Source organism: Streptomyces sp. NPDC051913 (genome assembly GCF_044593635.1).
Taxonomy (GTDB): domain Bacteria; phylum Actinomycetota; class Actinomycetes; order Streptomycetales; family Streptomycetaceae; genus Streptomyces.
Genome location: NZ_JBIUCI010000025.1, coordinates 1 through 56901, shown reverse-complemented (window position 1 = coordinate 56901; position 56901 = coordinate 1). Strand labels below are relative to the sequence as shown.

The 56901-nt window shown below is 70.9% G+C and carries 49 protein-coding genes and 1 pseudogene (1 of these 50 only partly in view); 30 read left to right on the top strand and 20 right to left on the bottom strand.

Going from position 1 to position 56901, the window contains the following annotated elements:
* Positions 1–1181, bottom strand: the 5' portion of a protein-coding gene (locus ACIHIX_RS43280; protein ID WP_399966098.1) for an MDR family MFS transporter. It extends 211 nt beyond the left edge of the window; only the first 1181 of its 1392 coding nucleotides appear in the window; it begins with the start codon at positions 1179–1181; its stop codon lies beyond the left edge, outside the window.
* Positions 1182–1327: 146 nt separating this feature from the next.
* On the opposite strand from ACIHIX_RS43280, the gene ACIHIX_RS43275 reads away from it, so the two are divergent.
* Positions 1328–1933 carry a TetR/AcrR family transcriptional regulator gene (locus ACIHIX_RS43275; protein WP_399966096.1) on the top strand — a complete coding sequence of 202 codons (606 nt, stop codon included), beginning with the start codon at positions 1328–1330 and terminating at the stop codon, positions 1931–1933.
* Positions 1934–2017: 84 nt separating this feature from the next.
* On the opposite strand, the pseudogene ACIHIX_RS43270 reads toward ACIHIX_RS43275, so the two are convergent.
* Both ACIHIX_RS43270 and ACIHIX_RS43265 read right to left on the bottom strand, forming a co-directional pair.
* Positions 2018–2434, bottom strand: a pseudogene (locus ACIHIX_RS43270) (Tn3 family transposase); the annotation flags it as partial.
* A 215-nt stretch (positions 2435–2649) separates the two neighbouring features.
* Positions 2650–3486 carry an alpha/beta fold hydrolase gene (locus ACIHIX_RS43265; RefSeq protein ID WP_399966095.1) on the bottom strand — a complete coding sequence of 279 codons (837 nt, stop codon included), beginning with the start codon at positions 3484–3486 and terminating at the stop codon, positions 2650–2652.
* A 266-nt stretch (positions 3487–3752) separates the two neighbouring features.
* Here ACIHIX_RS43265 and ACIHIX_RS43260 point away from each other — a divergent pair, with 266 nt between their 5' ends.
* From ACIHIX_RS43260 to ACIHIX_RS43245, 4 genes are all read left to right on the top strand, one after another.
* On the top strand, positions 3753–4670 hold the full coding sequence (locus ACIHIX_RS43260) for a pyridoxamine 5'-phosphate oxidase family protein (RefSeq protein WP_399966094.1): 918 nt from the start codon (positions 3753–3755) through the stop codon (positions 4668–4670).
* Between the two features lie 501 nt (positions 4671–5171).
* Complete coding sequence (locus ACIHIX_RS43255; RefSeq protein WP_399966092.1) at positions 5172–5747, top strand: RNA polymerase sigma factor; 576 nt, start codon at positions 5172–5174, stop codon at positions 5745–5747.
* A complete protein-coding gene (locus tag ACIHIX_RS43250; protein WP_399966091.1) occupies positions 5744–6937 on the top strand; it encodes a CU044_5270 family protein in 1194 nt (397 codons plus the stop codon). Before ACIHIX_RS43255 ends, ACIHIX_RS43250 begins: the two co-directional genes overlap by 4 nt.
* An 87-nt stretch (positions 6938–7024) precedes the next feature.
* Positions 7025–7810 (top strand): L,D-transpeptidase family protein, encoded by a 786-nt coding sequence (locus tag ACIHIX_RS43245; RefSeq protein WP_399966090.1) that lies wholly within the window; start codon positions 7025–7027, stop codon positions 7808–7810.
* 23 nt (positions 7811–7833) lie between these two features.
* On the opposite strand, the gene ACIHIX_RS43240 is transcribed toward ACIHIX_RS43245, so the two are convergent.
* From ACIHIX_RS43240 to ACIHIX_RS43230, 3 genes are all read right to left on the bottom strand, one after another.
* Positions 7834–8499, bottom strand: coding sequence for a TetR/AcrR family transcriptional regulator (locus tag ACIHIX_RS43240; protein WP_399966089.1), 666 nt, complete (start codon positions 8497–8499; stop codon positions 7834–7836).
* Positions 8500–8686: 187 nt separating this feature from the next.
* On the bottom strand, positions 8687–9505 hold the full coding sequence (locus tag ACIHIX_RS43235) for an oxidoreductase (protein ID WP_399966088.1): 819 nt from the start codon (positions 9503–9505) through the stop codon (positions 8687–8689).
* A gap of 178 nt (positions 9506–9683) precedes the next feature.
* Complete coding sequence (locus ACIHIX_RS43230; protein ID WP_399966087.1) at positions 9684–12005, bottom strand: M4 family metallopeptidase; 2322 nt, start codon at positions 12003–12005, stop codon at positions 9684–9686.
* A 464-nt stretch (positions 12006–12469) separates the two neighbouring features.
* Between ACIHIX_RS43230 and ACIHIX_RS43225 the strand changes: the two genes are divergently transcribed.
* The gene (locus tag ACIHIX_RS43225; protein WP_399966086.1) at positions 12470–12967 is read left to right on the top strand and encodes a hypothetical protein; all 498 of its coding nucleotides are present in this window, start codon (positions 12470–12472) and stop codon (positions 12965–12967) included.
* 91 nt (positions 12968–13058) lie between these two features.
* On the top strand, positions 13059–15890 hold the full coding sequence (locus tag ACIHIX_RS43220) for an AAA family ATPase (protein WP_399966085.1): 2832 nt from the start codon (positions 13059–13061) through the stop codon (positions 15888–15890).
* An 11-nt stretch (positions 15891–15901) separates the two neighbouring features.
* Here ACIHIX_RS43220 and ACIHIX_RS43215 read toward each other — a convergent pair whose 3' ends face one another.
* Positions 15902–19288: an AAA family ATPase gene (locus ACIHIX_RS43215; protein WP_399966084.1), complete on the bottom strand. Its 3387-nt coding sequence runs from the start codon at positions 19286–19288 to the stop codon at positions 15902–15904.
* Positions 19289–19400: 112 nt separating this feature from the next.
* Here ACIHIX_RS43215 and ACIHIX_RS43210 point away from each other — a divergent pair, with 112 nt between their 5' ends.
* On the top strand, positions 19401–20048 hold the full coding sequence (locus tag ACIHIX_RS43210) for an HAD family hydrolase (protein WP_399966083.1): 648 nt from the start codon (positions 19401–19403) through the stop codon (positions 20046–20048).
* 9 nt (positions 20049–20057) lie between these two features.
* On the opposite strand, the gene ACIHIX_RS43205 is transcribed toward ACIHIX_RS43210, so the two are convergent.
* Positions 20058–20948 carry a LysR substrate-binding domain-containing protein gene (locus ACIHIX_RS43205; RefSeq protein WP_399966082.1) on the bottom strand — a complete coding sequence of 297 codons (891 nt, stop codon included), beginning with the start codon at positions 20946–20948 and terminating at the stop codon, positions 20058–20060.
* Between the two features lie 118 nt (positions 20949–21066).
* Between ACIHIX_RS43205 and ACIHIX_RS43200 the strand changes: the two genes are divergently transcribed.
* The 6 genes from ACIHIX_RS43200 to ACIHIX_RS43175 all read left to right on the top strand — a co-directional run bounded on the left by ACIHIX_RS43200 (position 21067) and on the right by ACIHIX_RS43175 (position 28921).
* Positions 21067–22233, top strand: a complete 1167-nt coding sequence (locus tag ACIHIX_RS43200) for a mandelate racemase/muconate lactonizing enzyme family protein (protein WP_399966081.1) — start codon at positions 21067–21069, stop codon at positions 22231–22233.
* A gap of 127 nt (positions 22234–22360) precedes the next feature.
* Positions 22361–23308: a 5-dehydro-4-deoxyglucarate dehydratase gene (locus ACIHIX_RS43195; protein WP_399966079.1), complete on the top strand. Its 948-nt coding sequence runs from the start codon at positions 22361–22363 to the stop codon at positions 23306–23308.
* A 265-nt stretch (positions 23309–23573) separates the two neighbouring features.
* Positions 23574–24914 carry a gluconate:H+ symporter gene (locus tag ACIHIX_RS43190; protein ID WP_399966078.1) on the top strand — a complete coding sequence of 447 codons (1341 nt, stop codon included), beginning with the start codon at positions 23574–23576 and terminating at the stop codon, positions 24912–24914.
* Between the two features lie 30 nt (positions 24915–24944).
* Positions 24945–26282, top strand: coding sequence for an enolase C-terminal domain-like protein (locus ACIHIX_RS43185; protein WP_399966077.1), 1338 nt, complete (start codon positions 24945–24947; stop codon positions 26280–26282).
* Between the two features lie 124 nt (positions 26283–26406).
* A complete protein-coding gene (locus ACIHIX_RS43180) occupies positions 26407–27141 on the top strand; it encodes a response regulator transcription factor (protein WP_399966076.1) in 735 nt (244 codons plus the stop codon).
* Positions 27131–28921, top strand: coding sequence for a sensor histidine kinase (locus ACIHIX_RS43175; RefSeq protein ID WP_399966075.1), 1791 nt, complete (start codon positions 27131–27133; stop codon positions 28919–28921). Before ACIHIX_RS43180 ends, ACIHIX_RS43175 begins: the two co-directional genes overlap by 11 nt.
* Positions 28922–28936: 15 nt before the next feature.
* Here ACIHIX_RS43175 and ACIHIX_RS43170 read toward each other — a convergent pair whose 3' ends face one another.
* A complete protein-coding gene (locus tag ACIHIX_RS43170; protein WP_399966074.1) occupies positions 28937–30016 on the bottom strand; it encodes a trypsin-like serine peptidase in 1080 nt (359 codons plus the stop codon).
* Between the two features lie 152 nt (positions 30017–30168).
* On the opposite strand from ACIHIX_RS43170, the gene ACIHIX_RS43165 reads away from it, so the two are divergent.
* From ACIHIX_RS43165 to ACIHIX_RS43140, 6 genes are all read left to right on the top strand, one after another.
* Positions 30169–30762: a hypothetical protein gene (locus ACIHIX_RS43165; protein WP_399966073.1), complete on the top strand. Its 594-nt coding sequence runs from the start codon at positions 30169–30171 to the stop codon at positions 30760–30762.
* Positions 30746–31831, top strand: coding sequence for a hypothetical protein (locus tag ACIHIX_RS43160; RefSeq protein WP_399966072.1), 1086 nt, complete (start codon positions 30746–30748; stop codon positions 31829–31831). The genes ACIHIX_RS43165 and ACIHIX_RS43160 overlap by 17 nt, the downstream gene beginning before the upstream one ends.
* Positions 31828–32571: an ABC transporter ATP-binding protein gene (locus ACIHIX_RS43155; RefSeq protein WP_399966071.1), complete on the top strand. Its 744-nt coding sequence runs from the start codon at positions 31828–31830 to the stop codon at positions 32569–32571. The genes ACIHIX_RS43160 and ACIHIX_RS43155 overlap by 4 nt, the downstream gene beginning before the upstream one ends.
* Complete coding sequence (locus ACIHIX_RS43150; protein ID WP_399966070.1) at positions 32568–33797, top strand: ABC transporter permease; 1230 nt, start codon at positions 32568–32570, stop codon at positions 33795–33797. Before ACIHIX_RS43155 ends, ACIHIX_RS43150 begins: the two co-directional genes overlap by 4 nt.
* Positions 33798–33951: 154 nt before the next feature.
* Positions 33952–34212, top strand: coding sequence for a hypothetical protein (locus ACIHIX_RS43145; RefSeq protein ID WP_399966069.1), 261 nt, complete (start codon positions 33952–33954; stop codon positions 34210–34212).
* Positions 34213–34282: 70 nt separating this feature from the next.
* Entirely contained in the window at positions 34283–34903 is a 621-nt protein-coding gene (locus ACIHIX_RS43140) for a TetR/AcrR family transcriptional regulator (RefSeq protein WP_399966068.1), read from the top strand.
* A gap of 307 nt (positions 34904–35210) precedes the next feature.
* On the opposite strand, the gene ACIHIX_RS43135 is transcribed toward ACIHIX_RS43140, so the two are convergent.
* Together ACIHIX_RS43135 and ACIHIX_RS43130 are read right to left on the bottom strand one after the other, a co-directional pair.
* A complete protein-coding gene (locus tag ACIHIX_RS43135; protein WP_399966067.1) occupies positions 35211–35588 on the bottom strand; it encodes a fic family toxin-antitoxin system, toxin component in 378 nt (125 codons plus the stop codon).
* Positions 35588–35827 carry a hypothetical protein gene (locus ACIHIX_RS43130; RefSeq protein WP_399966066.1) on the bottom strand — a complete coding sequence of 80 codons (240 nt, stop codon included), beginning with the start codon at positions 35825–35827 and terminating at the stop codon, positions 35588–35590. The genes ACIHIX_RS43135 and ACIHIX_RS43130 overlap by 1 nt, the downstream gene beginning before the upstream one ends.
* Positions 35828–36014: 187 nt before the next feature.
* Between ACIHIX_RS43130 and ACIHIX_RS43125 the strand changes: the two genes are divergently transcribed.
* On the top strand, positions 36015–37145 hold the full coding sequence (locus tag ACIHIX_RS43125) for a glycosyltransferase (RefSeq protein WP_399966065.1): 1131 nt from the start codon (positions 36015–36017) through the stop codon (positions 37143–37145).
* Positions 37146–37158: 13 nt separating this feature from the next.
* On the opposite strand, the gene ACIHIX_RS43120 is transcribed toward ACIHIX_RS43125, so the two are convergent.
* Entirely contained in the window at positions 37159–37806 is a 648-nt protein-coding gene (locus tag ACIHIX_RS43120; protein WP_399966064.1) for a TetR/AcrR family transcriptional regulator, read from the bottom strand.
* A 287-nt stretch (positions 37807–38093) separates the two neighbouring features.
* Here ACIHIX_RS43120 and ACIHIX_RS43115 point away from each other — a divergent pair, with 287 nt between their 5' ends.
* Positions 38094–38444, top strand: a complete 351-nt coding sequence (locus ACIHIX_RS43115; protein ID WP_399966063.1) for a hypothetical protein — start codon at positions 38094–38096, stop codon at positions 38442–38444.
* Positions 38445–38520: 76 nt separating this feature from the next.
* On the opposite strand, the gene ACIHIX_RS43110 is transcribed toward ACIHIX_RS43115, so the two are convergent.
* Positions 38521–39057, bottom strand: coding sequence for a DUF4232 domain-containing protein (locus ACIHIX_RS43110; RefSeq protein WP_399966062.1), 537 nt, complete (start codon positions 39055–39057; stop codon positions 38521–38523).
* Positions 39058–39266: 209 nt separating this feature from the next.
* On the opposite strand from ACIHIX_RS43110, the gene ACIHIX_RS43105 reads away from it, so the two are divergent.
* Complete coding sequence (locus ACIHIX_RS43105) at positions 39267–40010, top strand: hypothetical protein (RefSeq protein WP_399966061.1); 744 nt, start codon at positions 39267–39269, stop codon at positions 40008–40010.
* Positions 40011–40032: 22 nt separating this feature from the next.
* Here the strand turns inward: ACIHIX_RS43105 and secY are convergent, their stop codons facing one another.
* The 3 genes from secY to ACIHIX_RS43090 form a co-directional block, all read right to left on the bottom strand.
* Positions 40033–41346, bottom strand: coding sequence for a preprotein translocase subunit SecY (gene secY, locus ACIHIX_RS43100; RefSeq protein ID WP_399966060.1), 1314 nt, complete (start codon positions 41344–41346; stop codon positions 40033–40035).
* A 232-nt stretch (positions 41347–41578) separates the two neighbouring features.
* Entirely contained in the window at positions 41579–42358 is a 780-nt protein-coding gene (locus tag ACIHIX_RS43095; RefSeq protein WP_399966058.1) for an SDR family NAD(P)-dependent oxidoreductase, read from the bottom strand.
* 70 nt (positions 42359–42428) lie between these two features.
* Positions 42429–43253: a GNAT family N-acetyltransferase gene (locus ACIHIX_RS43090; RefSeq protein ID WP_399966057.1), complete on the bottom strand. Its 825-nt coding sequence runs from the start codon at positions 43251–43253 to the stop codon at positions 42429–42431.
* Positions 43254–43432: 179 nt separating this feature from the next.
* Here ACIHIX_RS43090 and ACIHIX_RS43085 point away from each other — a divergent pair, with 179 nt between their 5' ends.
* Entirely contained in the window at positions 43433–45361 is a 1929-nt protein-coding gene (locus tag ACIHIX_RS43085; RefSeq protein ID WP_399966056.1) for an N-acetylmuramoyl-L-alanine amidase, read from the top strand.
* 191 nt (positions 45362–45552) lie between these two features.
* Here the strand turns inward: ACIHIX_RS43085 and ACIHIX_RS43080 are convergent, their stop codons facing one another.
* From ACIHIX_RS43080 to ACIHIX_RS43070, 3 genes are read right to left on the bottom strand one after another with little or no spacing between them, the layout of a single operon-like run.
* Positions 45553–46185 (bottom strand): TetR/AcrR family transcriptional regulator, encoded by a 633-nt coding sequence (locus ACIHIX_RS43080; RefSeq protein WP_399966055.1) that lies wholly within the window; start codon positions 46183–46185, stop codon positions 45553–45555.
* Positions 46182–46898, bottom strand: a complete 717-nt coding sequence (locus tag ACIHIX_RS43075) for an alpha/beta hydrolase (RefSeq protein WP_399966054.1) — start codon at positions 46896–46898, stop codon at positions 46182–46184. The genes ACIHIX_RS43080 and ACIHIX_RS43075 overlap by 4 nt, the downstream gene beginning before the upstream one ends.
* A gap of 8 nt (positions 46899–46906) precedes the next feature.
* Positions 46907–47842, bottom strand: a complete 936-nt coding sequence (locus tag ACIHIX_RS43070; RefSeq protein WP_399966053.1) for an SDR family NAD(P)-dependent oxidoreductase — start codon at positions 47840–47842, stop codon at positions 46907–46909.
* 713 nt (positions 47843–48555) lie between these two features.
* Here ACIHIX_RS43070 and ACIHIX_RS43065 point away from each other — a divergent pair.
* From ACIHIX_RS43065 to ACIHIX_RS43050, 4 genes are all read left to right on the top strand, one after another.
* Positions 48556–49338, top strand: coding sequence for a ricin-type beta-trefoil lectin domain protein (locus tag ACIHIX_RS43065; RefSeq protein WP_399966052.1), 783 nt, complete (start codon positions 48556–48558; stop codon positions 49336–49338).
* Positions 49339–49721: 383 nt separating this feature from the next.
* Positions 49722–50171 carry a LuxR C-terminal-related transcriptional regulator gene (locus tag ACIHIX_RS43060; RefSeq protein ID WP_399966051.1) on the top strand — a complete coding sequence of 150 codons (450 nt, stop codon included), beginning with the start codon at positions 49722–49724 and terminating at the stop codon, positions 50169–50171.
* Positions 50172–50355: 184 nt separating this feature from the next.
* Positions 50356–51195, top strand: a complete 840-nt coding sequence (locus tag ACIHIX_RS43055) for an oxidoreductase (RefSeq protein ID WP_399966050.1) — start codon at positions 50356–50358, stop codon at positions 51193–51195.
* Positions 51196–51297: 102 nt separating this feature from the next.
* The gene (locus ACIHIX_RS43050; protein ID WP_399966049.1) at positions 51298–52155 is read left to right on the top strand and encodes an oxidoreductase; all 858 of its coding nucleotides are present in this window, start codon (positions 51298–51300) and stop codon (positions 52153–52155) included.
* 359 nt (positions 52156–52514) lie between these two features.
* Here the strand turns inward: ACIHIX_RS43050 and ACIHIX_RS43045 are convergent, their stop codons facing one another.
* The gene (locus ACIHIX_RS43045) at positions 52515–53957 is read right to left on the bottom strand and encodes an aldehyde dehydrogenase (protein WP_399966048.1); all 1443 of its coding nucleotides are present in this window, start codon (positions 53955–53957) and stop codon (positions 52515–52517) included.
* Between the two features lie 198 nt (positions 53958–54155).
* Here ACIHIX_RS43045 and ACIHIX_RS43040 point away from each other — a divergent pair, with 198 nt between their 5' ends.
* Positions 54156–54689, top strand: coding sequence for a TetR/AcrR family transcriptional regulator (locus ACIHIX_RS43040; RefSeq protein ID WP_399966154.1), 534 nt, complete (start codon positions 54156–54158; stop codon positions 54687–54689).
* Positions 54690–54810: 121 nt separating this feature from the next.
* On the top strand, positions 54811–56901 hold a 2091-nt coding region (locus tag ACIHIX_RS43035), incomplete at its 3' end, for an AAA family ATPase (RefSeq protein WP_399966153.1).

Below are 56901 nucleotides of genomic sequence, written 5' to 3'. Positions count from 1 at the left end.
AAGACGGCGACGCCGAGCGAGCCGCCCAGGGTGCGGAAGAGGCTGATGGAGCTGCTGGCGGCGCCCATGTCCCGTAGGGAGACGCTGTTCTGGGCGATGGTGCCTGCCATCTGCATGGCGAAGCCCAGGCCGATGCCGACCAGGACCATGTAGGCGCTGGTGACCAGGCGTGAGGTGTCAGCGTCCTTGCCGGCGATGGTCGAGACGATCAGGACCGGCACCATCATGGGCAGCATCAGCAGGCCCGAGTTGGTCGCCGAGGCACCCTGCACCGTCTGCTGGAAGAGCGGCAGGTACAGGCCCGCCCCGAAGGTGACCACGCCGACGGCAAGAAGGATGGTCATCGCCAGCGGGAAGTTGCGGTGGTTCGTGAACACCGTCAGGGGCACCAGCGGTTCGGCGGCCCGCTTCTCCGCGAGGACGAACAGCACCAGGCCGAGCACGGCCGCGGCGCCGAGGCCGAGGATCTGCCAGGAGGCCCAGGCGTAGGTGGTGCCTGCCCAGCTCGCGGCCAGCACCAGCGCGCAGATGGAGACGGTGAGCGTGGCGATGCCGGGCCAGTCGAAGACGACCTTGCGGCGCTGGACGGGCACGTGCAGCTTCCAGCCCAGCCACACCAGGGCGAGCAGGCCGATGGGCAGGTTGATGTAGAAGGCCCAGCGCCAGTCGAAGTGGCCGGTGACGAACCCGCCGAACAGCGGGCCGCCGACGGTGCCGATCGCCATGACGGCGGCCGTCATGCCCTGGTACTTGCCGCGCTCGCGCGGGGGGACGAGTGCGCCGATCAGGGCGAACGCCCCGGCTCCGATGCCGCCGGCTCCGACGGCCTGGATCACGCGGAAGGCGATCAGCTGGCCCATGGACTCGGCCGCGCCGCACAGGGCGGACCCGGCGATGAAGACGGCTATCGAGGTCAGGTAGGTGGACTTGCGGCCGACGAGGTCGCCGAGCTTGCCCCAGATCGGTGTGGTGACTGCGGTGACGAGGGTGTACGCGGTGACGACCCAGGAGATGTGCTCCAGGCCGCCGAGCTCGGCCACGACGGTCGGCATGGCGGTGCTGACGACCATGTTGTCGAGCATCGACAGCAGCATCGCGAGCATGACGCCGAGCATCACCCAGCGCACGTTCTTGGGCGTCGCGGACGGCTCGGCGGCCGTCGCCGGGACGGTTGCGGGCATGACGGATCACTCCTTCCGGAGGCAAGGGGGGCGCTCAGAGGGGCGGGGCAGGACGAGGAGCCCGCCACACCAGAGAAGCACAACCGATCCATAAGTGCAACGGTTCAACTTTTTTGACCGTGCCACTAAAGGTGTAGATTGGGTGCATGCCCGACGACCGAGAAGCAGCGCCCGCACCGATGGGCCGCCGTGAGCGCAAAAAGGCCGCCACTCGACAGGCGATCGCCGACGCAGCCCTGCGCCTGTTCCTGGAGCGCGGCTACGACGATGTCGGCATCCGCGAGATCGCCGACGCCGCGGACGTGTCCACCACCACGCTCTTCAAGCACTTCTCGGGCAAGGAAGCGCTCGTCTTCGACCAGCAGGACGAGATGAAGGCCCACCAGCTCGACGCCGTACGCAACCGCCCGGAAGGGCAGTCCGTCCCCGCAGCCCTGCGCGAGCACGCCCTGAGCTACCGCCTGCTCACCCACGGAGACGACGCCGACATCAACGCCTTCCTCAACCTGGTGACCAGCACCCCGGTACTGCTCGACTATCAGCACCACACCTGGCTGGAGAACACCGCCCCCCTGGCCCAGGTCATCGCCGAGGAGAGCGGCCTTCCCGCCGACGACCCCGCCAGCACTGCCCTCGCCCGCTTCGCCCTCGAAGCACCCCGTATCGCCCGCACCCACCCCGACAGTGCCGCGGCCCTCAACGCCGCCTTCGACCTCCTCGAACACGGCTGGCAGAACACCGCCCCGGCCTGACCAGCGCAGCAGCCGAGCAGTCGCCGCACCGCCCCGCCCTGCACCGGTTCGCCGGCACGACCCAGTCCCAGCCACGGCTGGGACTCACTCCTCCCCGTTGTCGTCCTCGTCCAGCTCCGGCGTGTCCGGGTCGCGCAGCGGCCGCAGGGCGCCGGGGGCCGGGGTCGAGGCGGTGGAGCTGTAGCGGCCGAGCCGGTTGAGGTTGCGGTGCTTGAGCGGGGACAAGCGGGCGATGTCCTCGTCCCGGATCTCGTGGCCTTCGGCGCGGAGCTGGGCGACGGCGGCGTCGATGTACTTCGTGGTCCAGAGCACGATGGCGTTGAGGACCAAGCCGAGCGCACCGGGCTGGTCCTCCATTCCGTCCCGGTACGCCTGGTGGATGGTTCCGCGCTTGCCGTGGCACACGTCCCGGGCGAGCTTGTGGCGGGACTCCTGCACGGTGAGCTGCCGGTTCATCTGCCGCCGGTAGGTGTCGTCCACCGGGTCGACCACCCGCAGCAGGTCGTAGGCGCGGACCTGCCAACGCCGCACTCAACATCAAAACGGCCGCCGGACTGGCGGTGTCAGCCTGCGGAGCGCCGGTAAGACCAGAACCCGTTCCGGCACAGCGTGCAGAAACAGGAAGCCACGGATTCCCGACCGGACACCGTGCCGCGCAGCGGCACAGCAACCGGTGGAGAAGGCCGGAATCCTCGGGCTTCAGCCCGAGGTGCAAGTCACTTGGCGAGGAACTCCAGCAGCGCCCGGTTCACGTCGTCCGCGTGGGTCCACAGGAGGCCGTGCGGCGCGCCCTCGATCTCCACGTAGTCGGCGGAGGGCAGGGCCTGGTGGAAGAGGCGGGCGGTGGATTCGACCGGGAGGATCCGGTCGCCCGTGCCGTGCAGGATGAGCGTCGGTACGTCGATCTTGGGGATGTCCTGGCGGAAGTCGGTGCCCCAGGTGAGGGGCGCGGCGGCGGCCGCGTGGGCGCCGCCGCTCGCGGCCACGTTCCAGCTGTTGCGTACGGCTTCGTCGCTGATGCGTGTGCCCAGGTTCTCGTCGAGGTTGAAGAAGTCCTGGAAGAACGAGGTGTAGTAGGCGTACCGGTCGGCCTTGACCGCGTCGGAGACGCCCTGGAAGAACTCCGCGGGTGCCGCACCGCCCGGGTTGTCGTCGCTCTTGACCAGGCACGGTTCGAGGGAGCCGAGGAAGGCCGCCTTGGCGATGCGCGCGGATCCGTAGGTGCCGAGGTAGCGGCCCACCTCGCCGGTACCCATGGAGAAGCCGACGAGAACGGCGTCGCGCAGGTCCAGCTTCTCCAGCACGGTGTTGAGGTCGGCGGCGAAGGTGTCGTAGTCGTAGCCGACGGTGGGCTGGCTGGAGCGGCCGAAGCCGCGGCGGTCGTAGGTGATGACGCGGTGGCCGGCGGCCAGGAGCGCTGCGGACTGTTTCTCCCACGAGTGTCCGTCGAGCGGGAAACCGTGGATGAGGACGACGGGCTGTCCGGTCCCGTGGTCCTCGTAGTACAGCTCGATGTCTGTCGTGTTCTCCTGGCCCACGGTGATGAACGGCATTGGGTGTCCCTCTCGGATGGGTTGTGGGGCGACGGGTGGCGCCCCCGAACTGGGTTTCGCGCCTACAGATTTGTATCGGGGCATGCGCCCTCGTAACCGTCAAATGACTCAAGTTCGTACGTCAGCGGGCAGGAGGCTCATCCGGTCGTCCGTGAACCTGAGGTGGAGTCGCCGCCGTTTCAGTGCTGGAGGCTGCCTGTCGACCGGGCCGGTCCGACATGCCTGCCTCTCTTCGTCCCCTTCGACACAGACAGGTCGTGTATCCGATGCCACTGGACTCGGCGTTCGCCAAGATTGTCGACGCCTATCGGACCTGTGAGTTCGCCACCCTCGCGCGGGACGGCACGCCGATCGTCTGGCCGACGGCGACGCTTCGTCTCGAGGACGACACGTTTCTCGTCACCACGTCGATCGCCTTCGCCCAGAAGGCCCTCAACGTGCGTCGCGACGGCAGGGTCGCCCTGCTCTTCTCCGATCCCACCGGCAGCGGCTTGGACGGTGCTGAGCAGGTGTTCCTCTCCGGTACGGCGGTCTGCCCGGAGGAGATCGTCACCTCACCGTCCGGCAATGAGGCGTACTGGTCGATGCTCTTCGACCGCCAGCCCGACAGCCGACGGTATGTGGACCTGCCCGCACGTTGGCTCATGGACTGGTACTACCTGCGGCTGCTGATCACCGTCACCCCCACGGCCGTGACCGTCCGCCCGCCCCTGTCCGCCGGCCTGCGCGCCGCCGCGGACACGGGGTCTTCCCTGCCCGGCGCCGACATTCTCGCGCGCTTTTCCACCGCCGTCCTCGGTGCCCGGGACGCTTCTGGTGCTCCCTTGCTCATGCGGACGCCGGTCCGGGCGACGCCGGAGGGGTTCGTGGTGGAGACCGCCGGTGACTGCGAAGTGGTGGCCGGTCCGGCGTCTTTGCTCGTGCACCGCCACGACGACCGGCTCGCCGGTCTGTACAACGCGCTGGTGCGGGGCGAGTTGCGGCGGTCCGGCGATGGCGGCTGGCTGCTGGTGCCGCACCGTGTCGTCGAGCCGTCAGGAGGCGGCGGCGCTCGCACACTGCGTAATGCCCGTCGTGCGACGAACGCCTATCTCAGCAAGCGCGACCTGCGTCAGCCACGGGTGGACTGGCCCGCGTTGAAGGCTCTCGCCGCCGCGTCCGCGGCCCGGGCCGGCGAATCCTGACTCGGGCTGCCGATCCCTGGTCAGGACGCGGCATCCGGGGCGGGCGCTAGGTCGTGTCAGGCGTCATACCTCGCGGTCCGAGCGCCAGCCGCATCCCTCGTGCGGGCACTGCATCGTGAGAATGCCCGGATGGGCGCTGGGGCCTCGGTGGATGCCCGGGGATCCGCAGCGGGGGCATGCACGGTCGGGGAGGGCGGACGGGACCGTACGATCCCCGGGGTCTGCGGGCGCCGTCCGACAGGCGGGCGCTGACGCGTTGTTCTGGGGGTGCAGGAGAACCTCGCAGGAGGGGAACGGCCGAGCTTCTTCGCCGGGCGGCGGATGTGCCCTACATCGACGACAACGAGGCAGAGGCGACGCGGGGTTCACCCGGTGGTGAACAGTGCCGGGCACCGGAAGACATGTGTGTGATGGCGATCACACAGGTTTTTCTCCCGCGCCTGTAAGAACCGGGCCGCTGCACACATTTCCAGGTATGAAAGCCGAGATGAGGGGGTGCTCGTGACGCCTGCCGAGCGCTTCCACGACGTCTACGAGGAGTGCTACCCGCGGGTCCTCGCCTACGCCACCAGTCTGGTGGGACGTCAGGTGGGCGAGGACATCACCAGCGAGACGTTCACCGTTGCCTGGCGCCGCATCCACGACGACGTCCCTCACCCGGGCCTGCCGTGGCTCCTGGGGGTGGCCCGCAATCTGGTGCGGGAGATGCGCCGCCGGGACGCTCTGCGGTACCTCCTCGCCGCCGAGGAAGCACAGCGCGTCGCCCAGGGCGCCCAGGACCGGGCCGGGGACGTTGCGGCGATGGTCACCGACCGGCATGTCGCGCTCCAGGCCCTCGCGGGTCTGTCGGAGAGCGACCGGGAGTTGCTGACCCTGGTCGCCTGGCACGGCCTGAGCACGAAGGAGGCCGCCCAGGTCCTCAAGTGCACCGGCGCAGCACTCGCCGTCCGTCTCTACCGTGCGCGCCGGCGCCTGGAGAAGGCCCTGGAGGCGGCACAGACGGCTGACCCCTGCGAGGCGGCGCCCGCGCGCGCCGTAGGCATCACCCGACCGCACAGCGAAGGAGCACCCGCGTGAAGAACCCACAGGATCGATCGAAGCGAGCCGACGTCATGCAGGTGCTCGCGGACGCGCGGCCCGATGAGCTGGACCCGGCGCGGTTGACCGACCCGGCGCGGCAGCGGCGGGACCTCGTACGTATCGTCGCCGAGCCGGTGGACGGTCGTGCGGCGCGTCGGTCGATGCGTTTCCGTCCGCTGGGGACGGTTGCGCTGGTGGCGGTGGCGGCGTCCGTGGTGGTGTCCGTGGGCACCTTCGACCGGCAGGCACCGGCCGCTCCGCCTGCGGCGCAGGCGCCCAGCGGCACGGCCGAGACTCCGGTCGATGGTCATGTCGAACTGCTCAGCGCGGCGAGGAAGGCGGAGGCCGCGCCCGCCGAGGGGACGTACTGGCAGACCACCACGCTGGCGCGGTACGTGGATGTCGCCGAGGTGAGCGGGCGGTTCTTCGCCGTGCGCAGCGCGTCGACCGAGGACTGGTCGGTGGGGGTGCGGCCGGGGACGAAGAGCCTGATGGTGTCCGGTCTGGATTCCGAGGTCGAGCCCCGGACCGCGGCGGACGAGGCGGTGTGGAAGGCCGTGGGCTCGCCGCACACGGTCCAGGTCGAGGTCGGGCAGCAGAGCGGGACGCACCAGGTCGCCTTCACCATGGGGGCCGGGCGGCCGACGGTCATGCGCACCGACCTCGGTGGCAAGATCTATGCCGTCGGCCCGGACAACGTCACGTACAAGGACCTGCGGGCACTGCCCTCCACCAGCGGTGAACTGCGCCGTTGTCTGGAGGAGTTGTACGCACAGGACAACGGCGCCGACGGCGGCACCTCGGGCCGCAGTACCTGGATGCTGCGTCAGGCGGGCAACCTCGTCACGATGCCCGTGAAGCCCGAGGTCCGGGCAGCGGCATACCGGGTGATGGCCGGCCTTCCCGGCGTCCGGGTGGTCGGTCATGTCGCCGACCCGCTGGGGCGTGCAGGGGTGGCCGTCGAGTTTCCCGGTACGTACCGGACGGCACTCGGGACGACGAAGCAGCGCCTGGTCATCGACCCGTCCACCGGGGACATGCTCAGTGACGAACTCCTGCTCGTCGAGCCCTCGGCCAGGGCGAAGGCGGCGGGTCTCAAGACGGGTACGGCGGTCAACTACCAGGCGACCAGCCGTATGGGCTGGGGCGAACGCCAGATCACCGTGCCGAAGGACGCCCGGAACTGATCCGGCGCACCGTACAACTCGTGGCGTCCGCCAGCACTCCAAGCCCCGCCCCGGGGCAGCTCGAACCTCCCGGGAAGGCCGATACCCATGCGCCTGCACAGGCCCTACCTTTCAACGACCGCGGTCCTCGTCGTCTCCGCACTGGGGATCACCACCTACCACCACCTGGCCGAGGGCGACTCCCACGCGGCTCGTGTCCGGGCCACGAGCACCGAGCAGGCGGCCGAGGAGCCAGTGCCCGCGTCCGCTGCTCCGTCGGCGACGGTTCAATCGCGCCCGCAGCTCCCCGCCCGGCTGCCGGGGCTCGGCCCGAAGACGCTGGCGCGCGTCCCGGCTGCCGCCCGGCAGGTCGTCGTCGTGACGGGTGCCGACAAGAAGTCGTCGTCCTCGCAGGTCGTGCTCTGGCGGCGGGTCGACGGCGGCTGGCGTCGCGGGGAGGTGTGGGCCGCGCACAACGGCTACGAGGGCTGGACGGACAAGCACTACGTGGGTGATCTGCACAGTCCCATAGGGGTGTTCGGACTCACCGACGCCGGCGGTCGGCTGGCCGATCCCGGCACCAGGCTTCCCTATCACCGGTCCGCTGCCTTCTCGGTCAGCGGCACCGGCTTCGAAGGGGAACCGTTGGCCGGCTCCTTCGACTATGTCATCGCCCTCAACTACAACCGGCAGCCCGGAACGTCACCGATGGACGGCACCAAGCCGCTGGGAGAAGGCCGCGGTGGGGGGATATGGATCCACGTCGACCACGGCGGCCCCACCCATGCCTGCATCAGCCTCTCCAAGGCCCATATGAAGGAGTTGCTGCGCGCACTCGATCCCGGGGATCATCCCGTCGCCGTCCTGGGCGACGCCGCCTCGCTCGCCCGCTGACCGCCTGGCCGAGCCGGGCGGGGTCACCCGGTGCGCAGCAGTCCGGTGACGAGGAGGTGCAGGGTACGGCCGAGCATCGCGGCGAAGTCGACCTTCGTGTCGGTGAGTTCGGGGTGCCGCTGGGCCTCGGCGACGGCTTCGGAGGGGTGGGCGAACGGCCAGAGCCCGGCCGTGCAGACGACAGTCAGGGAGACCAGTTCGCGGGCGGCGTCCGGGGTCAGCGCGGTGATGTGCCGGCGCAGCAGGTCGGCCAGGGCGCGCAGGAGTCGGACGTGGGCGAGCTTGAACTCGCGCGCCGAGTCGGCGGAGATGTTCCGTTCGAGTTCCGAGCCCAGAGCGCTGAACAGGTCGCACAGCAGGGGACGTCGGGCCAGCGAGTGGGCCAGGGTGTCCGTGACCGCGGTCACGGACCCTTCGCTCGTGGCCAGCTCGGCAGTCAGGTCGTCGATCCACTGGGCCAGGGAGCGGTTGAGGAGTTCGAAGAAGACCGCTTCCCTGGTCTCGAAGTAGCGCACGACGTTGGTCTTCGACAGCCCGACGCGGCGGCTCAGCTCGCGCAGGCTGACCTCGCTGACCGGCATCTCGGTCAGCAGCTGTGTCGCGGCGTCGAGGATGGCCTGCTTGCGGATCTCGCGCTGTTCGGCGCTGCGCGCGCGTTGAAAGCCGGCGGTCTGGTCGTCTGCTGTCATCGTCGCTTCCCGGGAACATCTTGCTCGCGGCCCGTGTGGCGCCGCCTGCGGCAACCCTAAGCCCCGTCGGCGCCGGTCCTCGGGGCGGCACCGGCGGCGGGTCCGGGGCCGGTTCCCAAGGCGGCGCCGGGGGTGAGGCCGGGACGGTTCCCGGCTTGGGGGCCCGGTGCCGGAACGGGCCGACGGGTCATACGGATTCGCTCACCTGGCGCCACTCGGCGTCCCCGGCGGCGAGGTTCTCGGCGAAGGTCCGCGCCACCTGAACGGCGTCCTTGCCGAGCAGCAGGCGCAGCGGCGGCCGCTCGGCCGCCACGATGTCGAGGAGGACCTGCGCGATGCGGTCCGGGTCGCCGGGCTGCTTGCCGTCCTGGCTGCGGATGGCGGCGACGGCACCGCCGACGACCTGCTGGTACGGCTCGCTGACGGGCGGGGTGGCCATGGAGGTGCCGGCCCAGTCGGTGCGCATGCCGCCCGGCTCGGCGACGGTGACCTTGATGCCGAGGGGGGCCACCTCCTGGGCCAGGACCTCGGAGAAGCCGCCCACCGCCCACTTGGCCGTCTGGTAGGCACCCAGGCCCGGGACGGCCACCCGGCCGCCGACGGAGGAGATCTGGATGATGTGGCCCGAGCGCTGCCTGCGCAGGACGGGGAGGGCGGCGCGGGTGACGTTCACGACGCCGAAGAGGTTGGCCTCGATCTGGTCCCGGAAGACCTGGTCGGACATGTCCTCCAGGGCGGCCATGTCGGCGTAGCCGGCGTTGTTCACCACGACGTCCAGGCGGCCGAAGGCGTCCACCGCGGCCTGCACGGCCCGCCGGGAGGCCTCGGCGTCGGTCACGTCCAGGGTGACCAGCCGGACCTGGTCGCCGTACTTCCCGACGAGGTCGTTCAGGGGCTCGGTGCGCCGGGCGGTGGCGACCAGGTTGTCGCCTGCCTCCAGCACGGCCTCGGCGACGGCGCGGCCCAGGCCGCGGGAGCTGCCGGTGATCAGCCAGGTCTTGCTCATGGGGTGCCTCTGTTTCTGTTCTCGTCGAGACGCGATCTCATAAGAGGCCGCTGGACCTTTATGTGTCTTCGACTTTAAGAGGCCAGTGGCCTCTTGTCCACTCCCGGGGCTCTTCTCACACGAGAACGGGCCCGCACCGAGGTGCGGGCCCGCGCCGTTCACGGGGTGGCCGGACGGATCAGAAGGTGAGGCTCCAGCGGTCGAGATAGCCGCCCTCGCTCAGCGGGATGCCGGGGGCGGCCGGGGTGTAGTCGGTGACGCGGAGTTTCCAGATGCCGTTGGCGGGCAGGGCGGAGGCGTCCACGGTGAAGGTGTCGTGGAGTTCCGTGCCGGTGTCCCACTTGAAGTCCTTGACCATCAGCACCGTGCCGTCCGGACCGACCAGTTGGACCACCTGGGCGCCGATGAAGGTGTGGACGAGGTCGACCGAGACCTTGAGGTCGGCGGGCGCGTTGCCGGTGCGGCCGGTGACCGTCAGGGGGGTCTCGACGCTCTTCCAGGGGGCGTAGTCGTGGCGGTCGGGGTCGACGAAGAAGTCGCCGCCGGAGGCCACCACGGTCCAGTCGAAGGAGTAACGGCGCTTCTCGGCGGCCGAGTTGGTGAAGGTGAGGGTGGTCGGGTAGGTGCCCGCCGTCGTGGGGGTGCCGGAGATCAGGCCGGTGCGGGAGTCGATGGCCAGCCCGGCCGGCAGACCCTTGGCCGCGTAGGTCACGGGGCCGGGGCGGGTGGAGACGGCGGAGACGGTCCGGGCGACCGGCTGGCCGACGGCCGCGTCACGGGTGTTCAGGGCCGTGATGGCGATGTGCTTGACGTAGCGGGGGCCCACGTTGACCGCGGCCCAGGCGTTCGCGACGGACTCGTAGGCGTCGCTGGTGGTGCCGAACAGGTCGGCGGCGGCCTGGAGGGTTGCGGTGCGGGCGCCGGCGTAGTCGGTGGTGCTGGTCATGTAGTGGGTCAGGGCGCGGTACCAGACGTTGGTGGCGTTGCGCAGACCGATGCCGGAGACCGGGAGACCGTCGTAGGTGGGGCTGTCGTAGTGGACGCCGTTGATGGTCTTGTGGCCGCTGCCCTCGGAGATCAGGTAGAAGAAGTGGTTGGCGACTCCGGCGCCGAAGTGCGGGTCGAGCAGGTGTGTGCCGGAGGTCCAGTAGTCCTGTGAAGTGCCTTTCTCCGAGGCGTCCTTGGACGGCTGGTCCAGGTAGCGCAGGGGCTTGCCGGTACCGCGGACGTCGGCGAGTTCGCCGATCGTGAAGTCGGGCACGTCCTCGGGGTTGTTCGCGAAGAACTCGACGGCGGTGCCCATGATGTCGCTGGTGGCCTCGTTGAGGGCGCCGGACTCGCCGGTCTCCAGCAGGCCGGCGGTGGCGGAGGTGACGCCATGGGTCATCTCGTGGGCGGCTATGTCGAGTTCGGTGAGCGGGTGCCGGTTGTCGAGGCCGTCGCCGTAGGTCATGCAGAAGCAGCTGTCGAGCCAGTAGGCGTTGGCCAGGCCCGCGACGTGCACGTTGGACACGGCTCCCACGCCGTCGTCGGCTATGCCGTTGCGGCCGAACACGTCGTGGTAGAAGTTCCAGGTCGTACGCGAGCCGTAGGCGGCGTCGACGGCGGCGGTCGCCCGGTCGTCGGCGGTGCCGTCGCCCCAGACGTCGTCGGCGTCGGTGTACAGGACGCCCAGGCCCCCGCTGGTGACGTCACGGACGCTGTTGCCGCCGCGCTGGGGGTCGACCAACTGGTAGGTGTCGCCCACCCGTTGGGTGTCGAGCTGGACGGTGCCGCTGTACTGACTGTTGCCGACGCCGGCGGTCACCTCGTCGTAGGCGGCGAGCCGGCTACCGGTGGCGGCGTCGAGGACGACGTGCAGACGGCTGGGCGTGCCGTCCTCCCGTACGCCGACGATAACGTTGTCGAGGGCCAGACGCGGAGTGCCGGAACCGGCCCAGACAATGCGGCGCGCGGCTCCTTCGACGGCGGCGTGCTCGACATGCTCCTTCCTGGCCTCGGCCAGCGCCCCGCTCCTCGCGCGTTTCGCCGTCACGCCGTCCCTGACGGCGGCCACGGACAGCGGTGTGCGCAGGGAGTCGTCGAGGCTGCGGCCGTGCGGGCCGTCGTGCACGATCAGGTCGCCGCCGCCCTCGACGGGCAGTCCCTGATAGGTGCGCGCGTAGCGGGTGTGGACCGTGCCGTCGGCGTCCTTCAGGACGTCCTTGGCCACCAGGTTCTCTTGGCTCCCTGCGTGCAGTGCCTTTCTGACGTCGGGGCGGTCGGCGGCGGCCCGGTCGAGCAGCGAGGCGCGTTCGGCGCGGCTGAGGGGCACGGTTTCGGCGCCGGCCCTGGCCTTGGCCGCGAGGAGCGGGGGCGCCGGGGTGTGTGCGGCGTCGCGGGCGGTGCCGGTGCCCACGGGGGCGGGGGCCGCGGCGGCGTGCGGGGTCGTCAGGGCGAGGGTGCCCAGGGCCACGGCGAGGGACACCGCGAGCGGGCCCACGGGTCTCAGGCGCGACATCGGCCGGTCCGCGCGCGAAACACGTGCGGCGGGGTTGAAGCGGGACATGACTCTCCTGGCTCGGAGGGGCAGGCGGCACAGGTGCCACGACGTCGGGGCTGCCTGTGGAGCTCAGAGGCGACTGCGACAGAGGGACGAGGCAGTCGGAAGCGACGGGATCGTTGCAGGTAATGGGCCTGCTGTCAGCACTCCGGTGATCATTGTTCGAAATCCGGCCACCCCTGGGCTCCGACGCGTCGGGACCGACCGACCCCCGACGGGCACCTTTACGCTGCGGCAACATTCGGCCACTTCGGAACTTTGGCCAGTTCTCGCTGGCGTATGTGTGCCGCACCGGCGGAAACATGTGCGTCCCGCGCCACCCCTGGACGGCCGCATTCCGCCGCGAACCGGGCAGGGACATGTGTAGACGGGTGTTCTGCGGCTAGTTTGACCTCATTGACGGCAACAGCCCGAGGACCAACATGCAGGTGCACCTGAACCCCCCGCTCGAACCCGGCAGTGCGCCCGAGCTCGCCGCCGCCATCGTGGCGGCAGCGGCCGACATCAGTGACGCGGCGCTGGACTACAGTCCCGAGAGCATCGACGTCGTGGAGGACATCGTCGACGGCTTCCGGGCCGAGGGTGTGAGCGGCGAGGACATGGCCGAGTCGCTGGTCGCCTTCGGTTGCTACCTCGGCGAGATCGTGACGCGCCGCATCGGGGGTGCCTGGCAGCCCGCCCCGGCCGCTCATCCCACAACCGCCCCGTTCGTCGTGGTGCTGCCCGACGCTCGGGAGTGCCATCCCATCGACTGGGTCTTCAGCCGTCTGGAGTCCGGGGCCGCCGTCAGCATCCGTGACCTCTACGCCACGGCGGCGGCCGCCGGGGCGGACGGCCGGTCCGTGGAAGAAGCGGAGCACGCGGCAGCAGCGGGAGTGAAGGAAGTCGAGGGAGTCGAGGAAGAAGGGGCGCACGGGTGAGCGTGTGCCGCGGCCTGTCCGGCCTGGAACGATAGAGGCGGCCAGGTACAGGGGCAGACAGGTCTGCGGACGGCGGGGAAGCGGAGGAGACGTGATCAGCGCGCACGTCGGCACGGCGGAGGGAACCGGCTCGGACGCCACCGGCCCGGACGTCTCCGGCCTGGTCGGTCGGGAGCGGGAACGGGAGCTGGTGGCCTCGTTCCTGACGGGCCTGCCCGCAGGCGGCGGCGTGCTCCAGCTCAGCGGCGCACCCGGTACGGGCAAGTCCGCCCTCCTGCGCCTCGCCGCGGCCGAAGCAGCAAGGCAGGGCATACGTGTGCTGTCGGCGGCGTGGGCACCCGGCGAGGAAGACGTGACGTATGCCGCTCTGCACGGACTCCTACGACCCGCCCTGACGCGTGTCGACGACCTGCCGGATCGTGAACGTGCCCTCGTGCGCGCCGCCTTCACCGGCAGCACCGTGCCGGGCCCCGCGGAGCTGGCCGTGGCAGTGCTGCGGCTGCTGGCCACGCTGTCGGAGCCGGTGCTGCTGTGCGTGGACGACCTGGAACGGCTGGACGCCGCCAGCCGCGAGGCCCTGCTCGCCCTGGCGGGGCTCTGCGGTTCGACGCCAACCGGGTCGGGGCCGGGGGCGGGGTCGCGGTCGCGGTCAGGGCCGGTGGGCATGATCGTCGCCGAGCGCACCGGCGGCGACTCACCCTCGTATCCGCACGGCGCCGCTGTCACGCTCGGGCCGCTGCCCGACGCGCACGCCGGCTCGCTCGTCGCCCGTGCCGGGCGGGTCACCGGGTACGGCGAGGAGCAGCTCGTCCTCGCCGTGGCGCGCGGCAATCCGCTCGCCCTCACCGAGCTCTCCCTGGGCGGCGGTCCGCTCGGGGACGCGGCCGGTTTCGGCATGCTGCCCGCGACACCACGCCTGGCCGAGGCGTACGCGTTTGACTGGGCGACGCTGTCGGCGCCCGCCCGCGAGGTGCTGCTCACCGCCGCGCTGAGCGCCTCACCGCGCACGCGGGACATCCTGCGCGCGAGCGGCATCCTGTTCGGCGGCGACGACACGGCCCGCGCCGGGCTCTCGGAGCTCGTCGCTCGCGGGCTGGTCGTGGAGGCGGTCGACGAGGAGGTTGAGGGTCCTCGGGTTCTGTTCCGCGAGCCGCTGATGCGGCCGGCCGTGCTGCGGCTGGCGTCGGCCGCCCGACGTATGGCCGTGCACGCCGCGCTCGGGCGGAGCCTCGGCAGTCCTGCCCACGCCGCCTGGCACACGGCGCAGTGCGTGGCGGGTCCGGACGAGGAGCTCGCGGAGCGGCTGGACCGGCTGGCGGACGGTTCACGCTCGATCACCGAGGTGCTGGTGGCGCTCGCCGCTCTGGAGGGTTCGGCGCGGCTCTCCCCGGATCCTGAACGCCGGGCGGTACGGCTGCTGCGGGCCGCCGAGCTGGCCGGTGACCACGGTCTGGTGGACCAGGCCCTGAGGCTGGTGCGCCAGATCGATCCGACCGAGTTGGGGACGTTCGGGCGGGCCCTGCTGCTGCGGGTGCACGATCTGCTGCCGGGCAGCAGCGCGGCCGGCCGCGAGCGGATCGTCGAGCTGTGCGAGGCGGCGCGCGCGGTCGCCGCGCAGGATCCGGTGCTCCCCCGGAAACTGCTGCTCGCGGCGGCCCGCAGATGCCGGTGGCAGCAAGTCGGGCCGTGGGAAAGGGACTTGGTCCTGCGCACGGCGGAGGAGCTGCGGGCCGGGCCCCGGGACGGGTGGTATCTCGTCGTGCTGTCGCTGATCGACCCTTTGCGAGTGCCCCGGCCGCCGGTCCCCCAGCCCGTTCCCCGGCCCGCCGAGGTCGAGGGGCGGAGTCTGTTCAGTCAGGTGACCACCCTCACCGTCGACTTCGAACTGGCCGAGCCGCTCCTCAAGGAGGTGGAGGGCGCCTTCCGCACCGCCGGCCGGTACGGGCAGCTGCCGCTGATGCTCGTACCGCGGACGATGTGCCAGATCTGGCTCGGCACCCAGTGGGACACGGCTCTGGCGCTGGCCGAGGAGAGCCGGATGATCGCCGAGCGGACGGGACAGCAGGACTGGGCGGCGCGGGCCACGGGGATGCTGGCCATCGTCGCCGCCTTGCGCGAAGAGCACGACAGGGCCTCGGAGAGCGCCGCCGAGGTCGAGGAGTCCTCCCTGCGGCTCGGCCAGAGCAGGCAGCTCAGCCTGGCCGTCCTGGCCCGCGCGCTCACCGCGTCCGGCACGGGCCGCTATGCCGAGGCCTACGTCCGGTTGCGCTCTCTGTTCGCGGACCCGACGACGCCGTACGCCTTCGAGCAGTTCTGGGGCCTCGCCTTCCTGGCGGAGGCGGCGCTGCCCGCCGGGGAGCTGGCCGATGCCAGGACCGTCGTCGACCATGTCGCGGCGCTGACGCAGGCCGGGTGTTCGCCCTTGCTGGAGCGGATCGTGGCCTACGCGGAGGCGGTGCTCGCCCCGGACGGCGAGGCGGAGGAGCGCTACCGCCGCGTGCTGCGGCCGGGGATCGAGGTGTGGCCGCTGCTGCACGGGATGAGCCAGTTCGGGTACGGCGCCTGGCTCAGGCGTCGGCGGCGCGTCACGGAGTCCCGTACGCCGCTGTCGGCGGCCGAGTCGGTCTTCCGGGCCCTGGGCGCCCCCTCGCGCGCCGAACAGGCCGCCTCGGAGCTCCGGGCGACGGGCTGGGCGGCGGAGGAGCAGCCTGCCGAGGACGACGTGGACGACTTCTCCCGGCTGCTGTCCCCGCAGCAGCTCACCATCGCCCGCCTGGCCGCCCGCGGTCTGTCCAACCGGGCCATCGGGGAACAGCTGCGACTGTCACCCCGTACGGTCGCCTCGCACCTGTACCAGATCTTCCCGAAGCTGGGCGTCTCCTCGCGGGCGCAGTTGGCCGCGAGGTTCGGGTCCGCCGACTGACGCGAGGCCAGTCAGGTGGCGGGAGGGTCCGCCGGTCCCTTCAAGTCACGCAGTATCTCGGCCAGTTGGGCCCGGGACGTCACTCCCAGGCGGGGGAAGACGCGGTACAGGTACGCGCCGATGGTCCGTGGTGCGAGGCCGAGTTGTTCGCCGATCTCCCGGTTGGACAGGCCGCGGGCGGCGAGTTCGGCGATCCGCAGTTCCCGGGCGGTGAGCAGATCGCGCGCCGCGGCGGGCCGGGACGCGCCCGGGGTCGCGCCGTCCGCCCGTTCCCCGGAGGCCCGTAGCTCCTCGGCGATCCGCGGGGCGCGGGCCTCGGCCCCCAGCATGGTGAAGGCCGCCGCCGCCTGGCGCAGAGTGGCCTGGGAGTCGGCGAACTGCCGCCGCAGTCGCAGCCATCGGCCCTCGGCCAGCCGCAGCGGCGCCTCCAGGTAGGGCCAGCGGATCAGGTCTTCGCTGAAGGCCCGCTTGAACATTTCCTGAGCGTCATGCTCGTCCGCGAGCACGGCCCGGGCCACCGTGAACCGGAGGGCGACCGCTGGGGGACATTGTTCGCCCAACTCCGTCTCCAGGCGGTCGAGCATCGCGAGCGCTTCCGGGGATGCCTGTTCGGCCTTGGCGGCCTCGGCGAAGGCCACCAGGGCGAACAGGGCGATCGAGCGGGTATGCGGGGCGTCGAGCAGCGACGACAGCGCGGGAAAGGCCGACGCGTGGTCGCCGCCCTCCACCAGGGCCCAGGCGGTGCAGACGGCGAGCACCGAGTCGATCGCCGGCATCGAGCGCCTGGCCGCCGCCAGGTCACGCGTGCTGCGGGGAGCCGCCGGAGTGCCGGTGCGCAGAGCCCGTACGACATCCAGCAGAAGGCGGGCCGCCGCCGCGTGGTGGCCCTGGCGGTACGCGCTGTCGGCCAGCTTCGCGCATCTCCGGAAGGCGTGCTCGGCCTGGGCCCAGCTGCCCATGCCGGCATGCGCCAGTCCCTGCCGCAGCAGCGCCCAGGGCAGCTGGTCCGGCTGGGCGTGGAAGCGGCGGCGCTCCGCCTGTCGGAACAGGTCCATGGCCCGGACGGGGTCACCGGCCAGCATGGCGGCCTGCCCGAGGCGCTCGATGTCGCGCACGGGCAGGTCGGTCAGGTGCCGGCCGGCGGGCATGCCCACGAGGACGGTGCCTGCCCGGTCCAGCGGGCGGACCATCGCCGTGGCGTGCAGCCACCGGGAGTCGTGCGCACGCTCCGGCAGCGCGTCGAGGAAGGCCAGCAGCGCATCACATCGTCGGTCGTCGCCCACGAGGACGGGCGCCGTGATCCGAGCCAGCTCCAGGGCGTTCTCCTGCTCGTCGGCACCGACGGGGGTGGGCCAGCAGGCCGGGTCGGTGGGGTCCGGGACGGCGGCGGAGTCGGGGTTGCCGGCGGCGGGGCCGGGGGCGGCGGGGCCGGGACGGTCCGGGGCGGGACCAGAGGCGGCGGAGTCGGGACGGTCCGGGGCGGGACCAGAGGCGGCCGACGGGTCGACGAGGGCAGCGGAGGCGGAGGCGACGGAGGCCGCGGCGGGACCGGGGGCGGCGGAGTCGGGACGGTCCGGGGCGGGACCGGAGGCGGACGACGGGTCGACGAGGGCAGCGGAGGCGACGGAGGCCGCGGCGGGACCGGGGGCGGCGGAGTCGGGACGGTCCGGGGCGGGACCGGAGGCGGTCGACGGGTCGACGGGGGCCGCGGAGGCGGGGGCCGCGGCGGGACCGGAAGCGGACGACGAGTCGGCGAAGGCCCCGGAGGCGGGGGCGGCGGAGGCCGCGGCGGGACCGGAGGCGGACGACGGGTCGACGGGGGCCGCGGGGGCGGACGATCGGTGAGTTGGGGTGGACGCCGCCCTGGGGGCTGCCTTGGAAGCTGTCGCGTGGACGTTCAGCGGCATGGGCGGCGGCTGGCCGTCAGTGGTGTGCTCGACGAAGGTCAGGGCCCGGGCGCACAGGGTGCCCAAGGGGCCCAGCGGGTGGCGCAGGGCGCGGTGCGCCAGCGTGCGTGTCATGCGCTCCAGCCCGAGGAGCTGGGCGAGTTGGGCGGCCCGCAGGGCGCAGCGGCCCTGATCGGCGGGGCTCGGGTGGAGGTCGGCGGCGCGCCGCAGCAGTCGTACGGCCATGGCCGGCTCGTACTGCTCCAGCGCGTCGCCGTGCATCGCCTCCAGGCGGGCGGCCAGCTCCGGGTCGTGCCCCTCCACCGCCTGGGACCGGTGCCACAGCATCCGTACCGAGCCGGCCGGCAGGACAGCCGACAGCGCGGCGTGCGCGGCCCGGCACCGGCGCGGGTCGGTGCCATGGACGACCGCCCCCGCCGTCGCGGGGTGGCCGAAGCGCGCCCGCAGGCCGTCGAACGCCACGAGGCCCGCGCGCTCCGCGGGGGCCAGTACCGCGAAGTCGAGTTCCGCGCCGCCGAGCCGGGACGCGGCCGCCAAGAGCAGCGGTAGGTCCGCCTCCGGGTGCAGCGCGGCGACCAGCAGCAGGTCCCGGGTCCCGGCGGGCAGACCCGCGGCGCCGGGCGCCATGGCGGCGGCCAGTCGGTCGGAGGAGGCGGGTATGGCGGGTCGTGCGTCCTCGGACGGGACGGGCAGTTCCAACAGGGCCAGGGGGTTGCCCGCCGCGGTCGCCAGGAGTTCGCGCGCGGTCTCCGCGCCGAGGTGCGGACGTCGCGAGGCAAGGAGCAGAGCGGACTCGGCAGGAGACAGCGGGCCGAGCGGGAGTGCGGGGAGGCCTGTCGCGGGGTCGGGCAGGGTGGGAAGACCGGTCGCGGGACGGGGCAGGGGGCGGTGCGGACGGGTGGTCATCAGCAGGGCCAGCGGATGGCCCTGGACCCGTCGAGCGACGAAGGCGAGCACCTGCCTGCTGGGTTCGTCCAGCGCGTCCCAGTCGTCCACGGCGACCAGGAGGGGCTGTGCGGGGTGGCTGACGGCTGTCAGCACTTCCAGAACGGTGAAGGCCAGCCAGGAGTGTCCACCGCCCGGTGTCGGGGCGCCGTCGACCAGCACGCTGAATAGTGCGTCGAGGTCCGCCGCGTCGAGGTCCGTGGCGCCGCGCACCGGCCAGATGATCTGGAGCAGGCCGGACAGGTCGGGCGGGTGGCCGCCGCGGATGCCGGAACACCGTAGGACCCGCATGCCATCGGCCCTCGCCGCCTCGACCGCGGCTTCCAGCAGTGCCGACTTGCCGGCGCCGGCCTGCCCGGGCACCACCAGGGCCGCGCCGCGGTCCGTCGCCTCGATCAGGAAGTCCCGCAGCGCTCGAAGTTCAGCGGCCCGGCCGACGAAGCCGGGATCGCCGGGCCCGGTGCGGTGGCGGAAGGAGGGGAGCGCCGGTGGGGGCTGTCCGTTCTCCATCGGGGTGAGAGAGGAGAACCTGTCTTGCGCGTTCATCGGTTCTCCCTGCTTGGTGCGCACGGTCCCGTCGTCGCCAGGAGCGCTCTCGTGCATGCTGCCATCCCTCCGGAAGGGAAGGCGAATGACCTGGGCGGTTAGGGTCGGCGGCATGCGTCTTGCTCTCTTCGACCTGGACGGCACCCTGGTCGACCGCCGTGCCGCGTTCGCCGATGCCATAGCCGACCTCGTCCACGACCACGCCTACGGTCCGGAGATCGAGGGCTGGCTGCGTGCCGAGCTGGCCGACAGCGCGGATCGCGGTGACTTCGAGCGGTTGCGTGCCGCGTTCCCGGTCCGGGAGTCTCCCGAGCATCTGTGGCGGGTGTACGTCGACCGCATGGCGTCCGCCGTGCACTGCCGCCCCGTCGTGCTCGACAGTCTGGCGCGGCTGAAGGACGCGGGCTGGAGCATCGGGGTCGCGACCAACGGGGCCAGTGACATCCAGCGCGCCAAGGTGAGGGCCACCGGTCTCGCCGATCTGATCGACGGGATCGCCGCGTCCGGTGACATCGACGTGCGCAAGCCCGATGCGCGGCTGTTCGAGCTCGCCGCGGCTCGGTGCGGCACGCAGTTGACTCCCGGGGACTGGATGACCGGTGACAACCCCGAGTCGGACATCGCCGGTGGTGCGGCGGCGGGGCTGCGCACGATCTGGGTGCGGGGCCGTGACTGGCCGGACGGGCTCACGGTTGCGCATCACACGGCTGACGACGTCGTCGAGGCCGTCGACTATCTGCTGGCTCACTCCATGCCGTAGCCCGGCCGGTCACGCCATGCGCCTGCGCAGGCGGTGCAGCAGCGCGTGGAGAGCGGGGGCGTCGTTGGCGCGGCGCCAGACCAGGTCCAGTTCCACCGTGGCCGGTACGGGGAGTTCGAGGGGTTTGAAGACGACGTCGGGGTGGCGCAGTTGTGCGGCGGTCTCGGGGACGAGTGCCACGCCGAGGCCCACGTTGACCAGGGCGAGGATGCTGTGGACCTGGCTGAGGTACTGGGAGTAGACAGGGGTGACCTGGGCGGAGCGGAAGACGCTGATGAGCAGTTCGTGGAAGTAGCGGGCCTCCACGGGTGAGTACATCAGCAGTTCCTGGCCCTCGAAGTCCTTGATGTGCAGCGCTCCTTCACCCTTCGCGAGTTCGTGGGTCGCGGGCAGCGCGGCGACCAGTTGTTCCTTCACGGCGGGTGTGGAGACAAGGTCGGGGCCGATGGCCGAGGGGCGGACCAGGGCGAGGTCGAGGCTGTTGTCGGCGAGCGCGGCGAGCTGGTCCCGGGTGACCATCTCGCGCAGGACGATCTCGGCGCGGGGCATCGCCTCGTGGGCGGTGCTCAGCAGGGTGCCGAGCACGGAGTGGGCGCTGGCGGCGGTGAAACCGACGGTGATGCTGCCCGCCTCCCCCGACGACACCTGCCGTACGGCGAGAGTGGCGTGCTCGGACTGGCGCAGGATGGTGCGGGCCTCGGCGAGGAAGGCCCGGCCCGCGGGGGTGAGTTGGACCGATTTGTTGGTGCGGTTGAGGAGTTGGGCGCCGAGGTCGTGCTCCAGCTGCCGTATCTGCCGGCTCAGCGGGGGCTGGGTCATGCGGAGGCGCTGTGCCGCGCGGGTGAAGTGCAGTTCCTCGGCGACGGCCACGAAGCTGGTCAGTTGCGTGAGTGTGAACAACGATGCTCTCCCGGTATCAACGTATGCAAATTTTGAGTTAGACGTGCATTCTCCGGAGCCCTAGCTTCAGGGGGCAACCAACCCCTGCAAGGCACCGGAGCTGCACGTGGTGAGCACGATGAACTCGACGCCGTACGGCACACGCCAGGGCGAGGCGACGCTGGACCGGATCTCCTGGCTCAAGCTGTCCTCGGTCGTCCTTCCGCTGGCCACGCCGGTGAGTGACGCCAAGGTGTTGACGGGTCGACAGACACCTATGACCGAGGTCGCCTTCCTCTTCGTGGAGGTCGGCACCGAGCAGGGGTACGAGGGTGTCGGCTTCAGTTACTCCAAGCGTGCGGGCGGGCCCGGTCAGTTCGCACACGCCAAGGAGATAGCGCCCGCACTGATCGGGGAGGACCCCAGCGACATCGCCCGGATCTGGACGAAGCTGGTGTGGGCGGGGGCCTCGGTCGGGCGCAGTGGTCTTGCCACGCAGGCCGTCGCCGCCTTCGACATCGCGCTGTGGGACCTGAAGGCCAAGCGGGCCGGTCTGCCGCTCGCGAAGCTGCTGGGCGCCCACCGGGATTCGGTGCGCTGCTACAACACCTCCGGGGGCTTCCTGCACGCTCCGACCGAGCAGGTCCTCGAGAACGCCACCGCCTCGCTGGCCGGCGGCATCGGCGGTATCAAGATCAAGGTCGGTCAGCCGGACGGCCGGGCGGACCTGCGCCGTGTGACCGCCGTACGCGAGCACCTCGGGGACGACGTGCCGCTGATGGTCGACGCGAACCAGCAGTGGGACCGGCCGACCGCGCAGCGGATGGGGCGGGCGCTGGAGGAGTTCGGTCTGGTCTGGATCGAGGAGCCGCTCGACGCGTACGACGCCCAGGGGCACGCCGCGCTCGCCGCGTCGCTGGACACGCCCGTCGCGTCGGGCGAGATGCTCGCGAGCGTGGCCGAGCACCAGGAGCTGCTGCGGCACCACGCGGTGGACGTCATCCAGCCGGACGCGCCGCGCATCGGCGGCATCACGCAGTTCCTGCGGCTGGCCGCGCTCGCCGAGATCCAGCATGTGCACCTCGCACCTCACTTCGCCATGGAGATCCATCTGCATCTGGCCGCGGCCTATCCGCACGAGCCGTGGGTGGAGCACTTCGACTGGCTGGAGCCGCTGTTCAACGAGCGGCTGCGGATCAGCGACGGCCGGATGCATCTGTCGTCGCGGCCCGGCCTCGGCATCACCCTCAGCGAGCAGGCCCGCGCCTGGACACAGGCCGTGCACGAGGTGGGCGTGCGGCCCTGAGCCGACGTACCGGGTGATTTCCGGCGGTCGGCCGCATCGGGTGTGCTCCGGCCATTGACCAAGCGCGGTCATCACCCTAACCTCCATCCTCATATGTAGATAGAGTCCATATACATGGAGTGAGTTCATGATTCTGAACAGGGCGGCTCAGGACGCTGCTCGGCGCCTGCAGGACGGCATGGCGCGCGGTGTGCTGTCCTTCCCGCTGACCAGCTTCGCGGCGGACGGCAGCCTTGATCTGGACGCCTACCGCACCTATGTGGCGGGGCAGTTGGCCACCGAGCCGGGCGCGGTCTTCCCCGCCTGCGGCACGGGGGAGTTCAGCGCGCTGGACGAGGACGAGTACCGGCAGGTCGTCACCGCGGCCGTGGAGGTGGCCGACGGCCGGATACCCGTCGTCGCCGGTATCGGGTACGGCTGGGCGCAGGCCGTGCGGTTCGCGCGGATCGCGGAGGAGGCGGGGGCGGACGCCGCGCTCGTACTCCCCCACTACCTGGTCAAGGGCCCGCAGGAGGGGCTGGTCGAGCAGGTCCGCCGGATCGCCGCGGGCACCGGCATCCCGCTCATCGTCTACCAGCGCGACCATGTCGCCTTCAGCATCGAGAGCCTGCGCCGCATCGCCGAACTGCCCACGGTCATCGGCCTCAAGGACGGCCACAGCGACCTGGACCGGCTCCAGCGCCTCACCCTCGCCGCCCCGGACCATCTGCTCTTCTTCAACGGGGCCGCCACCGCGGAGATCCAGGCCCGCGCCTACGCCACGGTCGGTGTGCCCGCGTACTCCTCGGCGGTGCACGCCTTCGCGCCCGAGATCGCGGACGCGTTCTTCGCCGCGCTCCGTGACGGTGACGACAGCACCGTCGACCGGCTGCTGCGGGACTTCTACGTGCCGCTGGTCGAGCTGCGGGACCGGGTGCCGGGTTACGCGGTCTCGCTCGTCAAGGCCGCGGCGCGGCTGCGCGGGAGGCCGGTCGGGCCGGTACGCGCGCCGCTGACCGATCCCGGTCCGCAGGACCTCGCCGAGCTGGAGAAGCTTCTGGAGACCGGCCTGGGGCTGGTCGGAGCAGCCGGCTGAGACATCGGCCGAGGCCCTGAGCGAGCCATCGGCTCAGGCCTCACGGGCGTCAGCTGAACCATCGGTTGAGCCACCTTTCAGCGGAGCGCCCACCACCGGCTCCGCCCACCTCCACGCTCCTCCGTACCCCTGGCGGAGCGCCCGTCGGCACCCACGCCTGCCGTTGCCCCACCCCCACCTCGCCCCACCTCACCACGACAGACGGCCGCCGCCCCTGGGCGGGTGGCGGTCGTCATCTGCGCACAGTTCAAAGGGGAACTGATCCATGCCTCTTGTCGTCGTCGGAATCAGCGTGCTGGTCCTGCTGTTCCTCATGACCAAGCTCAAGCTCAACGGCCTCATCGCCCTCCTCCTCGTGGCCGTCGGGGTCGCGCTCGTGCAGGGAATCCCGGCCGCGGAGATCGGTGACGTCCTCGGCGAGGGCGTCGGTGACCAGATCGGCGACACCCTGCTCGTCGTCGGCCTCGGTGCCATGCTCGGCCGGGTCATGGGCGACTCCGGTGCCGCGCAACGCATAGCCGGCCGGCTCGTCGACGCCTTCGGACCGCGGCACGTCCAGATCGCCATGGTGATCACCGCCATGCTCATCGGCGTGACCATGTTCTACGAGGTCGCCTTCGTCATCATCGTGCCGGTCGCCTTCACCATCGTCCGGGTCACCCGCAAGAACCTGCTGTGGGTCGGCCTTCCGATGTCGATCGCCCTGTCCACGATGCACAGCTTCCTGCCGCCCCACCCCGGCCCCACCGCCGTCGCCGCGACCTTCGACGCGTCCGTGGGTCACACCCTGCTCTACGGTCTCTTCTTCGCCGTGCCGATCGGTGCGGGCATCGCGCTGGTGTGGCCGCGGCTGCCGTTCGTCCGGCGGATGGACCCCTCGATCCCCCAAGGGCTCGTCACGGAGCGGGTGTTCGAGGAGGACGAGATGCCGGGCATGGGCTGGTCGCTGTTCGTCGCACTGGTCCCGATCGTGCTGATCGCGGGGGCCGCCGTGGCCGACATGGCGGTGGACGACGACAAGAACGAGGTCCTGCACGCCGTCGACTTCATCGGCTCGGCCCCGGTCGCCCTGCTCCTCACTCTGTGCCTGGCCATCTGGGCGTTCGGCCCGCGCATCGGCCGCAGCCTGGACGAGGTCAGCGCCTCCTGCGTCTCGGCGGCCAAGTCGATGGCGATGATCCTGCTGGTCATCGGCGCCGGCGGCGCCTACAAGGGCGTCCTTGTCGAGGGCGGGATCGCCGACTACATCAAGGACTTCACCGAAGGCTGGGACATCTCGCCGATCATCCTGGCCTGGCTCATCGCCGCGATCCTGCGCATCGCGCTCGGCTCCGCGACGGTCGCCGTCGTCACGGCCGCCGGTGTGGTGGCCCCGCTCGTCGCGGGCAGCGGTGTCCACCCCGAGCTGATGGTGCTGGCCGTGTCCTGCGGCTCGATCGCCTTCAGCCATGTCAACGACCCCGGCTTCTGGATGTTCAAGGAGTACTTCAACCTGTCGGTCCTCGACGCGATCAAGGCACGTACGACGTACACGACCGTGCTGGCGATCCTCGGCCTGGGCGGCGTACTCGCCGTCGAACGTGTCCTGGACGCCCTGAGCATCTGACCTGCCCTCCCTTGGCCTTAAGGATTTCCGATGACCAGCCGAAACCAGCCCACCGTCACCGCGTTCGCCGTCTATCCCGTCGCGGGCCGTGACTCGATGGAACTGAATCTCTCCGGCGCCCACGGCCCCTACTTCACCCGCAACGTGGTGGTGCTGACGGACTCCGAGGGCCGCACGGGTCTGGGCGAGGTGCCCGGCGGCGAGAAGATCACGCAGACGCTGCGGGACGCCGAGTCCCTGGTCGTGGGCGCGCGGGTGGGCGACTACAAGCGAGTTCTGCGCGAGATCGGGGACCGGTTCGGCGACCGCGACTCCGGCGGTCGTGGCTTGCAGACCTTCGATCTGCGGACGACCGTCCACGCGGTCACCGCCGTCGAGTCCGCGCTCCTCGACCTGCTCGGCCAGCATCTCGACGTCCCCGTCGCGGCCCTGCTCGGCGACGGGCAGCAGCGTGAGTCCGTACGGGTCCTCGGTTATCTCTTCTACGTCGGTGACCCCGACCGCACGGATCTGGAGTACGTCCGCGAGCCCGACGCCAAGGTGGAGTGGCATCGCGTCCGGCACGAGGAGGCGCTCACCCCCGAGGCGATCGTCCGCCAGGCCGAGGCGGCCTACGACCACTACGGCTTCCGGGACTTCAAGCTGAAGGGCGGCGTGCTGGCGGGTACGGAGGAGGTCAAGGCGATCCAAGCGCTGAAGGACCGCTTCCCCGACGCACGGATCACCCTGGACCCCAACGGGGCGTGGTCCCTGCGGGAGGCGATCGAGCTGTGCGCGCCGCTCGTCGGCACCCTCGCCTACGCCGAGGACCCGTGCGGCGCGGAGGACGGCTACTCGGGCCGGGAGATTCTCGCGGAGTTCCGCCGGGCCACCGGCCTGCCCACGGCGACCAACATGATCGCCACCGACTGGCGGCAGCTGACCCACGCACTGGCACTGCAATCCGTGTCCATCCCGCTGGCGGACCCGCACTTCTGGACCATGCAGGGCTCGGTGCGGGTGGCCCAGCTGTGCAACGCCATGGGTCTGACCTGGGGTTGCCACTCCAACAACCACTTCGACATCAGCCTGGCCATGGTCGCGCACTGCGGAGCCGCGGCGCCCGGCGAGTACAACGCCCTCGACACCCACTGGATCTGGCAGGAGGGCCTGGAACGCCTCACCGTCTCGCCGCCCCGCATCGTCGACGGCGAGATCGCGATCCCCCGCGCGCCCGGTCTCGGCGTCCAGCTCGACACCGACCGGCTGCTCGCCGCGCACGAGCTCTACCAGGAGAAGGCCCTCGGCGCCCGGGACGACGCGATCGGCATGCGCTACCTCGTGCCCGACTGGACCTTCGACAGCAAGCGGCCGTGTCTGGTGCGTTGACGCATGTGTGCCGGGGCGCCGGAATGTCAGAATCCTGTTGGGTTCCCGTTGTCCTCCGGTGCCCGCTCGCCCAATTCCGCGGCGGCGGCGAGGTGTGGGCCGCCGCGGTTCCTACGATGACCGCATGTGTGCGTATGTGGTGCTCGCCGACGACGATCCCAAGCAGGCCGAACTCATCCGGCGCTATCTGGAGCGGGAAGGCCACACGGTCTCGGTCGTCCACGACGGGCGGGCCGCCCTGGACGAGCTCCGGCGGCGCATGCCGGATCTCGTGGTGCTGGACTGGATGATGCCCCGCGTCGACGGGCTCGACGTGTGCCGGGTGCTGCGCGCGGAGTCCGAGGTGCCGGTCCTGATGCTCACCGCGCGCGCCGAGGAGGACGACCTGCTCCTGGCGCTCGATCTCGGCGCGGACGACTACATGACCAAGCCCTTCAGCCCGCGCGAGTTGGTCGCCCGCGTACGCACCCTGCTGCGGCGAGCCGGGCGGGGGGCCGCTTCGAGTACCGGGCAGGACGAGCCCGTGTTCGTCGTGGGGTCGCTCGTGGTCGATCCCGGCCGGTTCGAAGTGCGGGTGGACGGGCGGCTGACCGAGTGCACTCCTGGGGAGTTCCGGGTGCTGGAGGTGCTGGCAGCGGCTCCGGGGCGGGTGTTCACGAGGAAGCAGATACTTGAGCGTCTCCACGGGATCGACCGGTATGTGACGACCCGTACGGTCGACGGACACGTCATGAACCTGCGGCGGAAGATCGAGCGCGATCCCGCCCGGCCGGCGTTGCTGCTCACGGTGTACGGAGTGGGCTACAAGATCGCCGAAATCCGCTCCCCCGCTGACGAGGGCGGTCTTCGTGCCCCGTGACCTGCCGTTGCGCAGAAGTCTGCGGTCGCGGCTGCTGGGGCTGTCCGCGCTGGTCTCACTGTGCTCGATCGTGGCGACGGCCTGGCTGGTCGTCAGCCTCACCGCGGTGGCCATCGGCCGCGAGCGGGGGCAGGCTCTCGCCGACGACGCACGGATCTACGACACACTCGTGGGGTACGCGGCCACCCATCCGGACTGGAGTGGCGTCGGGCCCACGCTGCGCGCCCTGTCGGAACGGACCGGCCGACGCGTCACGTTGACCGACGAGGCCCGTCATCCGCTGGCGGACTCCGGGGGCGAGGGTTCGGCGGGGACACTGCCCTCGAAGGCGTCGGCGACGGTCGACGCACTGGCCGTGGACACCACGCTCGCCCGCTCTGCCACCGGCTCCTCCATCGACCGTATCGACCCCCGCGCGGTCGGGCCCTTCCGGTTGACCGGCCGGGAACGGGACGACCTTGCGGCGCGCGCCTCCCGGACAGCGGCCTGCCTGCGCGATGCCGGTCCCGCGCAGGAGGTCGAGGTGTCGCGGGCACCGAACGGGCGGGCGCAGATCGAGGTCGACGGCCATGTCCTCGACACGGGGGACCGTTGCGGCGCCGATGGCCTTCAGCGCCGTACGCGTACGGAGACCCGGGCTCTCGCCCAGCTGGGCGGGCTCGTCAACGACTGCCTCGGTGACCGGCATGCCGCGCAGGTGCGGCTGGCCGACGATCTGACCTGGGTTCCCGCCGACGTGCGCGGTGCCCCCGACACCCGGGCGGTGACGTCCTGTCTCTCCACCGCCCGGCGCGAGCAGCTCGACCCCTATGTGGCGCCGCCCGCGCTGCTCTTCGCCACCGCGCCCGACCGGAAGATCGCCACGTTCTTCGACCTGTCCGGCGTCAACCGGATGCGGATCGTCGGCGTGACCCTCGCGGTGCTCCTGACCACCGTGACGGTCACGTTCGTCGCGGGCACCCGTATGGTGCGGCCGCTGCGGGCGCTGACCGGGGCGGCGCAGCGGATGGCGGACGGCGACCAGAGCGCGCGGGTCGAGGTGGCCGGTGACGACGAGTTCGGCAGGCTCGCCGCGGCGTTCAACCTGATGGCGAGCAGACGGCAGGAACTGGAGTGGCTGCGGCGGGCGTTGGTGAGCGACGTCGCCCATGAGCTGCGGGCGCCGGTCAGCAATGTCCGGGGCTGGCTGGAGGCCGTCGAGGACGGTGTCGTACCCGCCGACGAGAGCCTCGTCTCCTCGCTGCTGGAGGAGGCGATGCTGCTCCAGCACATCATCGACGACCTGCGCGACCTGTCGGCGGCCGACGCCGGTGCGCTGGAGCTGCACCCGGAGGACGTCGATGCCGCCTCTCTGCTCGGCCAGGTAGCCCGCGCCCATCACGGCCACGCCGGGTCCGCGGGGGTGGAGCTGCGGGTACGGGCCGAGGAGGGGCTCGTGCTGTGCGCCGATCCGATGCGGCTGCGGCAGGCGATCGGGAACCTCGTGTCCAACGCCGTACGGCACACGCCGGCCGGTGGCACGGTCGCCCTCTCCGCGCAGCGGGAGGGCGACGACGTGGTGTTCCGCGTCGCGGACACCGGGTCCGGCATCAGCGGTGAGGATCTGCCCAAGGTCTTCGACCGGTTCTGGCGGGCGGAGAAGTCCCGGAGCCGGCAGAGCGGGGGAAGCGGGCTGGGATTGTCGATCGTCCGCAAGCTGGCCGAGGCGCACGGCGGCAGCGCGCAGGTGTCGAGCGTGGTCGGGGAAGGGTCGGTCTTCTCGCTGCGGTTGCCTGGCTGAGGGCTCCGGTGCCGGTCAGTCGGCGTGCTGGGCGGCCGCGTAGAGCGGGCGGGTGATCGCGGAGGTGAACTGCGGGCCGACCAGGTGGCGCTCGCAGGCCGGGGCGTCCGTGTCGTCGCAGACCTCGCCGGAAGGGGTGAGGAAGGCGCTGTGGGTGTTGACGCCGACGACCGTGCCGAGGCCGCTCACCGGGTCGAAGCCGGTCATGCGGGGCCCGCCGCTGGCGCCACCGCCCATCACACAGGCAGTGCCCCACTCACCCCTGGGCTCCGGGAAGTCGGGCGTGCCGGGGTCCTCGCGGGCCGGACCCGTGCAGTGGGCGAGGCGGGCGCCGGTGTACTCGGGCAGGCCCTGTCGCGCCGGGTCGGACGCGGAGCGCGGATAGCCGAACTCGTGCACCGTCCGGTCGCCGGGCCGGTCGAAGGCGATGCGCTGGGCGGCACCGACCACGTCCTGTACGGCGCGGCCCCGGGGGTCGGTGCCGAGGACGACGAACGCCTGGTCGTGGCCGTCGTACGTGCGCGAGTCGATCGCGTCGTACCGCAGCCAGGTCGTGTCGGCCACGCCCAGCCGGCCGACGAACTTCCCGTACGGCGCACGGCCGTCGCGGTAGCCGGGGACGAACATCACGTTCGTCGTCCACTGGTTGTCCTCGCCGAGGAGGTTCGGGCTGTTCACGCAGTGTCCGCCCGTCACCACCGTGCTGCGGTTGGCGCTCGTGACGACGGTCGCGGTGCAACTGGCGTCCTCGCCGTGGTCGGTGAAGAAGAGTCTGCCCACGGTCCGGCCGAGGGTGTCGGCTCCGGTCCAGGGCGCCCCGTCCGGGCCGCTCTTCGGCGGCTGGTCGGGGGATGACGGTTCGGTGAGGGCGGCGATGCGGTCCGGGGTCCAGTAGTTCAGTACGGCTTGTTGCTGAGCCGCGGTGACTGCTTGGGGGTGGAGGGCGACGCCGTCGGCGTGTGGGGTTGTCGCAGCGGCAGGGGCGGACAGGGCGATGCCCGCGGCGAGCGCGGTTGTGGCGAGGGCGAGCGTGCGGCGCGGGTGGTTGCGTGTCCGGTTCCGGCAGCCGTCTGTGCGGCGGGAAGTCTTCGGCATGGGCGGGAGCGTAGGAAGGCGGCGTCGTGATGCTGTCGGCAACCGGTCGGGAAGTTGTGCCTTCGCGACAGCCGGGCGTGGGGCGGACAGTCGCAACAGACGGGCAAGGAATCCTGACGGCTTCCCGACACATGGCGCGGACCATGGCGCCCATGACCCACCCCACCCTTCCCCTCCTCCGCCGCCGCGTGCTCGGCACGGCCGTCCTGCTGTCCGGCGCTCTCCTGCTCACCGGCTGCGGCGGTTCGGACGACGGCAGCTCCACGCGGCAGGACGTGGCGTCCCTGCACAGCGATGCCCCGTCCGGCAAAGCGAGTGCGAGCACCGCACCGGACACCGACGCCGACCGCCCCCAACTGCGCCTGGACAGTTCGGACGCAGAACGCGACCACTACTGGCACATCTACGCGACCTGTCTGAAGGACCACGGGCACAAGATGCTCCCGCAGCGCGGCCCGGACTCCATCGACGACACCGACCAAAGTCCCACGGCCAAAGCCGCCACCAAAGCCTGCGTCAACAAACTGCCTTTGCAGCCACCCGAGTTGGAGCGGTCGACGAATCCGCACTACGACGACGACTACCGGGCCTATGTGAAGTGCCTGAACCGCGAAGGGCTCAAGGTCACCGCGCTGCCCGACAACTCGGGCTGGACGTACGACGGTCAGACCACGATGAGTGAGGCCCGGCAGACCGAGGTCGACAAGAGCTGCACCATGGAGGCCTTCGGTGGCAAGACGCGCTAAGACCGCCGCCGCGCTGAGCGCCCTGCTGGTCGTGGGTGTCTCGGGCGCCGGGGCGGTGGTGTGGAGCGGCGCGCACTCGGGCCGGGACACCGAGGCCGCCGCCCCGTTGCGGGTTCGGACGGTGACGGTGACCAGGACCGACCTCTCCGACAGCCGCACGCTGCCGGGCACCCTGGGCTTCGGCAGGTCACATGTGGCGAAGGGCACCGGGCAGGGTGTGGTCACCGCGCTGCCGAAGCCGGGTGCGCGTGCGGTCAGGGGCCAGGCCCTGTACCGGGTCGACGACCGGCCTGTGCCGGTCTTCTTCGGCGCCACCCCGTTCTTCCGTACTCTGAGCAAGACGGGGGTGCGCGGCCATGATGTGGGCGTGCTCGGGGACAACCTGCGGGCGCTCGGGTACGACACCGGTCCGGCGGGGACCGCCCGGAACGCAGGCGAGGGCGAGGAGTTCACCCCCGGGCTCGCCGCGGCACTCAAGCGGTGGCAGCACGACACCGGACAGGACGCCACCGGCACCCTCGTCCCGGGCCGTGCCGTCGTGCTGCCCGGTGCGGTGCGGGTCGACACCGTCCAGGCACAGGTCGGCGACCCGGCCGACGCCGCTCTGCTCACCTACACCTCCGCCGCCAAGTCCGTCACCGTGCCGGTGGAAGCCACCGACGTGGGGACCATCAAGGTCGGCGACACGGCGCAGATCACGCTGCCCGACGGCAGGACCGTGCGGGCCACCGTCAAGGCACTCGGGCGCACCGTGCAGGGCGGTGGTGCCCAGGACGCGGCGGCGCAGAACGGGCCGGCCACCGTGGACGTGAGCGTCGTCCCCAACCGGGCCGCGGACGTGGGCGGTCTGGACGCGGCGGCGGTACAGGTCAGGTTCGACACGACCGCCCGCAAGGGGGTGCTCACCGTCCCGGTGGGGGCGCTGCTCGCCCTGCGCGAGGGCGGGTACGCCCTGCAACACCCGGACGGCACGCTGGTCGCGGTGCGGACGGGCATGTTCGCGGGCGGCCTCGTCGAGGTGAGCGGCAAGGGACTGGCCGAGGGCAGCAAGGTGGTGACGGCCCCATGACCACTCCCGCCGCTGCTGCCCCTGCCGCCCCTGTCGCCCCTGCCGCCCCTGTTGCGGAGCCCGTTCTCCTCCTCGACGAAGTCACCAAATGCCACCCCGGCGGCGTCACCGCGCTGGACCGGGTGTCGCTGCGGGTCGACGCGGGCGAACTCCTCGCCATCGTCGGCCCGTCCGGGTCCGGCAAGTCGACGCTGCTGCACATCATGGGCACGCTGGACCGGCCGACGACCGGTACCGTCCGCGTGAGCGGGCACGATGTCCGCACACTGCGCGACCGTCACCTCTCCGCACTGCGGGCACGGTCGCTGGGCTTCGTCTTCCAGCACTTCCACCTCACCGACGGGCTGGATGCCACGGAGAACGTGGCAACCGGTCTGCTGTACGCCGGTGTCCCGCGTCGCGAACGCCGGCCGCTGGCGCAGGCGGCACTGGACCGGGTGGGACTCGCGCACCGCCACGCGCACCTCCCCCAGGAGCTGTCCGGGGGCGAGCGCCAGCGGGTCGCCATCGCGCGGGCGCTGGCCACCCGTCCCGCTCTGGTGCTGGCGGACGAGCCGACCGGAGCGCTGGACGCGGCCAACGGCGAAGCCGTACTCGATCTGCTCGTCGAGTTGAACGCGCAGGGCACGACCATCGCCGTCATCACCCACGACCGTGACATCGCGGCCAGGCTGCCGCGCAGGGTGGAGTTGCGTGACGGCCGTATCACCGACGACGTGTGTGAGGTGAGTGCCGTATGACGCGTACGACTGCTGCGCACGGTCCGCGCCCGGTCCGGCCGGCGTTCTCCGACATCCTGCGCCTCGGTCTGCTGGGGATCAGAACCCGTGGTCCGCGGGCCGCGTTGTCCGCTCTCGGCATCTCCATCGGCATCGCCACGCTGGTCGTCGTGACCGCCGTACCCGCCTCCAGCCAGCGGGCGCTGATGGACCGGTTGTCCGCGCTCGGCACGAACATGCTGCGGGTGGCGCCGCAGGCGAACAGCGATCCCCCGGTGGTGCTGCCCTCCGACGCGGACGCCATGGCAGCCCGCATCGGTCCGGTGACGGGCGCGAGCGCGGTCGCCAACACCCATACGACGGTGCTGCGTTCGGACCGGGCCGACCCGGCGGACGCCTCCGGCATCAGCGTCCTGGCCGCCCGCACGAACCTCCTCGGGGCGGTGCACGGCACGGTCCGGTCCGGGACGTTCCTCACCCCGACGACGGCTCGTTTCCCGACCGTGGTGCTGGGCTTCCGGGCCGCGTCCCGGCTCGGCTTCGACCGGGTCCGGCCCGCCCCGGGCGGTCCGTATGCCGGGCAGGTCTACATCGGCGGGCGCTGGTTCACGGTCATAGGCATCCTCGACCCGCTGCCGCTCGCCCCCGACCTCGACAGCGCCGTTCTGGTCGGCTGGAAGGCGGCCCGGGACCGACTCGGCTTCGACGGCCACCCGACGGTCGTCTACGTCACGGCTCGCGAGGCGCGGATCGAGGCAGTGCGTGCCGTGCTGCCGGCCACCGTTCACCCCCAACTGCCGGGCCTGGTCCAGGTCAGCCGCCCGTCGGACGCGCTGGCCGCCAAGCGCGCCACCGAGCAGACGCTGTCGGTGCTCCTGTTGGGGCTCGCGGGGGTCGCCGTGCTCGTGGGAGGTGTGGGCGTGGCCAACACCATGGTCGTCTCGGTGCTGGAACGACGGCGCGAGATCGGCCTGCGCCGGGCGTTGGGCGCCAGTCGCGGGCAGATCCGGGGGCAGTTCCTGGCGGAGTCGGTGGTGTTGTCCGCGCTGGGCGGCGGTGCCGGGACCGTGTTCGGTGCGGCGGGGGCGGCGGGGTACGCCGTGTCGCAGTCCTGGCCCGTGGTGATCCCGACGCTCGCGCTGGTCGCGGGCGGGGCGGGGGCGGTCGTCGTCGGGATGGTGGCGGGTGTGTATCCCGCCGTCCGGGCGTCCTTGCTGCCGCCGACGGAGGCGTTGGCCGCGGTGTGAGGTGTACGGTCGGGACATATATGAAAGGTGTGTCTCGACCGAGCGCCAGGTCGACGGATACCCCGATGCTATTTCGGAACCGGGTCCCTTCAGTCCCTGCGCTCGGCCCGGTCCGTTCTCACACCTACCTTGATCGCCACGCTGCGGCCATGCGATGGTTCTGGCTCGGGCAGGCGCCACCCGGGTACGGCCGGGCCGGTTCCTCCTGGTGTGCGCCTGGTCCGACCTCGGTGTGGCCGTCGTCTATGCGGGCGTGGGCGCGTGGTCGCTGTCCGTGAGCTCCTTCGCGCTGGCGTTCCTCGCCGCGACGGCCTTCCCGGGGCTCGCGTCGGCGGTGCCCCGTAGGCGGGCGGGCCGGACTCGGGCGGTCCGGACGCGAGCGGAGGAACTGAAGGCGGAGGGTGGGGGCCTCTGACGGGGCCTCATGGCCGGTCGACGCGGCACGTGTCACGGGCGGACCCTCAGGCCCACGTATGCTCCCTCGCATGAGTTCCGAGCAGCCTGCCCGTAAGCGTGACGGTGCCGCGACCCGCGAGGCGATCCTGGCCTCGGCCGTCACCGAGTTCACCGAGCACGGCTACGCCCGGGCCGGGGTGCGGCAGATCGCCGAGCGGGCGGGTGTCACGGCGATGATGATCAATCGCTACTTCGGCTCGAAGGAACGGCTGTTCGCCGAGGTCGTCGACCGCGTCTTCGCGCCGCCGACCATCGTCGGCGACCGGCTTCCCGGTCTGGCGGACTCGGTCGCCCGCACGCTCGCCGAGCGCACGGCGCCCGACGCCGAACAGCTCGACCCGTTCCTGCTGTTGCTGCGGTCGGCCGCGGACCCGGAGGCGGCGGACATCGTCCGGCGGGGCATCGAGACCCATGTGGGCGCCCGACTCGCCGGACTGCTCGAAGGCTCGGAAACGGACGTCCGGGCGCAGTTGGGACTCGCGTTGCTCGCCGGTACGTGGTTGCTGCGCAGCATCATCGGCACGACTGCGCTGGCCACGGCCGACAACGACCGACTCACGGGCCTGATCGCGGACATGCTCCGCCCCGTCACCGAGGAGACCGGCATCGCACACCGCTCCGTCGGCGGCCCGGACGACACCGGCGCATAGCCGCCGACCGTTCGGAACCGTGGCGCTGAGAAGGCGGAGCGGATGAGCCCGCCGTCCAGCGGATCGTGGCCCCGCTGACGTACGGGGCGTAGTCGCTGCACAGGCAGGCCAACGACGCCGCGATCTCGTCCGGCACCCCGAGGCGTTCCTGGTCGTCGGGGATGAGGACCTGCACGGCGTGCGGCTGGATCTCCTCCAGGTGTCGCCCCAGCCGCGGGAGGGGCCGATCCCCGTGGCGAATTCCTTCGTCGCCTCGACGAGAATCGCGTGGTCGGTGTCCTGCGCGCGTCATGGCCGTCGTGCCCTCTCAAGTGGCCGTGGGCCAGGTCCGCAGTTGGGCGGCGATCCTCGCGGAGGTGCAGGTCGAGTCGCGGAGCAGGTCGCGCAGGGCGGTGGCATCGTCGCGGGTGGGCTTGACGGGGATGCCGGAGGCTTCCAGGTACATGACGCCCGTCGCCGCGGCCACCGCCATGTTGGAGCGCTCCAGCCAGCGGCAGCGGCCGAGGATGTGGACGAGGGCGGCGGCGCGGGCGTAGGGGCCGTCGTAGACCGGCTGGTCGAGGAGTTCGGCGCGGTGGGCGGCGACGGCGGCGACCGGAATGCCGTAGTCGTCGGGGGCGGGGTCGCGGGCGCCGGCGAGTTCGGCGACCTGCAGGATCCAGGGGACGTCGATGTGCAGGTCCATCAGGCGGCGTGCGCTCCCGGGGCGGTGTGGTCGGCGTCCTCGGCCTCGTCGAAGAGGGCCTGGTGTTCGTCGAGGAAGCGGCGGGCGGCCTCCAGGCCGCGGGCGCGCAGGCCGTCGGTGTCCTCGCGGACCAGGGCGGCGATGTAGTCACCGACGCTCAGGCCACGGTCCTTGGCACGGGCTTTCGCGAGTTCGGCGACCTCGTCGTCCACGCGGGCGCCCAGTTGTGTCTTTGCCATACAGGCATGGTAACAGCTGTTACCAGATCCGTGGCGGGCTGTGTCGCGACCTGAGTCACTTCGGTCGCTGCGGTGACTGAGGGCAGCATCAAAACACGTGTCCTGCGACGGCGTGATTCAACACATGTTTGTCATTTCCCTAATTTGGATAGAGGCACACTTCATCGAATGCCCTACACTCCTCGCCATGCGAATCCTCTTCTCCAGCACTCCGCAACACGGACACCTTCTGCCGGAACTCCCCCTGGCCCGCGCCTTCCGCGACCGCGGCGACGAGGTCGCCGTGATCACCTCGGCTTCCTTCGGGCCCCTGTTCGCCGCCGAGGGCATCACCCTGTTCCCGGTCGGCCCCGAGATTCCCGAGTTGCTCGCGGAAGCCGCGCGGCTGGCGGGAGTGGACGACCCGACGGTGCCCGACCCCGCCGTCGCCGCGGAACTGTTCGCCGGTGCCCGCATCGACCTCACCGCGGACGCTGCGATCGCCGCGGCACGGGACTTCGCGCCGGATCTGATCGTCGCCGAGGCCACCGACTACGTGGGTCCGCTCGTCGCCGCCGCTCTGGAAGTCCCCTACGCCAAGCTCGCCTTCGGCCCGCTGATCCCCGCCCAGTTCACCGACGTCTTCGACACGGTGGCCGAGCGCCGCTACCAGCAGCGCGGGCTGACCGTGCCCCAGCCCGACTGGTACCTGGACCCGTGCCCCGAAGCGCTCCAGGGCCCGGACTGGCAGGCGCCGCACGGCCGTCTGCCGCTGCGCCCGGAACCCCACCGCGGCCTCAACACCCCGCAGCCGCCCGCCGCAGTGCCCACCGGCAACGGCACCCGTCCCAAGGTGCTGCTCTCCTTCGGTACGCACTTCGCCGAGCCGGGGTTGCTGCGCCCGGTCATCGACGCGCTCTCCACGCGGGCCGACCTGGTGGTGACGCTGGGGCTGACCGCGACAGCGGCCGACTACGGCGACGGGCTCGACCATGTCGAGTTCGTCGGCTTCACCCCGCTGGCCGAACTGCTCAGCGGCATCGACCTGGTCGTCACCCACGGTGGCGCGGGCACGACGCTGGCCGCTCTCTCGCGCGGTCTGCCGATGGTCGTCGTACCGCAGGGCGCGGACCAGTTCCTCCAGGCGGGTGCGGTCGCCGCTTCCCGGACCGGTGTCGCTGTCATGCCCCCCGCCGGCACGGACGCGATCGCGAACGCGACGGCGGAGGTCCTCGACAGCGAGGAGTACCGGACGAACGCGCAGCGGATCTCCAAGGAGATCGCGGCGATGCCCTCGCCCCGTGAGGTCGCCGACACCCTGGCCGGCCTCGTGGGCTGACGCGGCGCGGAGGTCAGCCGTCCCTCGGCTCCGCAACGAGGGCGGCGACCGCCTGCTCGGCGAGCCACTGCTCGGTCTCGTCCCAGGACCAACCGTGTTCCGCGACGAACAGGCGCCAGGACGGCAACCCGAACAGGAACCACAGCATGTCGGTGGCGCGCTCGGTGCTCAGGCCGGGACGCAGCGCACCCAGTTCCGCCAGGCGTTCGGCGAGGACTCCCAGCGCCTGGCGGTAGGCGGCGGAGACGTGACGGAGATGCTCCTCGACTTGCTCCTCCACGGCGGCGGCCGTGATCATCACCTGGACGATGTCCAGATGACGCTCGTTGTCCAGGCGCACCCCGTGGGCCATGGTCGCGACCGCCGCGCTGGCGTCGGTCGCGGTACGGACGGCTTCCAGCGTCCGTTCGACGACCGGGTCGTCCACTCCCCGGTTCACCAGGATGTTCAGAATGGCCGACTTGCCGCCGGTGCTCGCGTAGACCGTGGGCACCGCGGTCCCGGCTTTCCGGGCGATGTCGCCGATCGTGACCTTCGCATACCCGTGTGCGACGAAGAGCCGCAGGGCGGCGTCGAGGATGGCGGCCCGGGTTCCCGCGGCGGCTTCGGCCCGCCGGTCGTTACGGTAGGGGCGCCGCCCGCCGCCGGTGTGCGCACTCATGCTTTCCTCTCCTGCGCCGGCGGACGCGTCCTCTGCTTTCGTCGGCCGTCCCTCCATGATGCCCTGCCCAGCCGCAGGTCCTGAGCGGTTGCCGGGGCCGGCCCGCGGCTGGCCGGCGTGGGTCGCTCGGCGCCGACAAGCAGGGGGTGTGGCCTGCTTCTCTGCCGGTCTTCTCACACGTGTGTGGGGTGGCCGGTATTGATCTCTCCCTCACATGGTTGAACGTGCAAGAGTTTGCGCCGAGCACATTTGACGCACAGGAGAGGGTGGATCACATGTTCGCCTCCATGACGGGATTCCGTGCCGGAGTCGCCGGCGCGACCTTGGCCGGCGCGCTGGTCGTCGGCGCCGGTGCCGGCACAGCGGTCGCGGCCGGCTGGCCCGCGTTGCAGCAGGGCGCGTATCTCTACCCGGGCACCACCGGGACGGGTACGGCGACCGAGGCCGACCTCACTGACCTGGGAACCTGCCACACCCTGTCGAAGCCGGCTCTGTCGGTTCAGGTCGTCTCGGGCTCCGCGTCCCTGGAGCTGCACCCCGGGGCCGGCTGCACCGGCGCCGTTGCCTGGCGCAGCGGCTCTCTGGCCCAAACCGACCTTCCCTGGGCGGCGTTGAGCTACCGGGTGGTCACGGCCTGATCGTGCACGGATGCCCCCGCCTGGTGTGGGCGTTCTTGGGGTCCTGCCGCCGCAGGACCCCAGGTGACGCGGGCCGTCAGAACCTCGGTCCGGTGCCCTTCGCCAGCGGGGTGATGTCGATGCGGCCCTTCTGGAGGACCTCGCCCAGCTTCCACGTCGTGTTGAGGTGGTGGCGGGAGTCGGGCGGAGTGACCTCCAGCCGGGTGGGGTTCTTCTCCGCCTTGGTCGGTTCACCCGCGGCCGGTACCGCTCCCCAGTGCAGCCGGGTGTAGGCGCTCTGCCCCGGCTTGAGAGTGATCAGTGGGGTCCGGCCCTCGTCGCGGACCACGTGCGTGGGCACGTCCTTGCCGCGGGAGCCGAGGAGTTGCAGCCCCACGTAGCCCTCGGTCCGGACGGTCCTGTGGGTCTTGTTGGTGAGAATCACCGTCGCGTAGCGCTGTCCCGCACCCGAGTCCAGCGCGTGCACACGTACGGACAGCGAGGACGTGTCCGCCCAGCCCGGCCGGGTCGCGGCCTGCGACGGAGCGGCGGTGATGCCGACCAGAGCCGCTGCGGCGAGAGCCGAGAGAGCGGCAGGTGTGACGAGGCGGTGGATGCGCCCGTTGGAGAACATGGTGTGTTCCTTTCCGGATGCCCTGTTTTGAGGCCTTCCGATATGCATGAGGCTTTCGGGAGACGGGCGGTTCGCGCACCTTCCGGTTCTTTACGTCCCGGTGGACCTTGTTGAATCGCCTTTGGGTGTTTCGTGACCACCGAGTCGCGACCGCACGTTGTGCGATCATCGCCTCTCACACGTGTGCGGAGTGTTCGAGGAGGCGTCGAGTGATTTCCGAGCCTGAGATGACGGAAGGCGTCGACCCGCCGGAGTCCCGCGAGGTCGTGGCCGACCTCGTGCAGCGGTCCCCCGCACGCTCCCTGCGCCGAAGGCCGTGGCTGTGGCCGGCTCTGGGCGGCGCGTCGGCGGCGTCCGCACTGTGGGCCGTGGCGGTTCTCGTTCTCAACGTGGGTGACCAGAGCCCTGATCTCCGCGGATACCGGCTGGACCGGGACTCCTGCAAATCGGCGCGGTTGGCATCGCTTCAGGAGGAGCTCGCGCTGAAGAGCGTGCCGAACAGCGTCGATGAGGAGCTGTTGAAGCACTCGGCGCTCGACCAGGTTCACTGCTCCCTGGGGTTCCAGAAGAGGGCTGAGACCAAGCCGGGCGGCCATTGGCAGGTGAGCACCACCGTCGGTGTCGCTGTGGCACTTCACAAGGCGACCGATCCGCGCGACGAGTTCGACGCCGACCGGCGGGTGACGGACCTGGGCGTCGTGGCGGCGGACAATGTCAAGCCAGTGCCCGATCTCGGTGACGAGGCGTTCCTGATCGTCGAGGACTTCGGCCACACCGAACTCAGGGTGCTCGACGGAGCGGCGGTCGTGACCCTGAGTCTGTCCACCACCACCTACTACGAGGGAGAAATGGACACCGCCGAGGAGAGTCCCGAACTCCCTGATGTGTCGACCTACTGGCCCGCCATGATCAGCGACATGCGTGAGCTGATGGCGGACTTCAGGCGGGCGTGAATGAGCCCCGAGAGCCAGTTCCTCAGCGCAGGAAACCCTCGTAGTGGCGCTGTTGGAGCTGGCTCTCGATCTGCCGGACGGTTTCCAGGCCGACACCGACGACGATCAGGATGCTGGTCCCGCCGAACGGGAAGTTGTTCGTCGCCCCGAACCCGATCAGGGCGATGGTGGGCACGAGGGCGATCAGCCCCAGATACAGGGAGCCCGGCCAGGTGATCCGGGTGAGGACGTACGACAGGTACTGCGCGGTCGGCCGGCCCGCCCGGATGCCGGGGACGAAGCCGCCGTACTGCTTCATGTTGTCCGCGACCTCGTCCGGGTTGAAGGAGATGGAGACGTAGAAGAACGCGAAGAACACGATCAGCAGGAAGTACAGGCTGATGTAGATCGGGTGGTCGCCCTTGGTCAGGTTCTGTTCGATCCAGGTCTTCCAGCCGGGCGTGCCGTCGGCGAACTGCGCGACGAGGGCCGGTATGTAGAGCAGTGACGACGCGAAGATGACCGGGATGACGCCGGCCTGGTTGACCTTCAGCGGGATGTAGGTGGACGTACCGCCGTAGGCGCGGCGGCCGATCATCCGCTTCGCGTACTGCACGGGGATGCGGCGTTGGGCCTGCTCGACGAAGACCACCAGGCCGACCATGACCAGGCCGACGAGGATGACGGTGCCGAACTCGATCCAGCCGTCGGCCAGGGTGCCGGACTTCTTGATGGCCCACAGGGCGGACGGGAAGGTGGCGGCGATCGAGACGAACATGAGGATCGACATGCCGTTGCCGATGCCGCGGTCGGTGATGAGCTCACCGAGCCACATCACGAGGGCGGTGCCCGCCGTCATCGTCACGACCATCACGACCGTCGTGAAGATCGAGCGGTCCGGGACGATGGACGAGGCGGTCGTGCAGCCGGAGAAGAGCGCGCCGCTGCGGGCGGTGGCGACGAGGCCCGTGCCTTGAAGGATGGCGAGCGCGACGGTCAGGTAGCGGGTGTACTGCGTGATCTTCGCCGTACCGGCCTGGCCCTCCTTCTTGAGGGCTTCCAGACGCGGGATCACGACGGTCAGCAGCTGGAGGATGATGCTCGCCGTGATGTACGGGAGGATGCCCAGCGCGAAGATCGTGATCTGGAGCAGCGCGCCACCACTGAAGAGGTTGACCAGGCCGAACAGCCCTTGGTTGCCGGAAGCCTGTGAGACGCATTCCTGGACGGCTCTGTAGTCGACACCCGGGATCGGGACATGCGTGCCGACCCGGTACACCACGATGACGGCCAGTGTGAAGAGCAGCTTCCTACGCAGGTCAGGTGTCCTGAACGCCTGGATGAACGCGATGAGCACGGGGCCTCCTGCGATGAAGCGGCACGGCCAAGAGATCGCATGTCTCTCCGGCGGGATGGGTGTGGGTGTGAACTTCGGGCAGTCACCCGTCCATTGGAGGAGGGGAGATGCCGCCGGGCCTGAGAACGCCCGCGAGCGTGAGTCCGGGGCTCATCGACTATGAGCAGGAGGGCAATGTGCAGCCCGCGGCCGATGCGTTGACGGTCGATGGACGGGCCTGGTGTTGCGGCGGTCAGTAGTAGATCGAGCCTTTGTGGCCGCCGCTCGGGACGATCGTGTCGCCGTTGAGTGCCACGCTGAGCGGGCTGGCCAGGAAGGCGATGACCGCGGCCACCTCGTGCGGTTCCACGATCCTTCCGATCGCGACGGACTCGGCCCACTGCCGCTCGATGTCCGCTGGGCTGCATCCCCTGGCCTCGGCCTGGCGGTCGAGGTTGGTGACGAAGGTGTCGGTCCGGGTGGGGCCCGGCTGGACCGAGACGACGTTGACGCCGCTGGGCCCGAGTTCGTCCGCCAGGTTCTTGGACAGGGCGACCACGGCGGCGTTGCGGACGGAGCCGGTCACCGAGCCGGACAGGCGTGCCGCCAGTCCGCCGATGTTGATGATCCGTCCCCAGCCCCGCTCCGTCATCCCCGGCGCGAAGGCACGGGCACACCGGAGATATCCGCGGACCTTGACGTTGATCTCGGCTTCGAGGTCGTCCTCGGAGATGTGGCCGGGGTTGGTGATGGCGGCGTTGTTCACCAGGATGTCCACCCCGCCGAGCCGCTCTGTCACCCTGCCGGCCATGGCCCTCACCGCGGCGTCGTCCCCGGTGTCGGCCGCGACCCCGATGACCTCGGCGCCGGTCTCCTCACGCAGCAGCGCCGCCTGCTCCTCGGCGTGCGGGGCGGACCTGGAGACCAGGGCGACGGAGGCGCCTTCCGTGGCCAGGGCACGGGCGACGGCGAAGCCGATGCCGCGGGTGCCGCCGGTGACCACGGCCCGACGGCCCTTGAGTTGGAGATCCATGTCCCATCCCTGTTCGGTGAGGGGTTACTGGCGGGTGGAGGGGGTGCTGGGTTGCTGGACGTTCGTTCACTCAGGCGGTGAAGGCGACCCAGGTCTCTTCCGTGCGGAAGCCGGCCTGCTCGAAGAGCGGAAGGGCCTCGTCGCTCGAGTGCAGGTAGGCCGTGTGGGCCCCGGCGGCCCGGGCGTCCCGGAGGATCGCTTCGACAACCGCCCGGCCGATCCCGCGCCGCCGGTGCTCGGGCAGGGTGCCGATGTTGGCGAGGCCGACATGCCGTTCGGTGACGATCGCCAGGCCGGCCGCGACGGGGGTGCCGTCCGCTTCGGCCAGGTAGGCCTTGACGAAGGGCTGGCCGAGGACGTGCGGGGTGTAGAGGCTGCTGATGATGGCCGCAGGGGCGCCGAACGCCGTGCCGAGGACCGCGGCGAAGGTCTCGTACTCGTCGCCGCCCAGCGGGCGGACGGTCACGGACTCGGGGCCGGAATGCCCCTGCTCCCGGCCGACTTCGGGTCCTCCCGCCCGTCGGTCCACACGGCCGTCCGCACGTCCGTCCTCCAGCGAGAGCAGCATGAACGGCTGCCGCAGCTGCGTGGGCAGGCCGCGACGGGCGGCCAGCTCGGTGATCTCCTCACCGGCGTCACCCCGCAGCCGGATGCTCCAGGGCAGGTGCTGGACATACGGCTCTGCCTTCTCGCACAGCAGCCTGATCTCGTCCAGGTCCGGGGCGTCGGACACGCTCATGATGCCGTTCAGCACGGGGATCATGGAGCCGGTGACGGCCAGGAGGGCGCCGTTGGGGCCACGCTCGTGCAAGCCGTTCGGAAGGATGCCGGCGAGCTGTTCGGTGGCCGTCTGAAAAGCCTCAGCCGCCTCGTGAACCACATGTCTACTGGTCATACGTGTGAGTATATCCGCGCCGGTTTGTCATCGCACACAACACACTTACTTGCCGGTAGGTATCTCTGGTGTACAGGACCTCTGTAGTCTGCGGCCGGTCCAGAGGTTGCCCGGGGCACATATCCCGCCGTCCGGAGCAGCCCTCGGCAACCATGTCTCCCGGTCTAAGGATCCATGCCTTGCACAAACGAAAAAGAGCCGGCGCACCCGTCACGATCGCCGCGAGCGTGCTGGCCACGAGCGGCCTGCTCATATCGCCGCTCACCGCTTCGGCTGCCACCTCACACGGTTCCGCGAGCGAGGCGTCCACGTCGCGGCAACAGGCGTTCCGGTCCGCCGCAGCCGAGTACCACGTCCCGCCCGGCGTCCTGCTGGCTCTGTCCTACCAGGAGTCGCGCTGGGACTCGCACGGTACGCAGGCCAGCACGGACGGCGGCTACGGGGTCATGCACCTCACCGACGTCACTCCCGACATGCTGGCGGGCGGCGCCGCGGGCGCCGTGGGCCGCGCCGACCTGAAGTCGCTGGCCGCGGACCCCGCCCTGCACACCCTCCAGAAGGCCGCCGAACTGACGGGGCTGTCCACGCGCGAGCTGCGTGCGGACGACGTGGCGAACATCCGTGGCGGTGCGGCGCTGCTCGCCTCGTACGAGAAGCAACTGGTCGGTGGTACGCCCTCGGACGCCGCCCAGTGGTACGGCGCCGTGGCCCGCTACAGCCAGTCCCAGCAGGAGGCGGGAGCGGCGGCCTTCGGCGACCGCGTCTTCGCCACGCTGCGCAGCGGCGCCTCCGTCACCACACAAGACGGTCAGCGGGTCCGGCTGGACGCCGACCGGGCCATCGTCGCGGCGCCTTCGCAGCGTGCCGCGCTGCGTGAGAAGGCGACGACGGCCGGCACCGACCCCGAGTGCCCGCCCGCCGTCCGCTGCACCTTCGTCGCCGGTTCCCCCGCGGGGGGCCAGGTCTCCAGCCGTCCTGCCAACGGCATCAGGATCGACACCATCGTCATCCACGACCTGGAGAGCACCTACGACGCCGGTGTGGCGGGGCTGGCCAATCCCACCAACACCGCCTCGACGCACTACGTGATGTCCTCGGACGGCGCGGTCACCCAGATGGTGCACACCAAGAACATCGCCTTCCACGCGGGCAACTACTCGACGAACCTGCACTCGATCGGCATCGAGCACGAGGGCTTCGCCGTCCAGGGCGCGGCCTGGTACACCGAGGCGCAGTACGAGGCGACGGCCTCCTTGGTCCAGTACCTCGCCGCGCGGTTCGACATCCCGGTGGACCGGCAGCACATCATCGGTCATGACAACGTCGCCGGGCCCAACTCGGCCCTCGTCTCCGGTATGCACTGGGATCCGGGCCCCTCATGGGACTGGGCGCACTTCATGACCCTGCTGGGCGCTCCGGCGAACGGGATGGCCGGTGTGCCGCAGCCCGGTGACGTCGTGACGATCAACCCGCCCTTCGCCCAGAACGTGCAGACCGTCCAGGTGTGCCCGTCCGACGACCCGACCGGCCAGACGACGGCCTGCACGGAGCGGCAACAGCCTGCCGACTTCGTCTTCCTGCGCACCGCTCCGAGTGAGACGGCACCGCTCTTCGGCGACCAGGCGATCCACGGCACGGCCGCCGGCACCGACCGGATCAACGACTGGGGCAGCACCGCCCAGTCGGGGCAGCAGTTCGTCGTCGCGGACACGCAGGACGGCTGGACCGCCATCTGGTACGGCGGCGCCAAGGTCTGGTTCCACAACCCCGACGGCGCCAACACCAAGATCAGCTACGGCGTGCAGGTCGTCCGGCCCGCCGGCACCGGTCCGGTGTCCCTGTACGGTTCGAGCTACCCGGACAAGGCCGAGTACCCGGCCGGTCTGGGCGCCTCCACACAGGCGCCGCTGAACATGTACGCCATCCCCGCGGGCCAGGCGTACGTCGCCACCGCCGAACCCGCCGCCACCGACGACTACTTCCCCTCCAGCGGGGCGGTCGTGATCGGCGGCAAGCAGATGTACACCATCCAGTTCAACCATCGCGTGGCGCTCGTCTACGCCGGTGATGTCACCGCGGCCAAGGCGGTCCGCCACTGGGAAGACTGACGTCGCCGACGGCCTCCGCGCGTGGGACCTGTCCGGTCCGTGGCGTGCGGAGGCCGTCGTGTGTCCGCGGTGATGCTCCCCACGCCCCCATAAGAAGAGCTCGGGTCCTCGCGTCTGCAAGCGCCCTGCTCCTGCCAGTGGGTGGTGACTGACCGCAGTTCTCGGTGCATCTGGCGCTCGATACCTTGACTTCAGCCCGTGGGGCGGCGGAAGGCCCCGTGCCACCAGATCTGGGCGAGTTCGTGAGCGAAGACGGCGTCGCCGGTTCCGTCGTCGACCGCGATGTGATGGGCGATCGCCTGTGCTCCGCCCCAGATGATGATCCGGCTGGCGGAGGGGGCGTCGACGTCGGCCGGAGTCGCCCCGGCGGCCTGCTCCGAGCGCAGGAGCCGCAGCATGGTCTCGTCGAACCCTTCGAGGTTCGCGGTGTAGAAGTCACCCACGGAGGCGTCGTAGGACGCCGCCTCTCGTACAGCGGTGAGCACGCCCTGGTGAGCCCGGTGAACGGTGAGCACGTCCTCGAAGAACCGGGCGAGCCGGTCGGCCGCGCCCTCCCCCGTCCCCAGGTCCCACTGCTGGGCGAGTGCCAGCAGTGACTGCCTCAACTCGTCGGTGAGCTGTACCAACAGGTCGGACTTGCTCTGGAAGTGCGAGTAGAACGTGGCCCGGGAAACGCCCGCTTCCTCCAGGATCCGCTGGACGCTGATCTCGGAGAACGGCTCACCGGCACCGAGCAGGCGCTCCAGGGTGCGTATCACCTGGGCCCGGGTCGCGGCGGAACGCGCGGCATGGTGGCCCGCCTGGCGCCGGGTCACCGGCCTCATCGGACGTCGCTGTGCGCGATCCCTGCGAGGATGTCGGCCAGCTCGCCGGGCATGGAAAGCAGCGGAGTGTGGCCGCTGGGCAGGTGGTACGTGGTGCCCGTTCGCTCGGCGAACGGCTTCTGGTAGTCGGGCGGCAGGCTCTGGTCGTTGTCGCAGAAGACGTAGCTGGAGGGGATGGTGGACCAGGCGGGCCGGGTCACCGTCACCGGCTCGGCGAAGGAGAGCGCGCTCTGCGGCAGAAGCCGCGCCACGACCGCGTCCCGCTCCTCCTCGGACACGTCGTTGTACAGCGTCGCCTCCGGGTCGTCGCGGACCGGGATGATCCCCTCCACCGCGGCGAGGTCCGGAGCCTCGGCGCCGAAACACGTCATCAGGCTCTCGCCCACGTCCAGGGCGAAGCCGGAGATGTACACCAGGTGGGAGACGTTGGCCGCTCCGTCGGCGGCCTGGGTGACCGGGGCTCCGCCGTAGGAGTGCCCGACGACCACCAGGGGTGCGCCGATGGCGTCGATCTTCTCGCGGACGGCGCGGGCGTCGTCGTACATCCCGGGCAGCCGCCCTTCGGACCCGGAGGGCACGAGGCTGGGCAGGTCGACGGTGTGGCTGACGAAGCCTCGCTCTGTAAGGGCGGTCTGCACCTTGCTCCAGCACCACGAGCCGTGCCACGCACCGGGGACGAGGAGGAATTGGGGGGCGGTTGTGCGGTCGTTCATCTCGATCCTCAGTTCACGAAGGGGGAGGCGTGGTCCCACAGCCGGTCGGCGGCCGTGGGGTCGATCGCCCACTTCGCGACGCCGGCCATCGGTTCGGGGCCGCCGTCCACGATCTCGGCCTGCTGGTTGTCCTCGAAGTACTGTCCGGTCACCCCCTCGACCAACGGCGAGGCGGCCAGCAGCACGGTGGTGGCGGCGCCCTGGGCCGGGGTCTTGTAGTAGTCGGGGGTGAGGAGGTTGCCGTCCGCGTCCATGGCCCCCAGGGCCTGCATGGTTGCCCGGTCGATGTGTCGCGTCAGGTTGGTGTGGATCCATCCCGGCGCGCAGGCGTTGGCGGTGATGCCGTCCTCGGCCCAGCGACGGCTGATGCCGACGGCGAGCAGCACGTCGGCGGTCTTCGACTGCGCGTAGGCCAGGAAGGGGTCATAGGGGCGCTGGTCGAACTGGGGGTCGTCGAAGTCGAACCCGGCTCGCAGCTGGGCACCGGAGCTGACGAGGACGACGCGGGGCCGCTCGGCGGCTCGGAGTGCCGAGCGCAGGCCCCGGACCAGGGCGAAGTGGCCGAGGTAGTTGGTGGCGAGCTGCATTTCCCAGCCCTGGGCGTTGACCTCCCGCGTGGGGAGCATCATCACGCCCGCGTTGGCGACCAGTGCGTCGACCGGCCCGCTCCAGTCGGCACAGAAGGCGCGCACGGAGGCCAGGTCCGACAGATCGAGCGCGACTGCCTGCGTGCCGGGCAGTTCTTCGAGCAGCGGCTGGGCGATGGCGGGGTTACGGGTGGCGATGGTCACCTGCGCGCCCGCACCGGCGAGCGCCCGCACCGTCTCGGCACCGAGTCCCGAGGCTCCCCCGGTGACGATCATCCGGCGCCCGGTCAGATCGAGTCCTTCGATCACTTCGGCAGCGGTGGCGCGCGTGCCGTACGGGGTGGTCGTCAGCTTCATACCTGTGCCATGCCTTCAGAGGGGAGGGTTATCGGCGAGCGACACGTCCACGCTGGCCGCGTCCGCGAGGACAACCATACAACGTGTTCAAACATGTTAGTCGCCCGAGGTGAGCCGCGGGATGAGATGCACATGTGAACATGACACATGTCTGGACTCGCGTTCTGGATTCCATGAGTAGGTTGACCTAGGAAACACAGGAGGAGACCGGCACCCTGACCGGTGCCGGCGGCCTGGCCGCCCCGGTGAACGGCTGCTGGGCGTGGCGCCCGACCACAGCATGGGCGGATAAGCTCAGCCCTCAACTGCCCTTCCGACGCGCCGCTTTGAGTCGGCGCCCGCAGACCGGTATGAGTCACAGGGTCAGATGTGACAGGGCCGGGCTGTCCAGGAAAGCCGGTCGTACACCCCCCGCACACCGCCACGCATGTCTCGGCTCTGCCGGAAAGGAACCCATGAAGCCTCCTCACCCGCCCCGGTCCGCGGGGGACCTCCCCAAGAGAGTCCCGGGCAGCGGCAAGTCGGTCAGTTCCGGTTCCGGACCGGTTCAGGACGGCTCCACCGCGTCGGGCCCGGCCGAAACGCGGCGAGGTACCCCGGGACCGCGGCAAGCTTCCGCCGTACCGCGGCTCTCGCAGATCTCCTCGCTGGGCTCACCGCGGAACTCCGGCCGCCCTCAGGCCGCTGACCGCCGGACCGGTGACGATCCGGTGGTGGCGCTCGAACCGGCCACCGGGCGCAAGGGCAGGCGTGAGGGGCTGCGCGGTGCGCTGGGCGTCGTAGGGGTCGTGGGGCTGCTCGCGGTGGCTGCCGTCGCGCTGACCCTGGGCCTGGTGCGCGGCGGCGACGACAGCCCGCGCGACGATGCGTCGGTGTCCGTGGACTCCGATGGTCATGGCTCGGACGTGACCGACGCGCTCGGGGACCTGTCCGGTCCCTCGGCGCATGCCTCGGCAACCGAGTCCGGCAAGGAGCCCGACTCAGCGAAGAAGCCCAGCAGGGCCGCCTCGCCCAGTGGCAGCGGGGAGGGCGAGGCGTCCGCGAAACCGGACGCCGGTTCCCCCGACTCGGCTGAGAACAAGGCCGGTTCGGACTCGACCGCTTCGGCCACGGCGCCCGGGGTGAGCGTGTCCAGCCACGCCTCGGGGCGCTGCATCGATGTCGTGGGCGGCAAGGCCGTACAGGGGGCGGCGCTGATGATCTGGGACTGCAACGGATCCGCCGCGCAGCACTGGACGTTCACGGGCGGGACCATGCGGACCCTCGGCATGTGCGTCCAGCTCGCGGGAGGGTCCACCGATGACGGGACGGACCTCCAACTCGCCTCCTGCAACGGCAGCGCGGTCCAGCAGTTCGACCTGAACGTCCGCAGCGACCTGGTCAATCCGCTCGCCGACAAGTGCACGGACGTGCGGGACAACCAGACGGCCAACGGCAGCAGGTTGCAGCTGTGGTCCTGCTCCGGTGGCGAGAACCAGAAGTGGTCGTCGTCCTGAGGGACCGGTAGGTCCGGCGGGCCGCGGTGCGGCCCGCCGGAGGGTGGGGTCGCGCGAGACCGCGGCACGATTGCCGGGCTTCAGGCTCGCCATGCTGACGCGTGCCTGGTGTTCGGGCATGGACCCGTTGAGCGGTCCGCCCGGACCCTTGGCGGCGGGGTCGTCCGCCGGTCGCCTCGAGGAGTTCCCCGGGCACCGGAACACCCGCGACCGGGGCGTAGGCGGTGAGGGTCAGCTTCTCGGTACCTGGGGTCACGGAGTAGCTGACGCTGCCGTCTCTTCCGCTGCCGGAGACCTGGCTGGGGGACCGGACACTCTTCGGGGTCACCGCGATCGGGCTGCGCACCGACACCCGTCCGCCGCCGGTCCAGGTGAGCGAGCCCGTGACCGCGACATCGGCCCGCGGTGAGATCGACCGGATCGCCGAGCGCTACCGGGAGGGAAGACTGCGCTCCGATCCGCGCAACCTGGTGGAGGTGCTGTCGGACCGTGAGCTGATCCTGGAGCGGGTCGCGGAGCTGAGCCATGACGACGACCTGGTCGTCATCCATCCGTCCGGCATGCTCGACGCGCTGACGGAGCTGTACGAGGCCTACTGGGCCCGTGCCGAACCGATCACCGGCACGGTTCCGGCCGAGGACGACACGTTCGGCGCGGACGACGTCGCTCTCCTCGGCATGCTCAAGGCCGGGCTCAAGGACCAGGCCATCGCCCGCCAGTTGGGATGCAGCACCCGGACCGCCACCCGTCGGGTCGCCGCCGTGCTGACCAAGCTGGGGGCCGACACCCGGTTCCAGGCGGGCATCAAGGCCGCCGCACGCGGACTGATCTGAGCCCGCCGGGGCCGGACAGGGTACTCAGATCAGTCCAATGACTTACATGTCCGTGTTCTGGAGCTGTCCCAGGTGTGTCGATCGGCAGCAAATCGACGGAGGTCCGATGCCGGTCCGGTGAGGAGAGTGAGAGAGGACTCCTCGGCCTTCACTTCGGTGAGGCAAGAAACAGGAAGGCACTCTCATGGCTACGACATGGTTGATCACCGGCGCGTCCCGAGGTTTCGGGCGGGCCCTGGCGGAAGCGGTGCTGGCGGCCGGTGACCAACTGGTCGCCACCGCCCGTCGTCCCGAGCAGTTGGCGGAACTGGTCGCCCGGTACGGCGACCGGGTGCGGGCCGTCGCCCTGGACGTCACCGACCCTGCCGCCGCCCGGGCCGCGGTACAGGCGGGAGTCGAGGCCTTCGGCCGGCTGGACGTGGTGGTGAACAACGCCGGCTACGCCAACAGCGCGCCCGTCGAGGAGATGGCGGAGGACGACTTCCGCGGGCAGTTCGAGGCCAACTTCTTCGGGGTCGTCAACGTCACCAGGGCGGCCCTGCCGGTGCTGCGCGGTCAGCGCTCGGGCATGTTCGTGCAGTTCTCCTCGCTCGGCGGCCGTGTGGGCGGTACGCCCGGCATGGGCGCCTACCAGAGTGCCAAGTTCGCCGTGGAGGGCTTCTCGGAGGTCCTGGCCAACGAGGTCGCGCCCTTCGGACTGGAGGTGGTCATCGTCGAGCCGGGTGCCTTCCGCACGGACTGGCAGGGCTCGTCGATGGAGCTGCACGCGGTCGGCCCCGACTACGAGGAGACCGTCGGCGCCATGAACAAGTACCGGGCGGAGAACAACGGCAACCAGCCCGGCGACCCGGTCCGCGCCGCCCAGGTCCTCATCGACGTCGTGCGCGACGACGATCCGCCGCGCCGGATCCTGCTCGGTGCCCAGGCCGTGACCATGGCGCTGGAGGCCGGCGAGGCCCGCGCCGCGGAGACCCGCAAGTGGGCCGCGGCCAGCGCCGCCGCGGACTTCCCGGCCGGCGAGTAGCCGCCACCCGCCGGGCCGCACTCCTCGGCCGCCCGGCGTCCCGCTCACACGTGTCTTTCGCTACGACACCTCTCTTTCACCCCTTTCAAAGGAGAACACTCCATGTCTCGCAAGACCTGGCTCATCACCGGCGCCTCCAGTGGCCTGGGCAAGGCCCTGGCCGAACACGTCCTCGCCCACGGCGACCAGGTGGTGGCGACGGCCAGCTCCACGAAGGCCACCACCGAGCTCGCGGCGCGCTACCCGGAGACCGCGCTCGCGGTGAAGCTCGACGTCACCGACGCCGAGGACCGGGTGGCGGCCGTGCGTGCCACCGAGGAACGCTTCGGCGGTATCGACGTCCTCGTCAACAACGCCGCCATCGATTTCATCGGCGCCCTGGAGGAGCAGGAGGAGAGCGACTACCGCCGCCTGTTCGAGGTCAACTTCTTCGGTGCGGTCGAACTGACCCGGCAGGTGCTGCCCGGGATGCGTGCCCGTCGCAGCGGCACCGTCGTCAACGTCTCTTCCATGGACGGCCTGGCCAGCCTGCCCGCCAACGGCTACTACTCCTCCAGCAAGTTCGCGCTGGAGGGCTTCACCGAGGCGCTGTGGCAGGAGATCGAGCCGATCGGCCTGCGTGCCATGATCATCCAGCCCGGTTCCTTCCGTACCGGCATCGAGAACCGGACGAAGGTGTCCGGCGAGGCCATCGACGACTACGCCGCCACGGCCGGTGCCTTCCGCGCCATGATGGGCAGCCTGACGCCGGAGATGTTCCCCGGGGACCCGGAGCGGGCCGCCGAGGCGATCTTCCAGGCCGTGGGTGCGCCGGAGCCGGCTCACTGGGTCGTGCTGGGCAGCGACGCCCAGCGCCGGATCGGGGTCAAGCTGGAGCAGCTGCGCGCCGAGTTCGAGGCGGGCCGCGACCTGGCCTTCAGCACGGACTTCCCGGGCGCCGCCGAGAACGCGGTGCTCTGACTCTCACGACGGGCACGCGGCCTCCGAAGACCGGCAGCCGGTGGAAGGAAACCTTCCCCGCTGGTCCCGGTCCTTGGCGGCCGCGTGCCCGTTTCCCCTATGCCGAGGGCGAGGGTCCACCGTGCTGGTGGAGGCGGGTACGGGGTTCGGCCGGCGCGGCTGGGTCGGTGCCGCGGCAAAAGACGGTGTGCACTGGGCTTCGCGGCTTCGGCGTGACGCGGCTTCGGCGTGTTCGTGCGTGCCTGATGCGCGTGTCCGAAACCGCCGTGCCGGCCCCCGGACACGACGCCGGCGGCAGGCGGTCGGAGGCCACCTGCCGCCGTGGGCGGATCGTGCTGTGCGGAGGGTGTCGTACGAGGTCAGACGGTGATGGTCTGGTACTCGGTGTAGGTGCCGAGGCCGACCGCGCCGTACTCGCGGCCGATGCCGCTGGCCTTGAAGCCGCCGAACGGGCCGTCGAAGGCGACGGAGGCGCCGTTGATCGTGACGGTGCCGGTACGGACGCGGCGGGCGACGGCGAGAGCGTGCTCCTCGTCGGTGGACCAGACGCCACCGGAGAGGCCGTACTCGGAGTCGTTGGCGATGCGGACGGCGTCGTCCTCGCCGTCGTAGGCGATGACCACCAGGACCGGGCCGAAGACCTCCTCCTGCGCGATGCGCATGGAGTTGTCGACGTCGGCGAAGACGGTGGGCGTGACGTAGTTGCCCTTCTCCAGGCCCTCGGGGATCTGCGGGCCGCCGGTGACCAGGCGGGCGCCCTCCTCGATGCCGAGCTGGATGTAGTTGCGCACGCGTTCCTGCTGGTCGGGGCGGATCATCGGGCCGATGAAGGTGTCGGGGTCGTTCGGGTCGCCGACCTTCAGCGACTCCACCAGCTCCTTGAGCGCCGCCACGACCTCCTCGTACTTCTCGCGCGGGGCGAGGATGCGGGTCTGGGCGATGCAGGACTCGCCGTTGTTGAGCAGGGAACCGAACTTCAGGCCCGCGACCGCCTTCGCGACGTCCGCGTCGGGAAGGATGATCGCGGCGGACTTGCCGCCCAGCTCCAGGCTGACCCGCTTGAGCTGCTCGCCCGCGATGGCGGCGATCCGCCGGCCCGCTCGCGTGGAACCGGTGAAGGCGATCTTGTCGACGTCCTTGTGCGAGATCAGGTACTCGCTGGTCTCCCGGTCGGCGGGCAGGACGCTGATGACGCCCTCGGGCAGGCCCACCTGCTCCAGCAGCTCGGCCAGGAAGCCCATGCTCAGCGAGTTCTCCGGGGACACCTTGAGGACCACGGAGTTACCCGCCAGCAGGGCCGGAATGATCTTTGAAGTGGCTGAGGAGAACGGGGAGTTCCACGGGATCACCGCGGCCACCACGCCGACCGCCTCACGTCGGACCACGCTGCGGGTCGGTGCCGTCGGGTCGGAGGGGACGAGGGTCTCCTCCCAGCCGAACTCCTCGGCCGCCTTGAGGTAGGCGTTCGCCTGCCGGGTCAGGCCGGGCTGTCCGGCACGGGTGAACCAGCCGGCCGAGCCGTTCTCCAGCGAGATCAGGTGGGCGATCTTCTCGGCGTTCTCCTCGCGCAGGGCGTTGAACCGGCGCAGGACCGCGATCCGCTCGGCGGGCGGGGTCAGCCGCCACTCGCCGGAGTCGAAGGAGGCCCGGGCCGCGGCGACCGCGCGGTCGATGTCCGCGGGCTGTGCCTGGGCGACGCGGCCGACCACCGACTGGTCGTGCGGCGAGGCGATGTCGAGCAACTGCGCGTCGCTCGGCTCGACCCAGGAACCTCCGATGAAAAGCCGGCCGTAGGTGATCATGTGCTTTCTCTCTTCCGGTGCTCAGGTGCAGTTCTTTTGGACTGTCATCCAACTGCCACTTCAATGTAGCACTTCTATCTTCTAGATGCACACAGCAGTAGCTCTATGCGTCTTGAAGGTGCACATGCGAGGTACTCTTGACCTATGAGAGCCGACGCAGCACGCAACCTGGAAGCCGTCCTGACCACCGGGGCGCGGATGCTCGCCGCCGATCCCGGCGCGAGCATCGCAAGCATCGCCGCGGAGGCGGGCGTGGACCGGCGCACCGTCTACCGGCGCTTCGCCTGCCGTGAGGACCTGCTCGCGGCGATCTACGAGTCCCGGGTCACGGCCATCGAGAAGGCCATCAGGGAGGCTCGGCTGCGTGAGGCACCGGTCGCCGTGGCGCTGCATCGCTACGTCGAGAGCATCATCGCCGTGAACCGCACCTGGCCCGTCGACCTCGCCCGCATGCTCGCCGACGACGAGATCCGCCGTCGCCGGGACGCCTGCATCGCCGAGGTGGACCTCTTTCTGGAGCGAGCCACTGCCGAAGGACTGCTGCGCCGGGACCAACCGGAGCGCTGGGCAGGGCCGCTGCTCCCCGAGCTGGTGCATCTGGCGGCGCACCAGCAGACACACCTCAGCCCCGCACAGGCGGCCGACGTGGTGGTCGACATGTTTCTTTACGGGGTCGGCGTCCCCCGCCAACGGACTCAGGAACCGATGGAGGAGAACATCTCCGGTCCATGACATGTATGCATGACTCCCTTCGGCGCGAAAGAATTCCCACGCACACCTACGCTCAGAGTGGTACACACGTAGGTCGTCCTGTGGTGAAGGGGAGTGGGGCGCCGTGGAGTCGCTCATGACGATGGTCGGCCGGGACGGCGAGCGAGGGCGGCTGGCTGCGTTCGTGACGGCCACCGAGGGTCAGGCCCTGGTCCTCAGGGGAGAGACCGGGACGGGCAAGAGCGCGTTGCTCGACCATGCCGCCGAGCTGTCGACGCGGGCCGGGCACGAGGTGATCCGGTCCGCCGGGGTGGAGGCGGAGTCAGGGCTGCCGTTCGCCGGCCTGCACCAGATGCTGCACACCCTGCTGCCGTGGGTGGATCGTCTCGACGCGGTGCACCGCACCGTGTTCGACACGGCCTTCGGGCAGGGCGACGGGCGCCCGCCGTCGGTCATGGCGCTCGGCATCGCTGTCCTGGACCTGTTGGAGCAGGCGTCAGCGGCGAGGCCGCTGCTGCTGGTTCTGGACGACGGGCAGTGGCTGGACGCCTCCAGCACCGCGGTGATCGGTTTCGTCGGGCGTCGCCTCACCGGCAGTTCGGTGCGGCTGGCCGTCGGACTGCGCTGCGAGGTCGCGTCCGGCTGGGACACGGCCGCGCTTCCGGAGCTGCCGGTCCCGGCCCTGTCGGACGCCGCCGCGCGGGAGCTGCTGGATCTGCGGCACCCGGTGCTGACCGCGCCGGTGCGTCGGCTGGTGCTGGACCAGGCGCAGGGAAACCCGCTGGCCCTGCTCGAACTGCCCACCCACCTTCACCGGATCGGCCGGGCGGTCACCGATGAGCAGGTGAGCGCCGAACTCGGATCGCACGCCTCGCTGCCGGTGCCGCGGCGACTGCAGCACGTCTACGGCGCCCAGATCAAGACGCTCGGCGACCGGGTCCGTGGGGAGCTGCTGCGGGGCGCACTCGACGGTGTCGCGGCGATGTCCGGGGCAGCCGGGCTCGCCTCTGGCGTGGGCCGCCGCTATCGCATGCGGGACGTCGAGGAGGCGGTGACGGCCGGGCTGCTGGGGGTCGATCCGCTGAGCGGTGACTTCGTCTTCCGGCATCCGCTGGTGCGGTCGTCGGTGGTGCGGACGGCGACTCCCAACGAGCGGCGCGCGGCGCATGCCGTACTCGCGGACGTGCATCGTGACGACGTCGAGCGGCGGGCGACACATCTGGCGGCGTCGACCGTCGACCCGGACGAGGAGGTCGCCGCCGCCCTGGAGGCGGCGGCCGAGTCGGCCACCCGGCGCGGCGGCGCGGTCGCCGCCGTGGCCTGGCTGACCCGCGCCGCCGAACTGAGCGAAAGCCACGAGACGCGGTCCCGCAGACTGGGTGACGCGGCCTTCGCCGCCGGGCAGGCGGGCCACTTCGATCAGGCGCAGCGGCTGGTGCGTTCCGCCCAGGCGCCCGGCGCCGCCGAGTCCTCCGCCTCCGTAGTGACCTCGGCCTATGTGGCGCTCTTCGAGGACGGCGACGTACGGCACACGCACCGTCAGGTGTCGGCGGCGATCGAGACTCTGCGCGACCGCGGGATCCGGGAGCCGGACGAGGTGCTCACGCGGCTGATCGATCTGCTGCTGGCCATCAGCCAGTACGCCGGTGCGCCGGCGCGCTGGGCGGAGACGCGGACGCTGCTCGGCACGCTGGGTGAGCTGGCCCCGTCACGCTCGCTGGTCTACCAGGACGCGTGGGGGGACGTGGTGCGGCACGGGGCCGGGGTGCGGGAGCGGGTGGAGCGTGAGTTCGCCGGCCTCGCGGACCTGGAGCCGTGGGATGTGACGCGGCTGGCGGTCGCCGCCTATCACGTGGACACGCTCAGCCGGTACCGGCCGCATCTGCAGCGCAGCGCGGATCACGAGACCGAGACGGGCTTCGTCCGCAACGGGATGACCACCCAACATCTGATCATGCTGGACCAGATGGCGGTGGGTGAGTGGGACGAGGCCGAACGGACCGGGCAGCGCTGCCTGGCGCTGACCCTGTCGCACGGGTATCACCTGCTCGCCCAGCACACTCGCGCGTATCTGGGGTTGCTGGCGGCGTTGCGGGGCCAGGTCGAGCACGCCCGCGAGCTCCAGGCCACCGTCGACACCTGGGCCCGACCCCGCGGCATCGGCTTCCTCACCCAGATCACCGACACCATCGGCACCACCGCCGCCCTCGCCGAAGGCGACTACGAAGCCGCC

Coding starts and splice junctions, on each gene's coding strand:
- ACIHIX_RS43155 (WP_399966071.1), top strand. CDS start 31,828: ATGACCACTCCCGCCGCTGCTGCCCCTGCCGCCCCTGTCGCCCCTGCC.
- ACIHIX_RS43040 (WP_399966154.1), top strand. CDS start 54,156: ATGCTCGCCGCCGATCCCGGCGCGAGCATCGCAAGCATCGCCGCGGAG.
- ACIHIX_RS43200 (WP_399966081.1), top strand. CDS start 21,067: ATGAACTCGACGCCGTACGGCACACGCCAGGGCGAGGCGACGCTGGAC.
- ACIHIX_RS43165 (WP_399966073.1), top strand. CDS start 30,169: ATGACCCACCCCACCCTTCCCCTCCTCCGCCGCCGCGTGCTCGGCACG.
- ACIHIX_RS43170 (WP_399966074.1), bottom strand. CDS start 30,016: ATGCCGAAGACTTCCCGCCGCACAGACGGCTGCCGGAACCGGACACGC.
- ACIHIX_RS43225 (WP_399966086.1), top strand. CDS start 12,470: ATGCAGGTGCACCTGAACCCCCCGCTCGAACCCGGCAGTGCGCCCGAG.
- ACIHIX_RS43130 (WP_399966066.1), bottom strand. CDS start 35,827: ATGGCAAAGACACAACTGGGCGCCCGCGTGGACGACGAGGTCGCCGAA.
- ACIHIX_RS43095 (WP_399966058.1), bottom strand. CDS start 42,358: ATGGATCTCCAACTCAAGGGCCGTCGGGCCGTGGTCACCGGCGGCACC.
- ACIHIX_RS43240 (WP_399966089.1), bottom strand. CDS start 8,499: ATGACAGCAGACGACCAGACCGCCGGCTTTCAACGCGCGCGCAGCGCC.
- ACIHIX_RS43150 (WP_399966070.1), top strand. CDS start 32,568: ATGACGCGTACGACTGCTGCGCACGGTCCGCGCCCGGTCCGGCCGGCG.
- ACIHIX_RS43115 (WP_399966063.1), top strand. CDS start 38,094: ATGACGGGATTCCGTGCCGGAGTCGCCGGCGCGACCTTGGCCGGCGCG.
- ACIHIX_RS43055 (WP_399966050.1), top strand. CDS start 50,356: ATGGCTACGACATGGTTGATCACCGGCGCGTCCCGAGGTTTCGGGCGG.
- ACIHIX_RS43050 (WP_399966049.1), top strand. CDS start 51,298: ATGTCTCGCAAGACCTGGCTCATCACCGGCGCCTCCAGTGGCCTGGGC.
- ACIHIX_RS43070 (WP_399966053.1), bottom strand. CDS start 47,842: ATGAAGCTGACGACCACCCCGTACGGCACGCGCGCCACCGCTGCCGAA.
- ACIHIX_RS43075 (WP_399966054.1), bottom strand. CDS start 46,898: ATGAACGACCGCACAACCGCCCCCCAATTCCTCCTCGTCCCCGGTGCG.
- ACIHIX_RS43140 (WP_399966068.1), top strand. CDS start 34,283: ATGAGTTCCGAGCAGCCTGCCCGTAAGCGTGACGGTGCCGCGACCCGC.
- ACIHIX_RS43195 (WP_399966079.1), top strand. CDS start 22,361: ATGATTCTGAACAGGGCGGCTCAGGACGCTGCTCGGCGCCTGCAGGAC.
- ACIHIX_RS43235 (WP_399966088.1), bottom strand. CDS start 9,505: ATGAGCAAGACCTGGCTGATCACCGGCAGCTCCCGCGGCCTGGGCCGC.
- ACIHIX_RS43245 (WP_399966090.1), top strand. CDS start 7,025: ATGCGCCTGCACAGGCCCTACCTTTCAACGACCGCGGTCCTCGTCGTC.
- ACIHIX_RS43180 (WP_399966076.1), top strand. CDS start 26,407: ATGTGTGCGTATGTGGTGCTCGCCGACGACGATCCCAAGCAGGCCGAA.
- ACIHIX_RS43110 (WP_399966062.1), bottom strand. CDS start 39,057: ATGTTCTCCAACGGGCGCATCCACCGCCTCGTCACACCTGCCGCTCTC.
- ACIHIX_RS43215 (WP_399966084.1), bottom strand. CDS start 19,288: ATGAACGCGCAAGACAGGTTCTCCTCTCTCACCCCGATGGAGAACGGA.
- ACIHIX_RS43045 (WP_399966048.1), bottom strand. CDS start 53,957: ATGATCACCTACGGCCGGCTTTTCATCGGAGGTTCCTGGGTCGAGCCG.
- ACIHIX_RS43120 (WP_399966064.1), bottom strand. CDS start 37,806: ATGAGTGCGCACACCGGCGGCGGGCGGCGCCCCTACCGTAACGACCGG.
- ACIHIX_RS43190 (WP_399966078.1), top strand. CDS start 23,574: ATGCCTCTTGTCGTCGTCGGAATCAGCGTGCTGGTCCTGCTGTTCCTC.
- ACIHIX_RS43185 (WP_399966077.1), top strand. CDS start 24,945: ATGACCAGCCGAAACCAGCCCACCGTCACCGCGTTCGCCGTCTATCCC.
- ACIHIX_RS43125 (WP_399966065.1), top strand. CDS start 36,015: ATGCGAATCCTCTTCTCCAGCACTCCGCAACACGGACACCTTCTGCCG.
- ACIHIX_RS43210 (WP_399966083.1), top strand. CDS start 19,401: ATGCGTCTTGCTCTCTTCGACCTGGACGGCACCCTGGTCGACCGCCGT.
- ACIHIX_RS43230 (WP_399966087.1), bottom strand. CDS start 12,005: ATGTCGCGCCTGAGACCCGTGGGCCCGCTCGCGGTGTCCCTCGCCGTG.
- ACIHIX_RS43260 (WP_399966094.1), top strand. CDS start 3,753: ATGCCACTGGACTCGGCGTTCGCCAAGATTGTCGACGCCTATCGGACC.
- ACIHIX_RS43135 (WP_399966067.1), bottom strand. CDS start 35,588: ATGGACCTGCACATCGACGTCCCCTGGATCCTGCAGGTCGCCGAACTC.
- ACIHIX_RS43145 (WP_399966069.1), top strand. CDS start 33,952: ATGGTTCTGGCTCGGGCAGGCGCCACCCGGGTACGGCCGGGCCGGTTC.
- ACIHIX_RS43265 (WP_399966095.1), bottom strand. CDS start 3,486: ATGCCGTTCATCACCGTGGGCCAGGAGAACACGACAGACATCGAGCTG.
- ACIHIX_RS43275 (WP_399966096.1), top strand. CDS start 1,328: ATGCCCGACGACCGAGAAGCAGCGCCCGCACCGATGGGCCGCCGTGAG.
- ACIHIX_RS43090 (WP_399966057.1), bottom strand. CDS start 43,253: ATGACCAGTAGACATGTGGTTCACGAGGCGGCTGAGGCTTTTCAGACG.
- ACIHIX_RS43080 (WP_399966055.1), bottom strand. CDS start 46,185: ATGAGGCCGGTGACCCGGCGCCAGGCGGGCCACCATGCCGCGCGTTCC.